Origin of the sequence: Streptomyces sp. NPDC046881, assembly GCF_040645015.1 — a bacterium.
Classification (GTDB): Bacteria; Actinomycetota; Actinomycetes; order Streptomycetales; family Streptomycetaceae; genus Streptomyces.
This window is the reverse complement of sequence record NZ_JBEYXJ010000055.1, coordinates 1-53,350: the sequence shown is the minus strand read 5'-3', so window position 1 is coordinate 53,350 and position 53,350 is coordinate 1. Positions and strand designations below refer to the sequence as shown.

Sequence of the window (53,350 nt, the reverse complement as noted above, 5' to 3'; positions counted from 1 at the left end):
CGTCGTGGTGCTCTCCCACGACGCCGGGGGCGGCGCCGCTCTCCACCCGGTCCACGATGGTGTCGGTGCCGGGCTCCATCCAGTCGGTGGTGTCCACGGTCCAGGCCATCGGCTCCATGCCCAGCTGGGCGCCGAGCTCGAACGCGGCGCGGTTCCAGGCGCCGTAGGGTGCGCGGAACCACTGCGGGCGCTCGCCGTAGGCGTCCTCGATGGCGTCGCTGGTGCTCTCCATCTCGGAGCGGATCTCCCCGCGGTCCAGCTCGGTCAGCAGCGGGTGCGTCCAGGTGTGGTTGCCGACCACGTGGCCCTCGTCGGCCATCCGGGCCAGCAGTTCCCTGTTCTCCACGACACACTCGCCGCACACGAAGAACATCGCCCGTACGCGGTACTTGGCGAGGGTGTCCAGGATGTGCGGGGTGTACTCCGGGTGGGGGCCGTCGTCGAAGGTCAGCACCATGCGCCGGCCGCGTCCGGAGATCTGCAGGACGGGTTCGTCACGCACCTTCAGCCTGCGGGGTGCGGCGCGCGGCGGGCCGTATCCGGTGAGCGGCTGGAGCCGGAAGGCGGAGGGATTGAGGGCCTGGCGGGCCTGCGGGCCGGCGACGGGGGCCGCGGCGGTCCCGGCGGTCTCCCCGCCGCCCGCCACGACGACCCCGGCGGTGCCCGCCGCTCCCAGAGCGGCGACGCCGGCGAGGAGCATCCGGCGCCGCGTGAACAACTGATCCTTCTGCATGATCCATCAGTCGCCCCACCGGGCTCCGGCGCACCCCGACGGCACCGGTGCGGCGGCGGAATGCACCCGGACAGCGCAGTGGCCGTACCTCCCGGAACACGTGTCCGAGCGCGGGCCCTTCGCGCGGGTCAGCGGCGGCGCACGAGCGGGAACGGGAGCGTCTCGCGGATCGTCAGGCCGGTGAGGAACATGACGATCCGGTCCACGCCGAGGCCGAGGCCGCCGGTCGGGGGCATGGCGTAGGCGAGGGCCTGGAGGAAGTCCTCGTCCAGTTCCATGGCCTCCGGGTCGCCGCCGGCGGCCAGCAGCGACTGCTCGGTGAGCCGGCGGCGCTGTTCGACGGGGTCGGTCAGCTCCGAGTAGGCGGTGCCGAGTTCGGTGCCGAAGGCCACGAGGTCCCAGCGCTCGGCGAGCCGCGGGTCGGTGCGGTGCTGCCGGGTCAGGGGGGAGACGTCGGTCGGGAAGTCCTTGTAGAAGGTGGGCGGTCCGGTCCGGTGCTCGACCAGCCGCTCGTACATCTCCAGCACCACGTCACCGGGTCCGTCGTCGGCGGTGTACGGCACCCCGGTGCGGTCGCAGAGCCGGTGCAGCCGCAGCAGTTCGGTGCCGGGGCCGATCTCCTCCCCGACCGCCTCGGAGACCGCCCCGTACACGGTCCTGACCGGCCAGGTCCCGGAGATGTCGTACTCCGCGCCGTCCTTGCGGACCACCGGGGAGCCCGAGGCGGCGGTCGCCGCGGCCTGGACCAGTTCACGGGCGAGGTCGAGCATGACGTCGTAGTCGGCGTGGGCCTGGTAGGCCTCCAGCATGGTGAACTCGGGATTGTGCTTGTGCGAGACGCCCTCGTTGCGGAAGGTGCGGCCCAGCTCGAAGACCTTCTCCAGGCCGCCGACGCACAGCCGCTTCAGGTACAGCTCGGGGGCGATGCGCAGGTACAGGTCGAGGTCGTAGGCGTTGATGTGGGTGGTGAAGGGGCGGGCGTTGGCGCCGCCGTGGACCTGCTGGAGCACCGGGGTCTCGACCTCCAGGTAGCCGCGGTCGAGCAGGCCCTGGCGCAGGGCCTGGACGGCGGCGGAGCGGGCGCGGACGACGGCGCGGGCGTCGGGGCTGGTGATCAGGTCCAGGTGGCGGCGGCGGACCTTGGCCTCGGGGTCGGTCAGTCCGCGGCGCTTGTCGGGCAGCGGGTGCAGGCACTTGCCGGTGAGCTGCCAGGAGGTGCCGAAGACGGTGGGTTCGCCCCGGTCGGACAGGCCGGCGCGGCCGGTGACGGTGATGTGGTCGCCGATGTCGATGTCGGCGGTGAAGCGGTCCAGGGCCGCCGGGCCGGAGCCGTCACGGGTGAGGGCGATCTGGTGGTCGCCGGACCAGTCGCGCAGCACGGCGAAGACGATGCCGCCGAAGTCGCGGACCAGCAGGACGCGTCCGGCGACGGTGACGTCCGTGCCCGGGGTGACGTCGGCGAGGGCGTGGGTCGGCGCGGGGACGCCGACCGGGTAGGGGTCGGTGCCGGTGGCGCGCAGCCGGTCGAGGGTGCGGTACCGGACGCGGACCTGGTCGGGCAGGCCCGCGTCCGGGGCGGCGGGCCCGGCCTGGTCCCCTCCGTCGAGGCCGAGCGCCTGCACGGACGGCGGGACCGCCGTTGCGGCGGGCCGCCGTCCGGTTCCCGGGTGCCCCTTTCCCCAGAGTTTGCGCAAGCTGGGTACGGAGACGAAGCCCTCGGCGATGCCGGAGGCGAGGCCGATGCGGGCGAGGGCGGCGGTGTCGCCGTAGCAGAGGAAGCGCGGGTACCACTCGGGGCGGTACTTGGCGTTGGAGCGGTACAGCGCCTCCAGCTGCCACCAGCGGGAGAAGAACAGCAGCAGCCGGCGCCAGAGCCGCAGGACCGGTCCGGCGCCGATGCGGGCGCCCTCCTCGAAGACCGACCGGAAGACGGCGAAGTTCAGCGAGATGCGGCGCACGCCCAGTTTCGGCGCGGCGGCGCACAGTTCGGCGACCATGAACTCCATGACGCCGTTGGGGGCGGTCCGGTCACGGCGCATCAGGTCCAGGGAGACGCCGTCGCGGCCCCAGGGCACGAAGGAGAGCAGGGCGAGCAGCCGGCCGCCCTCGCCGAGGGCCTCCACGAGCAGGCAGTCGCCGTCGGCGGGGTCGCCGAGCCGGTCCAGGGCCATGGAGAAGCCGCGCTCGGTCTCGGTGTCCCGCCAGGCGTCGGCCTTGCCGACGATCTCCTCCATCTCGCGTTCGGTGAGGCTCGCGTGCCGGCGGATGCGGCAGACGGCCCCGGTACGGCGGACCCGGTGCACGGCCTGCCGGGTGACGCGCATCTCGCGTCCCTGCAGGTCGAAGGAGGCCACGTGCACGATGGCCTCGTCGCCGAGCTGGAGGGCGCCCAGGCCCGCGCGGGCGCAGGCGCGGGCGCCGGCCTCGGAGGCGCCGATCACGGCGGGCGCCCAGGCGTGCCGGCGGGCGACGTCCAGCCAGGCGTCGATGGCGTGCGGCCAGGCCTCCGGGTCGCCCACGGGGTCCCCGCCGGCCAGGCACACGCCGACCTCGACACGGTAGGTGACGGCCGCCTTGCCGCTGGGTGAGAAGACGACGGCCTTGTCGCGCCGGGTGGCGAAGTAGCCGAGGGAGTCCCGTTCGCCGTACGCCTTCAGCAGGGCTCGGATGCGGGCCTCCTCGTCGCCGTGCAGGGCGGCCTCCAGGCGCTGCGAGCGGAACAGCGCGGCGGCGGCGTTGAGCAGGGCGAGGGCGCCGAACAGGCCGAGCAGGAAGGTGATCTCGCGCGGTGGGCGGCCGGCGAAGGAGCCGGCCGAGACCAGTCCGCCGCACACCCGGTCGGCCGCCCAGGCCAGGTGCTGGCCCGCCGGGAGCGTGCCCGGGAAGAGCAGCACCAGGCCCCAGCCGAGCAGGATCGCCACGGCCAGCCCGGCCAGCAGCACGGCCAGGGCCCGCCACACGGCACCGCGGCGGGAGGCGGCGTAGAACTCGTGGCGGGCCAGGACCAGCAGGAGCAGCAGCAGCGCGCACAGCACCAGGGACGGCAGTGAAGCGGTGTACAGGCCGGCGGCCGCGCCGAGCGCGTCGGTGAGGACCAGCAGGCCGAGATAGACGACGACCAGCCACCAGGCGACCTTCTTGCGGGCGGCGGTGGCGCCGGCCAGCAGGAACAGGAAGACGGCGTAGGCGAGGTTGGCGCTGACGGGGACCAGGAGCAGGTCGAGGGTGCGGGCGACCGGGCGGAGCGGGCCGCGCAGCGGGGGGACGACCGCGAGCAGGGCGCACAGCAGGCCGAGCGCGGCGAAGAGGGTCGCGAAGGCCTCCGGGACCCAGCCGAGGCGGCCGCCTGCGGGCGGACGTGCCGGGGCCGTGGCGTCCCCGCCGGCGGCGGGCTCCGCGGTGGCGGTCATGGTTCCGACTCTAGGAAGGGGTGCCGCGGCTCGCCCGTCGAGCGGTCCGGGCAGCCGCCGCTTCTTCGGGAACGGTCGGTTCCGATAGCCTCACGGCCGTGACGGAACAGCACGAGCAGCACTCGCCCGCACACCGGTTCGAGCGGGGCACGGACGGTCCGAAGGTCATCGTGGTCGGGGTGGACGGCTCCGACTCCTCGATGCGGGCGGCCGCGTACGCGGCCGGCCTGGCCCGGCGCCAGCACGCGCTGCTGGCGGTGGTGTACGTGCAGCCGGTGCTCGCCGCCGGGGCGGCGCTCGGGGCACCGGTGGCGGAGACCACCGACGAGATCGCCGAGGACCTGGTCGCGCAGATCCGGGAGGGCGCCGAGCGGCTCAAGGGGATCTTCGAGGTGCGCTGGGAGTTCCACACCTTCCGCGGCGACCCGTACAACGGGCTGGTCAAGGCGGCGGACGAGCTGAAGGCGGACGCGGTCGTGGTGGGCGCCTCGGAGCAGGCCGGCCACCGGATCATCGGCTCGGTGGCGGTCCGCCTGGTCAAGACGGGCCGCTGGCCGGTGACGGTCGTACCGTAGGAGGCCATAGCCACGGGCCCCGGTCGGCCGCCGTGCGTGGTGTCTTCCCTGCGGGTCCGTGCTGAGCCATCATGATCCGCCGTCAGCCGTTTGCCGTCGGCGAAGAGGTGAGGCGTATGGCCAAGCTCCGTGCGGGCGAGGGGATTCTCCGCCGCAAACCCATCGAGCACATCGAGGAGACCGAGGTCGGCGAGGGCACCCGGCTGGACAAGTCGCTGGGGCTCTGGCAGCTGACCGCCATCGGTGTCGGCGGCATCATCGGAGCGGGCATCTTCACGCTGGCCGGCACGGTGGCGAACGGCACGGCGGGGCCCGCGGTGCTGGTTTCCTTCCTGATCGCCGGTGTCGCGAGCGCCTGCGCCGCGCTGTCGTACGCCGAGTTCGCCGGGATGATCCCGAAGGCGGGCTCGGCCTACACCTACGGGTACGCGGTGCTCGGCGAGTTCGCGGGCTGGTTCATCGGCTGGGACCTGCTGCTGGAGTACACCGCGATCGTGGCCGTGGTGGCCATCGGCATCTCCGGCTACTTCGGCTTCCTGGTCGAGGCGATGGGCGCGCACCTGCCCGCCTGGATGCTGGGGGCGCCCGGTACGGGCTCCGGGCATCGGGTGGACCTGTTCGCGGTGGTGCTGTGCCTGCTGATCGCGTGGCTGCTGAACCTGGGGATCCGCAGCGCGGCCCGCTTCGAGACGTTCGTGGTCGTGCTGAAGGTGCTGGTGGTGCTGCTGGTGATCGGCGTGGGCGTGTTCCACATCGATTCGGGCAACTACAGCCCGTTCTTCCCGTTCGGCATCAGCGGGGCGTTCACGGGCGCCGCGACGGTGTTCTTCGCGGTGTTCGGCTACGACGCGATGTCGACGGCGGCCGAGGAGTCGAAGGACGCCCAGCGGCACATGCCGAAGGCGATCATCTACTCGCTGGTGATCTCCATGGTGCTGTACGTGGCGGCCTGCCTGGTGCTGACCGGCATGCAGAACTACAAGGACATCGACAAGGAGAGCGGCTTCTCGACGGCGTTCAAGTCGGTGGGCCTGGGCGCGCTGGCGGACGTGATCGCCGTCGGCGCGATCATCGGCATCCTCACGGTGATGTTCACGTTCATGCTGGGCGTGACCCGGGTGTGGTTCTCGATGTCCCGGGACGGGCTGCTGCCCCGGTGGTTCGCCAAGACGCACCCGACGCGGCACGTGCCGACCCGCGTGACCTGGATCGTCGGGGCGGCCTCGGCCGCCATCGCCGGGTTCGTGCCGATCGGCGAGGCGGCCGAGCTGACCAACATCGGCATCCTGCTGGCGTTCGTGGTGGTGTGCACGGCGGTGATCGTGCTGCGCTACCGGCAGCCGGAGCTGCCGCGCTCCTTCCGGACGCCGGGGATGCCGGTGGTGCCCGCGCTGGGTGTCGTCTTCTCGATCTGGCTGATCACGTTCCTGCAGTGGCAGACGTGGGTGCGGTTCGCGCTGTGGTTCCTGATCGGCTGCGTGATCTACTTCGGCTACTCCTACCGGCGCTCGGTGCTGGCCACCGGGCAACGCGCCGGCCGGGGCTGATCACTCCGCCATGACCAGGCCGTCCTGGGCGGCCCCCCGGCTGAGCACGACGTTCCTGATGCGGTCGCGCACCGCCTCCAGCTCGGCGCCCTGGGCGATGGCGTGGTTGAGGTCGAGGACGCGGCCGGCGTCCAGGTCGTACAGCTGCGGGACGAACTCGGCCTTGGCCACCCGCCAGGGCTCGCCCGGCCGGGCGGGCGGGGCGAAGGTGAAGCGGCCGAGGGTGGACTCGTTGCCGCGCGGGTCCTGGGCGCCGTCGCCGTTGTACATCTCGCCGGCGATCTGGTCGCCCATGCCGTAGACCACCCAGGTGCCGTTGACCTTCTCGTACGCCTGCGGGACGTGGGCGTGGGTGCCGAGGATCAGGTCGATGTCCGGGTGGCCGTCGGTGGCCGAGGCGGTGAGCCGCTGGGCGAGGGAGAGCTGGAGCCGGTCGGGCTCGTCCTGCCACTCGGTGCCCCAGTGGACGGAGAGCACGACCACGTCGGCGCCGCCCCGCCGGGCGGCGCGGGCGTCGGCGATCATCCGGTCGGCGTCGATCAGGTTGACCGCCCAGGGCTGTCCGGGTGGCATCGCGTTGCCGTTGGTGCCGAAGGTGTACGACAGATGGGCGACCTTGGCCGAGCCCGCCCGCAGCATCGTGACCGTGCGGGCCTCGGTCTCGCTGCGGGCGGTCCCGGAGTGCCGCAGACCGGCCTTGTCCATGGCGTCGAGGGTGCGCTGGATGCCGGCGGCCCCGTCGTCCAGGGCGTGGTTGGAGGCGGTGGAGCAGCCGTCGTAGCCGGTCGCGGCGAGGCCCGCGGCGATCTGCGGCGGGGACTTGAAGACGGGGTAGCCGGCGTAGTCGCCCTCGGCGCCGTAGACGGTCTCCATGTGACACAGTGCCAGGTCGGCGCCGGAGACGACGGGTGCGACGCCGGCCAGCATGGGGCGGAAGTCGTGGCCGTTGCCGCCCGCGTCGTAGGCGGCCCGTTCGATGACGGAGGTGTGCGGCAGGACGTCCCCGGAGGCGACGAGGGTGAAGCCGCCGGGCGCGGCGGGCGCCGAGCGTCCCTGGGCGCCGGTCTCCCGGTGCTGGTTCTGGCAGGCCGCCCCGGCCGCGAGGACGGCGGTCAGGGCCAGAGCCACCTGCTGTCTGCGTCCGATCATCAACTCACCCCAAGATTGTCGTATATACAGACGAAGCCGTGACGGGCATATGGGTATGAATCTGATGTGCCGGATAAACAGCCCGGGTCGTGTCATTAGCCCGTCCGGTGGCCCGGCGTACCGCTCGTCCGACCGTTCGCCGACGCGATCGACCGTCCGTCGCACGACCGGGCCCGCCCCCTGTCCGCCGGGCCGCGCCCTGCGCTGCGATACGGCCATGACGGCCGGAACCTCACTCACCCCCGGGACGACGACCGCCGAGCACGAGCTGGCCGCGCTCCAGCGCGAGCACGGCGGCCCCCTGTTCGCCCTGCTGTTCAGGCTCTGCGACGGAGACCGGCAGCGCGCCGAGGACCTCGTGCAGGAGACCCTGGTGCGCGCCTGGCAGCATCCCGAGGCGCTGCACGCCGACGACTTCGACTCGGTACGGCCCTGGCTGCTCACCGTGGCCCGGCGGCTCGCCATCGACGCCCGGCGGGCCCGGCAGGCGCGGCCGCCCGAGATCGGCGACGAGATCCCCGAGAACGCGCGGGTGACCGCCGACCACGCCGAGCGGGCGGCGGCGATGCTGGACGTCCGGGAGGCTGTGAAGACACTCACGCCCGAGCACCGTGACGTCCTGGTACTCGTGTACTTCCTCGGGGCCAGTGTGGCGGAAGCGGCGCAGACCCTGGGCATTCCACCCGGTACGGTGAAATCCCGCGCGTACTACGCGCTGCGCGCCCTGCGCCGGGTCCTTCCCGGTTACACGGCCGACCTGCGGTGAAACCGGAAGCCTGGTCAAACCTCGGTAAAGCGCCTTGCTGTGGCCCCCGTTCGGGCAATGGGCTGTCCTCATCCGCGTTCCGGTCGGGGGCGGCCCCGGGTTCGGGTGACGCGCACGCACCGGAGGAAGGGCAGGAAGGGATGCTGCACAGAGGGCACGAGAGCACGGACGGCACCGACGGCGGTGAACTGGCCGTCCCCATGGCCTGGTTGTACGCCGAGTACATCGCCGACGAGCTGCTGCGCACCGGCGATCTGATGCCACCGACGTCCTTCGAGTTCCGGGCCGGCCGGGACGCGCTGGCGCTGACCGTCTTCCTGTCCGACACCGACGGGGAGCTGTCCGGCATCCGGGTGATCTCCCAGCTGGAGAACTGGCTGTCGCTGACCGCCTACGACCAGCCGTGGCGGGACTGGGTGCGGGCGCGCATGGCCGAGCTGACGGAGCGGGCGGCCGGCTCGGACGCCCCCGACCCCGACCTGGCGCTGGCGGCCGACGCCTGGCGGTGGCTGGAGGAGACCGAGCTGCTCGCGCCGGACCTGGACGCGGTGCCGGGCGGCGGCGGGGTGTTCGGGGAGGACGACGGGCCGAAGGTGTGGACACCGGCCTGGCGGCTCGGACTGCCCCTGGGGCACCTCGCGATCCACCTCTTCTGAACCTTCCGGAATTCACACCAATCCGCGGGCCGGGCCGCTCCGAATCTCTTGTCCGCGATTCTGTGCGCGGCTTGAGTGATTCGGCGGTCGGCTGCGTACGGGTGGGAGCAAGGAGTAACCCCACCCACACCCATCGGCACGAGGATTCGGCATGAGGTCCCTGGAAAGGCATCGCGACGTCGGCGCGTACGCGCTCGGCGTGCTGGACGAGGCGGAGGCCTTCCGCTTCGAGGACCACCTCATGGAGTGCCCCCAGTGCGCGGCACACGTGACCGAATTCGGGGCGACCACCCGGCAGTTGATGCTGTACCGCCGGGCCACGCCGCGATTCGTGCACCCCATGACACAGCCCGGCCCCCGGCTGCTGGACCGGCTGCTCGGCGAGCTGGCGCACCGGCACCGGGCGCGTCGCCGCCGGCTGCTGTACGGACTGGCCGCCTCCGTGGCGCTGGCCGTGGCCGGCCCGGGGACCGTGGCCTTCTCCAGCCACACGGAGCCGGCCGCGGCACACGTCACGGCGGCGACCGACCCGCGGACCGGGGTATGGGCGCAGGTCACCTCCGCGGACCGGGACTGGGGCAGCGACCTGCGCCTGGAGGTCAAGGACGGCTCCGGGGCGCACACCTGCCGGCTGGTCGCGGTCGGCCGCGACGGCAGCGAACAGGTGGTCGCCGGCTGGACCAACCCGGGCGACGGCACCCGGCCCACCACCACGATGGGCGCGGCGGCGATGCACCCGGACCAGATCGAGCGCTACGAGGTCCGCACGACGGAGGGAAAGGTGCTGGTCACGGTAGGGACACGGTAGCGACGCCGGACCTTGACCGAAGATTCATCTTAGGTAAGCCTTGCCTGAGTTTTGCTGTGAATCTTCCAGGAGCAGTCCGTGTCCGCAGTGCCCGAACCCCCCGTGTCCCCCGTGTCCCCCGAGGCGACCTCCGCGTCACGGCTGGGCCTGTACGACACGTGGTGGACGGCCGGCGCGGCGGCGGCCGGTCTCTGTCTGGGTCTCGCGGCCTGTGCCTGGGTCTCGGTGCACCTGCGCGTGGACGCCACTCTGCACACCGCCGCCCTCTTCGTCCACCTCGCCTCCCTGGTGCTGGGCTTCGGTGCCGTGCTGGCCGCCGACTACCACGCCCTGCTCTGGCTGACCGGTCGCTGCTCCCTGACGGAGGCCCTGGACGGCACCGCCCGGCTGCACGTGCCGATCTGGGCCGGGCTCGCCGGACTGGTGGCCAGCGGAGTCCTGCTCCACCCCGACCTCGGTGCCCCCCTCACCCGGGTCAAGCTCGCCCTGGTCCTCGGGCTCGCCCTCAACGGCCTGCAGGCCGGACGGCTCGCCCGGCGCATGCGCGCCCGACAGGACGGCTCCGTGGCGCCGCGCCTGCTCGTCCGGTGCGCCGGCACCGCGGTGGTGTCCCAGGTGTGCTGGTGGGGAGCGGTCGTCATCGGCTTCCGCAACAGCCAGCGCTGACCCCGGGCTCACTTCAGCAGGCGGGACAGCCGGCGGTCGGCCAGCGGCTTGCCGCCCGTCTGGCAGGTCGGGCAGTACTGGAGCGAGGAGTCGCTGAAGGAGACCTCGCGGATGGTGTCGCCGCACACCGGGCAGGGCTCGCCGGTACGGCCGTGGACGCGCAGGCCGCTCTTCTTCTCCGACTTCAGCCGGCCGGCCGCCACCCCGCGGGAACGCTCGACCGCCTCGGTGAGCGTGTCGCGCAGCGCCGTGTACAGCCGGTGGGTCTCCTGCGGGGTGAGGGACGCGGCGAGCTTGAACGGGGACATCTTCGCGGCGTGCAGGATCTCGTCGCTGTAGGCGTTGCCGACGCCCGCGATCAGCGACTGGTCGCGCAGGGCACCCTTCAGCTGCCGCCGTTCGTCCCGGAGCAGGGCGGCGAAGCGGTCCTCGTCGAAGTCGGCGGCGAGCGGGTCCGGGCCGAGGCGGGCGATGCCCGGGACCTCACGCGGATCGCCGACGACGTACACGGCGAGCCGCTTCTGGGTGCCGGCCTCGGTCAGGTCGAAGCCCTCGCCGGTCTCCAGCGCCACGCGCAGCGCCAGCGGGCCCTTGCCGGGCTTCGGCGGGCCGTCCGGCAGCCGGTCCTTCCAGTGCAACCAGCCCGCGCGGGCCAGATGGACCACGAGGTGCAGCCCGCCGTCCGTCTCCATGTCCAGGAACTTGCCGTACCGGCGCACGGCGGTCACCGCGCCGCCCTCGACGGCGCCGACCGGGGGGTCGTACGTCTTCAGCACGCTGACGGCGACCGGCAGCACCCGCACCACCCGGCGGCCGACCAGGTGCTCGGTGAGGAAGTCCGTCAGCGCTTCTACCTCGGGCAGTTCCGGCATAGGTCCAGGGTGCCATCCGGCACCGACAACGCCCTGCGGTCGGCCCGGCCGGTGCCTCACGGCAGCCGGAACTCGCACCACACCGCCTTGCCGCCGCCCCGCGCCTCCACGCCCCATCCGTCGGCGAGCCGGTCCACGAGGAGCAGACCGCGGCCGGACACCCGGCTCTCCCCGGCGTCCCGGCGCCGGGGCAGCGCGCTGGAGGAGTCCTCGACCTCGATGCGCAGCCGGCGGCCACCGCCGGACAGGGCCCGCAGGGTGACGATCGCGGAGCCCTCGGTGTGCACCAGCGCGTTGGTGATCAGCTCGTCGGCGGCCAGCTCGATCTCGTAGGCGCGGTCGCGGGCGCCCCAGGCGCGGACCGCGGCGCGGATCATGTGCCGGGCCTGGACGAGGGCCTCCGGGTCGCCGGGCGCCACGTGCTGCCGGAGCCGGCCGCCGACGGGCGCGGTCTCGGGGGTGCAGCGGCGCAGCAGGAGCAGGGCCACGTCGTCGTCGCCGCCCTGCTCCTCGGACAGCCGGATCAGCCGGTCGGCGAGGTCGCGCACTTCCTCCGGGCCGTCCGCGACGAATGCGGCCAGGGCCCGCATGCTGTCGTCGAGATCGGTGCCGGGCTGTTCGACGAGCCCGTCGGTGCACAACAGCAGGGTGTGCCCGGGATCGAGTTCGAGGGTGGCGACCGGGTACTCCAGCCGGCCGAACTCGGCGGACAGGCCGAGCGGCAGTCCGCCCTCGACGGTGATCCGGGCGCAGCTGCCGTCGCGGTGCCGGATCAGTGGGTCGATGTGCCCCGCCCGGACCACCTGGACGACCCCGGTGGACAGGTCGGCCTCGGCGTACAGGCAGGTGGCGAACCGGTCGGTGTCGAGTTCGTGCAGGAAGACGGAGGCGCGGGCCATCACGGTGGCCGGGGTGTGGCCCTCGGCGGCGTAGGCGCGCAGCACGATCCGCAGCTGGCCCATGACGGCCGCCGCGTGCGTGTCGTGGCCCTGGACGTCGCCGATGACCGCGCCGACCCGCCCACCGGGCAGCGGGATGAGGTCGTACCAGTCGCCACCGATGTCCCGGTCCAGGGCGGCCGAGCGGTAGCGGACCGCGATCTCGGCGCCGCGGACGCTGGGGATGGTGCGGGGCAGCATGGCCTGCTGGAGGCCCTGGGCGAGGTCCTTCTCCTGTTCGAAGAGCATGGCCCGCATGAGGCTCTGCGCGATGCTGCTGCCCAGGGCGACCAGGACGGCGCGTTCCTCGGCGGAGAAGCCGCGCCGGTCGTCGTAGAGCAGGCCCATGGCGCCTATCGGACGGCCCTGGGCGATCAGGGGCAGATAGGCGGCCGAGGTGATGTGCAGGTCGGTCAGGTGCGGCCAGAGGATCGGGTAGCCGGCCGCGAACTCCTCCGGGGACTCGATGAACCGGGGGCTGAGGGTGCGGACGACCTCGCTCATGGGGTACTGCTCGTCGATCCGGGTGATGCGGGTGCCGGGGACGGAGGCGCCCGCGGGCCCCTCGGCCACCAGCCGGATCCGGCCCGCCTCCACCAGACCCATCACCAGGCTGGCCGCGCCCAGGTGGCGCACGCCGTGGGTGTCCTTGAGGACGTCGATGACGTCCTGGACGCTGCGGGCGTGGGCGAGGGCGGCGGAGATGACCTGGACGACGCTGGTCTGCTGCCGGAAGGCCTCGTCCTGGGCGGCCCGCAGGCTGCGGGCGGTGCTGTCGGCGAGTTCCTGGGTGGCGTCGCGGACGATGCCGACGACCCGGCGCGGGCGGCCGGTCTCGTCGCGCCGGATGTAGCCCTGGGTATGGGTCCAGCGCAGGCTGCCGTCGCGGCAGCGGATGCGGAAGTAGGTGCCGTAGTTCTCGCTGCCGTCCTTGATCGCGCGGGCGACGACCGCGTCCAGCCGGGCGGCCTCCGGCGGCGGCACCCGTACGGCGAGGGTTTCCGGGCGCTCGTCGTACTCCTCGGGCCGCAGGTCGAACACCTCGAAGGCCTGGGCGTCCATGTGGAAGAGACCGGCGTCCAGGTCCCAGTCGAAACTGCCCATGCGGTTGAGCGCGAGGACGGGGTCCGGGTGTGCAGGCCAGCCCTCCGGGAGTGACAGGGCGCTCGCGCCCCGATCGGCCATGGGGCCCACACTGCCAGGATCCGGCCGATTCTTCGACCTGATCGGCGGCCTGACCGGGGGTTCAGCCACCGGGCAGGCCGGCGGGGCCGCCGGGGGCGGTGCCGGTCGTGCCGGGGGTGGCGGTGCCGGATCCGGCGGCGGACGGGCCGGCCGGGGTCGGGCCGGCGCCGTCGGGCGCGCCCTGGATCCGGGGGGCGCCCGTCTCGCCGGAGGGGCCGGGCGAGGGGACGAGGGAGAGGACGGGATCGGGGGCGGGGTCGCGGGCGGGGTCGCGGGCGGGGTCGGAGGGGGGATCGCCGGGGGGCGGAGACTCGGCCGCGGTGGTGGCGGTGGCCGGGTCCGGGGAGCCGGTACGGCGGTCCGGTGCCGCGGAGCCGGAGGGCGACGGCGGTACGGCGCCGGGGTCCGGGGAGACGGCCGGGCCGCTGTCGCCGGGGCTGGGCTGCCCGGTGACCGCCGCTCCGGCGTCCGCCCGGCCGGGGTCGGCCCGGCCGGGGTCGGCCGGGCTGGTGGCGGCGCCCGGGGGCCTGGGCACGACCCGGTCCCGGCGGACATCGGGGCCGACCCGGCGCTCGATCCAGGTACGGGTCGCGGCGTCGACGATCGTGAGGCTGGTGACGGTGCGGGACGCCGGGGCCACCACGACCACCTGGTTCGGCCGGTAGCCGGCCCACGGGGTGCCGCGGGCACCGGCGCCGCCGCGGGTCGGCGCGGGCTCGTCCAGCGGGTTGCCGCAGGCGCAGCGCACCCGGGGCATGCCCCGGTTGTCGACGAGGACGGCGGTGCCGGCCTGGAGCACGGCCTGGTAGGGGGACGCCTCGCGGCCGCGGTAGGCGTGGTTGGTGACGCGGGTGTCGGCGCCGAGGAAGACCGGGGTCAGGCCGCGCAGATAGCCGGGGAGCGCCGCCCGGGTGACGCCGGCCACCCCGGCGAAGGCATCCGCCCTGGCCTCGTCCGCCGTCAGCCGGCGAATGTGCCGCTCGACGTCGCAGCCGGCGACGCGCGGGGAGCCCCGGTACAGGCCGGGTGTCGCGCCGGACAGGGTGCGCGCCGCGCGCAGGGGCGCCTCGACGTCGCCACGCTGGACCCGGGCGGTGGCCCGCGGGGACTCTGGCCGCGGGACGCCGGTGTCCGTGGACTCGGTGAAGGGCCCCGGCCCCCGCTCGGTGGCGGTCTGCAGGAGGACCAGCTCCCCCGCCGTGGTCTGCTTGACGCCGGTGCCCGCGCAGCCCGCGACCAGGAGCGTCACGAGGACGACGCAGGCCGTGACGATGGATCGGGTGGGTATCCGCACCGCACACTCCGCATCACTGTGGGTGATTACGCCCTATTGTTGGCATTGCCCAGCTTTGGCTGGCAACTCGGGAACCGTCGTGAAGAGACAGGCGCCGGTGTCCCCGCACAGGAGGCGCGCACAGCCGTGGACTGGTTCACCGCACCCGACTACTGGCTGAGCCGGCTGGTCCTCCAGCGGGCTCTGGCCGCCCTGTACCTGGTCGCGTTCCTGACGGCGGCCCTGCAGTTCCGGGCCCTGCTGGGCGAGCGCGGGATGCTGCCGATCCCCCGCTTCACCGCCCGGGTGGGGTTCCGGCGCGCCCCCAGCCTGTTCCACCTGCACTACTCCGACCGCTTCTTCGCGGCCTGCGCCTGGACGGGCTGCGCGGTGGCGGCGGCCCTGCTGGCCGGGGCGGACTCCGCGCTGCCGCTGTGGGCCGGGATCCTGCTGTGGCTGGTGCCGTGGGCGCTGTACCTGTCGATCGTCAACGTGGGCCAGACGTGGTACGCGTTCGGCTGGGAGTCGCTGCTGCTGGAGACGGGGTTCCTGGCCGCGTTCCTCGGCAACGACGAGGTGGCGCCGCCGCTCGTCGTGCTCTTCCTGCTGCGCTGGATCCTGTTCCGGGTGGAGTTCGGCGCCGGGCTGATCAAACTGCGCGGCGACGCCTGCTGGCGGAAGCTGACCTGCCTGTACTACCACCACGAGACCCAGCCGATGCCGGGCCCGCTCAGCTGGTTCTTCCACCGTCTGCCGAAGCCGCTGCACCGGGTGGAGGTGGCCGCCAACCACGTCACCCAGCTGGTCGTGCCGGTCCTGCTGTTCACCCCGCAGCCGATCGCCTCGGCCGCCGCCGCCCTGATGATCGTCACCCAGTTGTGGCTGGTGCTGTCCGGGAACTTCGCCTGGCTGAACTGGATCACCATCGTGCTGGCCCTGGCCGCGCTCCGGCTGCCGGCGACGGCGCCGTCCGTGCCGGCGGCGCCGCTGTGGTACGAGGTGCTGGTGCTCGCGGTCGCCGCGCTGCTCGTCTTCCTCAGCTACCGCCCGGTGCGGAACATGGTCTCCCGCCGCCAGGTGATGAACCGCTCCTTCGATCCACTGCACCTGGTGAACACCTACGGCGCGTTCGGCAGCGTCAGCCGGGTGCGCTACGAGGTGGTGGTCGAGGGCACGCTGGACGACGCCCCGCGCCCGGACTCCGACTGGCGGGAGTACGCGTTCAGGGGCAAGCCCGGCGACCCTCGGCGCTGGCCGCGCCAGTTCGCCCCCTACCACCTGCGCCTGGACTGGCTGATGTGGTTCGCGGCGCTGTCGCCCGGCTACGCCGGGGAGTGGTTCGGCGCCCTGGTGGAACGCCTGCTGGAGAACGACCGGGACACGCTGAGGCTGCTGCGCCGCTCCCCGTTCCCGCCGGACACCCCGCCCCGCTACGTCCGGGCCCGGCTGTTCCGCTACCGGTACACGAGCTGGCGGGAGCTGCGGGAGACGGGGGCCTGCTGGGAGCGGACGTTCGTGCGGGAGTACCTGCCGCCGACGCGGCTGGCGGGGGTGGCTCAGAGGTCGTAGACCCGGGCCGCGGTGCCCTCGGCCGGCGCGGCCCGCTCCGCCTCCCCGAGTTCCGCGGTCAGCTCCCCGGTGAGGGCGTGGACCTCGGTGTACGACATGGCCGGCGTGCACACCGGCCGGTCCGAGCCGGCCATCAGCCGGCCGGGGCCGAAGACGTCCAGGGCCGTGTCGGTGTACGGGCGCCGGCCGGCGGGGGTACGGGCGCCCGGGGCCGTCTCGGTGACCAGGCCGGAGAGCCTGGCGACGGTGTCGGGCAAGGAGGGTGCCTTCGCCCGCACCCGCCGCGAACCCGCCGCCATCCACCGCGCCCTCGCCGCCCGCGCCCCGGAGGCGGCGCGCGCGGCGGTGGCGGCCCACGTGGGTGAGGTCGAGGAGCGGCCCCGGACGCAGCCGGGGCCCTGACCGGCCCCTCGCATCAGGCTCCGACCGGGGGCCCGGGCACTTCCGGGCGCCCGCTCTGCGTCTCGGACCAGGCGCGCAGTTCGTTCGCGCTGACCTCCTCGACCACCGCCTGCAGGGCCTGCCGGGCCGCCGCGTCGCGTTCGGTCTCCGGCAGGAGCAGGTAGCGGTCGAGTGCCCGGCGCAGCGACTCCCGCGCCTGCGCGGCCAGCACCCAGCGCGAGCCGGCGCCGTACAGCTGGCGCATGCCGGTGAAGAAGACGGCACCGCCCGCGATCAGCGCGGTCAGCCAGGCGGGGGCGTGCAGCCCGGCGGCGACGACGGTCACCGACGTCGACAGCAGAGCGCCGAGCTCGGTGGCGTGGTGCAGCCGCCGGGCGCGGTCGGAGGCCCGCGCGTAGAACGCCATGTCCCTTCGGACGAGAGCCAGCAGGGGATCCGGCTCCGCGGCCCAGGAGTGGTCGGGCACCCTTCTTCGTCGCATCGGCACATCATCGTCGCCGGACCCGGGCCGGGGAAAGCCCGGCCGATGGGCGACGGGCGGTGGGGAGGGACGGCCGGTGGGCAAGGGCGGCCGCCGGGCCCCTCGCCCACCGCGGGTTCACGCCCTGCGCAGCCGCAGGGTCACGAGTTCGAACGGGCGCAGCCGCACGGTGACGCGGTCGCCGTCCCGCACCGGCGGCGCCCCCTCCTCCCACGGCCGCTCCAGCAGGTCCGTCGCCGTGACCTCCGCGACCTCGAAACCGGCCGTGAGGGTGGCCCAGGCCCGGCCGCCGTGGGCCTCGTGGAAGCGGACGACCACGTCTCCGCTGCCGTCGTCGGCGAGCTTCACCGCCGTCACCACCACCGCGTCGTCGTCGACCGTGACCAGCGGCGCGACCTCCCGGGCTCCGGTCAGGCGGCGTTCAGGCAGGTTGACCCGCCAGCCCTCGCGGACGGCGTCGGCGATCGAGGCGCCGGGCAGCAGGGCGTGCCGGAAGCGGTGGACGCCCTGGTCGGTCTCGGGGTCGGGGAAGCGGGGGGCGCGCAGCAGGGACACCCGGACCGTGGTCGTCGTACCGCGGTCGCCGTCGGTGCGGACCGTGCGGGTGACGTCGTGGCCGTACGTCGAGTCGTTGACGACCGCCACGCCCCAGCCGGGCTCCGCCAGATGGACGAAGCGGTGGTTGCAGGCCTCGAACTTCGCCGACTCCCAGGAGGTGTTGGTGTGGGTGGGACGGAAGACGTGCCCGAACTGGGTCTCGGACGCGTACCGTTCGGCGTGCAGGTCGAGCGGGAAGGCCAGCTTCAGGAACTTCTCCGTCTCGTGCCAGTCGACCTCGGTGTCGATGAGCAGCCGCCGCTCCCCCGGCGGCAGGGTCAGCAGCTGGGTGACCCGGGAGGAGCCGAAGGCCCGGACGACGCGCACCGAGGCGCCGTCCTCGCCGGCCGTGACCGACTCGGCGTCGGTGAGGTCGGTGACGGTGTTGCGGTAGAAGGAGTCGACGTCCCAGGCGTCCCACATGTTCGGGAAGTCCGGGTGGAGCTGGAGGAGGCCCGCGGCCCGGCCGGGCGCGACGGTCTCGCGGTCGGCGGCGGTGTCGTAGGCGGAGACGACCAGGCCCCGGGCGTCGACGGTGATCCGCAGCAGTCCGTTGTCCAGCGTGAACCCGCCGTCCTCGCGCGGGGCGAGCCGCGTGCGGCCCGTCACGACGGGCGGGGCGGCACCGCCCGCCGGGACGCCGTGGCCGGCGTGCGGGGCCGCGTTGAAGAGCAGTTCGGTGCCGCCCTCGCCGGCCAGGGCCCGCTGGGCCGCGCCGGTGATCCCGTTCAGCTCGGCGGCGATCCGCTCGTACGTCGCCCGTGCCTCCCGGTGCACCCACGCGATGGAGGAGCCGGGCAGGATGTCGTGGAACTGGTGCAGCAGGACCGTCTTCCAGATCCGGTCCAGCTCCTCATAGGGGTAGGGGAATCCGGTGCGTACGGCCGCCGTGGCCGCCCACAGCTCGGCCTCGCGCAGCAGGTGCTCGCTGCGCCGGTTGCCCTGCTTGGTCTTCGCCTGGCTGGTCAGGGTGGCGCGGTGCAGCTCCAGGTACAACTCGCCGACCCACACGGGCGGTTCGGGGTACTCGGCCTCGGCCTTCTCGAAGAAGGCGCGCGGAGCCTCCCAGACCACGGTCGGTGAGCCTTCGAGGTCGCGCAGCCGGGCCGCCTTGGCGACCATCTCGCGGGTGGTGCCGCCGCCGCCGTCGCCCCAGCCGGTGGGGGCGAGGGAGTGCCGGGCCCGGCCCTTGTCCCTGAAGTTCCGGGCGGCGTGCGCGAGTTCGCTGCCCTTCATCGAGCAGTTGTAGGTGTCGACGGGCGGGAAGTGGGTGAAGATCCGGGTGCCGTCGATGCCCTCCCAGTGGAAGGTGTGGTGCGGGAACCGGTTCGTCTGCGACCAGGAGATCTTCTGCGTCAGCAGCCACTTGGAGCCGGCCGCCCTGATGATCTGCGGCAGGCCCGCGGCGAAACCGAAGGTGTCCGGCAGCCACGCCTCCTCGTTCTCGATGCCGAACTCGTCGAGGAAGAACCGCTTGCCGTGCACGAACTGCCGGGCCATCGCCTCCGAGCCGGGCATGTTGGTGTCCGACTCCACCCACATCCCGCCAGCCGGCACGAACCGGCCCTCCGCCACGGCCTTCTTCACCCGCGCCCACACCTCGGGCCGGTGCTCCTTCACCCAGGCCCACTGCTGCGCCTGGGACATGGCGAACACGAACTCCGGCTCGTCCTCGATGAGCGCGGTCATGTTGGACGTCGTACGGGCCACCTTGCGCACCGTCTCGCGCAGCGGCCACAGCCACGCCGAGTCGATGTGCGCGTGCCCGACGGCACTGATCCGGTGCGCGGACGGCACGGCCGGGGCGGACAGCACGCCGGTCAGCCGGGCCCGCGCCCGCTCCGCCGTGCCGTTCACGTCCTGGAGGTCGACGGCGTCCAGGGCGCGTTCGACCGCGCGCAGGATGTCGTGCCGGCGCGCGGAGTCCACGGGCAGCTCGGCCATCAGCTCACCCAGCACCTCCAGGTCGAGCACCAGCTGCCACACGGTCTCGTCGAACACGGCGAGGTCCATGCGGGTGAGCGTGTACTGCGGTTCGCTGCCGGCGGTCTCCTTGTCGCCCAGCGGGGTGGGCCGGAAGGGGTGGTAGTCGAGGACGACCGGGTTGGAGGCGGCCTCGATGTGCAGGCGCACCTCCTCGCCGCCCGCGACGGGCGCGCCGATCCGCACCCACTGGTTGCGTGGGTTGAGCCCCTTCACCGGGGTGCCGTCGGGCCGGTAGACCAGGCCCTCGCACTGGAAGCCGGGCATGTTCTCGTCGAAGCCCAGGTCCAGCAGCGCCTCGACGGTCCGGCCGGCCCACGCCTCGGGCACCGTCCCGGTCACCCGGAACCAGCTGGTGCCCCACGGGGCGCCCCACCGGGTGCCCACCTCGATCGGCCCCGGTTCGGCGGCGAGCCCCTCCGCGACCGGCACCGGCTCGCCGGGCGCGTGCCACACCGCGACCCGGAGCGGCACGGACTCGGGGTACACGGCCGGGCGGATACGTTCGTCGAGGACGCGCCTGAGACGGGCTTCCACCAGCGTGCGGTCGTCATGCATGCGGGGTGCTCCCTGCGGGTTCCGGTGTTTACCAGGGGTGGGTGACGGTGACGGGTGCCGAGGCGTTGTAGAGCTCCCCCACCGCGCGTACTTCGAACCGTGCGGCGGTCTCGCCCTGTTCGGGCCACTGGCCGGCGGTGAACCAGGCGCGCTGGCCGGTGGCGCCGAGGAAGCGGCGGGTGCCGTCGGGGAGGAGGCGGTGGAGGGTGTAGTGGCGGACGGTGCCGGGGGCGGCGTTCCAGGCGAGCCGGAGGTCGCCGCCGTTCGCCGCGGTGACGCGGGCACCGGTGGGGGCGGCGGGCGGCGGCGGGGTGCCGTCGGGGCGGACTGCGAGGCCGCCCAGCCGCCAGCGGACCGGGCCCTCCGCCGCGGTGAGGCGGACGCCGAGGGCGTGGACGGTGCCGGACAGGCCGGTGAGCGGGACGGTCACGATCTGCCAGCCGTTGACCGACCGCACCCGGATCTTCCGGTTGACCGGGTTCACAGCACGATAGGTGTACGGCGGTGCCGCCCCCTGCTTCCCCGGTTCCGCCGTCGCCACCGCCAGCTCGACATTCACATCCCCAGCCTCGCTCCGGAAGGTCAGGTCGACAACCGTGTTCACACCGATCGGCAGCCGCGTCGCGTACAGGTCCACCACCGCTGGTTGATCCAGTTCACCGGCGACCAGCACGCTGCTCCCGCCCCGCCAGGCGTCGGCGAAATCGAAGGCGACCGCCGGCCGCTCCCCCGCCGTCCGCACCACCCACCGACGCGACGGCAGCCGGTCCTGGAGCCCCAGGTGGTTCCACGGCGCCGCCGAGGCGACGGCCCCCTCCTCGTACCAGCGCAGTCCGTGCCCGGTGTTGAACACGGACGCGAACGGCACCGAGGTCACCGTCGACCGGTCGGCCACGGACACCGCCGGCGCCCGCCAGGGATCACTCGCGTCCGGCCGCGCCGGGTCCAGCGACCGCCCGGTCCAGAACCGGTCGTCGGCCGCGTGGAAGTCCTCGGGGGCGCGCCGGTCCGCGGGCAGGTGGTTGCGGGTCCACTCGGGCCGGTAGAAACCGATGGAGGTGACGTGCGGCGTGCCGGCCGGCACGATCGCGTCCCAGTCGACACGGGTGCCGGACCCGTTCGACTCGACGTCGACGCCGGCCCACAGCTGGTAGCGGCTGCGCCCCAGCCGGTCCGCCTTGGTGCCGGAGGAGGCCAGTGTGGCCGCGCTCCACCGGAAGTCCACGAACATGTCGTCGGCGGCCTGGAAGAACGCCTGGTTCTGGCTGTCCAGGGCGCCCTGCCAGCCGACCGTGCCGTTCACGGTCATCGCGTCGTACCAGGTCACGCGCTGCCCCCGGGCCGCCGCGAGGGTCTTCAGCTCCTGGACGAAGCCCAGCACGGCCGTGCCCAGCGCGGTGTTCCCGCCCCCGGTCTCGGCGTTCACGAACCAGCCGTCGAAGCCGTACGCCGCCGCGACGGCGACGAGTTGCGCGGCGAGCGGGTAGTGCCCGGCGGCGTCCTTCTGCACCAGGTCCCGGGTCCACTGCAGCTGTCCGCCGTAGGCCACCGGCGGCAGGAAGACGTTCCCGAGGACGGGGACGCCGTGCCGGTGGGCCGCGTCCACAACGGGCGCGTTCGGCGCGAGGACCAGCCCTTCGCCGGCCGAGCCGCCCCAGAACACCAGCTCGTCGAGGTACGCCCAGTGGGTCAGGGCGTAGTGGTCGGCGGTGGCCGAGCCCTGGGAGGGGTTGCCCGAGGTCGGCCCGAAGGAGACGAGCGCCTGGACGCGGGCCCGGCCGGAGCGGGCGGTGGGGTTCGCCGGGGTCGGCGTGAAGCGGGGGGCGAGCGGCACGGTCGCGGCGTTGAAGGCGAGGTCGGGGTCGTCCGCCGCGCGCCAGCTCTTCAGGCTGCGCCAGGTGACGCCGGGGCCGGGGCTGCCGGCGGGCAGCGAGTCCGGGTACCAGTACGCGGCGTACGGCGGGGTCGCGGCGGCGGCGCGCGGGGCGGCCGCCGCGGGCGGTGCGGGGGTCAGGGCGGCGGCGCCGGCGGCGACGAGGAGGGTGCGTCTGGTGGGGTTCACGAGCGGGTGCCTCCGTGGGGCGTGGGGAGTACCTGGCCGGGAGTGACGACGTCGGTGATGCCGCGCGCGGCGAGGTGGTCCGTGTCGTCGGCGCGTGTGTCGAGGACGGTGGTGGGGCGGGCGCCGTCGGCGACGAGCCGGAAGAAGGCGTCGAAGACGTCGCCGCCGGGCGCGCAGCGGGAGCGCCGGGCGGGCTCGGCGGGTACGACCAGGGCCGTGCCGCGCACCGCCGGGGCGCGATGGGTCCGGCGGGCCGCTCCGGCGAGCACCCGGGCGATGTCCTTGGCCCGCCGGCCGTTGGTCAACAGGCCGAGGGAGTACTCGAGTTCGGGGAAGTCGGCGAGGGTGCGCGGGACGTCGTGGGAGCACCACCAGGTGACGCCCCACAGGTCCGGGCAGTCCAGGACGTGGGCGAGGGTCGCCTCGGCGAAGGCGGCGGCGTGCTCGGCGGGCACCAGGGGCGCGGGCGCGCCGACCTCCTGGAGCCACACCGGCCGGTGGGGTTCGTCCGCCCAGGCCTTGCTCAGCTCGACCAGGTAGGCGGCGTGGTGCTCGGCGGGCACCGAGGTACGGCCGTGCCGCTGGGCGGTGCCGTTGAAGACCCAGGAGTGTACGGCGGTGAGGTCGCCGAGCCGGGCGGAGTGGCCGGGGGTGAAGGGCTGGTCGTCCTGGTACCAGGCGGCGTCGTAGGAGGCGTGCAGGTGGAGCCGGCCGGGGGCGCCCTCGGCGCAGGCGGCGAGCATCCGGGTGAGCCAGTGTTCGGCCTGCTCGGCGGTGATCCGGTCGGGGTCGGGGTGGGGGCCGGCGGCGAACTGGTTGACCTCGTTGCCGACGGTCATGCCGAGGAAGTTGGGCCGGTCGGCGAGGGCGGCGGCGAGGGTGCGCAGGTAGGCGGCCTGGCCGTCGGTCACGTCCGGGTCGGTGAAGAGGTTGCGGCGGTGCCAGGTGCGGGTCCAGGCGGGCAGGAAGTCGAAGCTGCTCAGGTGCCCCTGCAGTCCGTCGACGTTGACGTCGAGGCCGCGTTCGGCGGCGGCGTCGGCGAGGGCCACGAGCTGGTCGACGGCGCGCGGGCGGATCAGGGTGCGGTTGGGCTGGAAGTACGGCCACAGCGGGAAGACGCGGACGTGGTCGAGGCCGAGGGCGGCGATCGCGTCGAGGTCGGCGCGTACGGCGTCGAGGTCGAAGTCCAGCCAGTGGTGGAACCACCCTTCGCTGGGCGTGTAGTTGACGCCGAAGCGCACGGCAGCAGGCATGCGGTGTCCTTGCACTCGGGGGAGGTTCAGCCCTTGACCGCGCCCTCGCCGACCCCGCGGAAGAAGTACCGCTGGAGGCAGGCGAAGAGGGCGATGAGCGGTGCCACGGCGATCACGGACCCGGCGGCGACGAGGCGTTCGTCGTTGGCGAAGGTGCCGTGCAGATAGTTGAGGCCGATGGTCAGGGTGAACCTGGACGGGTCGCTCAGCACGATCAGCGGCCACAGGAAGTCGTCCCAGGCGCCCATGAAGGCGAAGATCGCGACGACGGCCACGGTGCCCCTGACCGAGGGCAGGGCGACGCGCCAGAACCGCTGCCAGACGTTGGCGCCGTCGACGTAGGCCGCCTCCTCGATCTCGTAGGGCAGGTTGCGGAAGGCGCCCCGCATCAGCAGCACGTTCATCGCGCCGACGGCACCGGGCAGCACGACCCCGATCAGCGTGTTGTTCAGCCCGAGTTCGCGCATGGTGGTGAACTGGGCGATGACGATGCCCTCGACGGGTACGAGCATCGCCAGCACGAAGACGAGCGTGGTCACGCGCCGGCCGCGGTAGCGCAGCCGGGCCAGGGCGTACCCGGCGAGTGCGGAGCCGACGCAGTTGGTCACGACGCTGGCGGTGGCGACCTTCAGGGAGTTCAGGGCGTAGTCCCAGACCGGGATGGTGTCGGCGACCCGGGCGTAGTTGTGCAGGGTGGGGTGGCCGGGCAGGAACCGGGGCGGCGAGCTGTAGATGTCCTCGGTGGGGCCCTTGAGGGAGGTGGACAGCTGCCACAGGAACGGGCCGACGGTCAAGGCGAGTACGGCGAGGAGCAGCAGGTAGCGCCAGGTCAGCTCGCCGGCCCGGATCCGGCGGCCGTGCCCGTCGGTGACGCGCGGCTCCCGGGCCGCGGTGGCCGGCCGCTCGGGCCGTACCTTCTCCGGGACGCTCAACGCTCCTCCTTGCGGTCGGCGCGCAGCACGAGCAGCATCAGGACGACGGTGACGGCGAAGACGACGACGGAGAGGGCGGAGGCGTAGCCGACCCGGCCGGTGAGGCCGGTGCCGGTGCGCTGGACGAGCATGACGAGGGTGGTGTCCTCGCCGGCCGGGCCGCCGTTCGGGCCGGCCATCAGGTAGACCTCGGAGAACACCTTGAACGCGCCGACGGACGACAGCGCGGCGACCAGCACCATGGTGGAGCGCACGGCGGGCACGGTGACGGAGAGGAAGCGGCGCACCGGTCCGGCGCCGTCCACGGCGGCGGCCTCGTGCAGTTCGCGGGGCACGTTCGCCAGCGCGGCCAGATAGATGATCATGTAGTAGCCGAGGCCCTTCCACACCGTGACCGCCATGGCGCTCAGCAGGAGCAGCCACTGGTCGCTCAGGAACCCGATCCGGTCGATCCCCACGGCCTCCAGCAGGGAGTTGACCAGGCCGCGCTCGTCCAGGAGCCACACCCAGATCAGCCCGACCACGACGATCGAGGCGACGACCGGGGTGTAGAAGGCGGAGCGGAAGAAGGTGATGCCGGGGATGTTCCGCTGCACCAGCAGCGCGAGCAGCAGCGGCAGGACGACGAGGGCGGGGACGACACCGGCGATGTACAGGGTGCTGTTGCGCAGGCCGGTCCAGAACATGTCGTCGTGGAGCAGTTCGCGGAAGTTGGCCAGGCCCACGAAGTGGCCGGGGACGAGGGTGCGGCGGTCGGTGAAGGAGTTCGCCAGTGTGGAGGCGAACGGGTAGAGCACGAAGGCGCCGGTGACCAGCAGTCCGGGCGCGGCGAACAGCCAGGGGCTGAACGGCAGCTGGCGTCTGATGCGGAGGGGGGCGGCCATGGCGGGTCAGCCCTGCCGGAGCAGCCGGTCGGCGGCGCTGACAGCGTTGTCGAGGGCTTCCTCGGGGCTCTCCTTGCCCTGGAGCGCCTTGGCGACCTCGTTGCGCAGCGCGGTCTTCATCTGTTCGCTGAACAGCACGGGGGTGTAGTTGACCGCGTTCTTCAGGGACTTGGCCGCGGCGATCCGTACCCGGGTCTCGTCGGTGCCGTCCTCCTTGGTGAAGTACGGGTCGTCGAGGGAGCCGGCGGTGCTCGGGAAGATGGCGACCTTCTTGGCGAAGGACATCTGGTGCCGCGCATCGGTGACGAAGTGCGCGAAGGCGACCGCGGCCGGGGTGTGCCGGGTGCGGGAGTTGACCATCACGCCCATCACGTACATGTTGACGTGCCCGGTGCTGGTGATCTGGTCGGTGATGCCGATGTTCCGGTACAGGCTCGGCGCGTTCTTCTTGAAGTTGCCGAGGTCCAGGGCGCTGCCGGGGTTCATCGCGACGGCGCCGGTGAGGAACTTCTTGCCGGCGGACTCCCCGGTGGCGGTCAGCGCCTGCGGGTCGAGGGCCTTGGCGTCGTACAACTGCTTGTACCGGGTGAGCAGTTCGACGCCCTTGGGGTCGTTGAAGGCGAAGCCGGTGCCCTGTTCGTTCATCAGCGGGACGCCGTAGCGGCCGAAGTCCTCGATGGTGGGCACGTTGGCGAGGGTGGCGACCTTGCCGTCGCTCCTGCCGGCCATCCGCAGGGCGTCGGCGAAGAGTTCGTCGTACGTCTTCGGCGGCTGCTCGGGGTCGAGGCCGGCCTGCCGGAACAGCGCCTTGTTGTAGAAGAGCGGGCCGGTGTTGAGGTACCAGGGGAAGGCGTACGTGCCCTTCATGCCCGGTATCCGATGGCTGGCCCACGCACCGGGCAGGTACTCGGACTTGTAGGTGCCGGCGGCCTTGTCGAGGTCGAGGGCGAGGCCGGCCCGGGCGAGCGGGGCGACCAGGTCCGGGGAGACGTTGACGACGTCGGGCAGGGTGCCGCCGGCCGCCTCGGCGCTGAGTTTGTCCGGGTAGCCCTCTGCGGGCTGGTCCACCCATGTCACATGGGTGCCCGGGTACGCGTTCTCGAAGTCGGCGATCAGGCCCTCGAAGTACGGCTTGAAATTGGCGCGCAGGTTCCAGGTCTGGAAGGTGATGTCGCCCTCCACCTTGCCGGAGGCGTCGGTTCCACCGCCGTCGTCACCCCCCGAGCCGCAGGCGCTCAGCGGCAGGACGAGGGCGACGGCAGCGGCGGCGAGGGCTCTGCGGGACATGGACACGGGGACACGACTCCCTTGCTGTGTCGGGTTGTTGGGTGGCGCCAGAGACCATGCCCGGGGCCTTCCGAGAAAGTCAATGGATTCGCCGAGCTAAAGAAATCGGTCCTTCATTAGTGCAGGTCGGAAGACTTTTGATGCCACACTTGCCGCGTATCACTAATGCGCTTTAGGGTCTTGACACATCCGCCCACTCAAGCGCATTAGCAAGTACCCTCCGAAGGGGGAGAAACGTGCCGACCAGACGGTCCCCCGCCCGCCGGCCCACGATGAAGGACATCGCCCGGCGCGCCGGAGTCTCCGAGAGCGCCGTGTCCTTCGCGCTCAACGGCCGCCCCGGCGTCTCCGAGGCCACCCGCGCCCGGGTCCGCCGGGTCGCCGAACAGCTCGGCTGGCGCCCCAGCACGGCCGCCCGCGCCCTGTCCGGGGAGGGCGCGGCGACGGTCGGCTTCGTCCTGGCGCGCCCCGCCCACACGCTGGGCGTGGACTCGTTCTTCCTCCAGCTCGTCTCCGGCATCCAGGAGGTCCTGGCCGAGCGGCACCTGGGCCTGCTGTTCCAGGTGGCGCGGGACGTGGCCGACGAGTGCGCGGTGTACCGGCGCTGGTGGGCGGAGCACCGGGTGGACGGCGTCCTGGTGGCCGACCCGCGCGCCGACGACCCGCGTCCCGACCTGCTGGACGAACTCGGCCTGCCCGCGGTGGTGATCGGCGGCGCGCCGGACGAACGCCACCCCGGCCTGTCCACCGTGTGGGCGGACGACGCGGGCGCGATGGCCTCGGTCGTGGACGAGCTGACCGCCCTCGGCCACCGGCGGATCGTGCACATCGCCGGCCTGCCCGACCTGGCCCACACCCGGCGCCGGACCGCCACCCTGCGCGCGGAGGCGGAGCGGCGTGGGCTGACCGAGGTCCGCTCGGTGACCACGGACTACTCCGACACGGAGGGCGCGGCCGTGACCCGCCGGGTCCTGAACTCCCCTGTCCCGCCCACCGCGTTGATCTACGACAACGACGTGATGGCGGTCGCCGGGGCCTCGGCGGCGGCCGAACTCGGCTGCCGTGTACCGGAGGACGTCTCCGTCGTCTCCTGGGAGGACTCGGCACTGTGCCGCATGGTCACCCCGCGGCTGTCCGCCCTCTCCCGCGACAGCGCCGAGTTCGGCCGCACGGCCGCCCGCGAGCTGCTGTCCCTGCTCGACGGCGCCCCGGCCCGGGCGGTGGGGGTCCCGGTGCCACGGCTGACGGGACGGGGCAGCACGGGTGCGGTCCGCGCGACGGACGGCGAGGTGTCCTGACCGGCCGTCGGTCCGGGCCCGCCGGGCGCGGCCTCTCGACGTACTCCCTCCCCGCCGGGCAGAGTTCTCCTACCCGTCGTTCGTACCGATGAGTAACGAGGAGTGCCCGTGAGCAGCTGGGTCGGCCGGAGTGCCGTCGAGATCGCCGCCGCCGTCCGTGAGAAGCGGGTCACGCCCCGGGAGGTGGTGGCCGCGCATCTCGCGCGGATCGAGCGGCTCGACGGCCGGATCGGTGCGTTCCGGAAGGTCCGGACGGAGGCCGCGCTCGCCGAGGCCGACGAGGTGGCCTCCCGTGCCGACCTGGCCGGACTTCCGCTGGCCGGAGTGCCGTTGGCGGTCAAGGACAACCTGGCGGTGCGCGGCGAGGCCGCCCGCAACGGCTCCGCCGCCACCCCGGAGACCCCGGCCGCCGCGGACCACGTGACCGTGGCCCGGCTGCGGGCGGCCGGTGCGGTGGTCGTCGGCCTGACGAACGTGCCCGAGCTGTGCGTCTTCGGCACCACGGAGGGCCCGTACGGCATCGCCCGCAATCCGTGGGACCCCTCCCGCACGGCCGGCGGCTCCTCCGGTGGCAGCGCGGCGGCGGTCGCGGCGGGGCTGGTGCCGCTGGCGCTCGGCAACGACGGCATGGGCTCGCTGCGCATCCCGGCCGCGAACTGCGGGCTGGTCACGCTGAAGCCGGGGCACGGGGTGGTGCCGGCCGGGATCGGCAACGGCGACTGGTTCGGGATGTCCGAGAACGGCCCGCTGGCCACGACGGTCGCGGATCTGCGGCTGATGCTGGCGGTCCTCGCGGACGGTGGGTTCGGGCGCCGGGAGGAGCGGCCCCGCCTCAGGATCGCCGCCGCGGTGCGCAGCCCGCTGGCCGGGGTGAGCGTGAGCCGGCCGTATACGACCGCGGTCCGGCAGACGGCCGGGGTGCTGGCCCGGGCCGGGCACCAGGTGCGGCGGACCGAGCCGCCGTACCCGCTCTCGCTGGGCGTGACCGCGCTCCGGCACTGGACGGCGGGCACGGCGGTGGACGCCGAGGGCCTGGACCGGGCGCGGCTGGCCCGCCGGACCCGGGTGCACGCGGCCGTGGGCCGCCCGTTCGTCCGGGGGGTCCGCACCGGTGAGGCCCGCGAACGGCTGCGCGCCCGGCTGACGCCGTTCTTCACCGAGCACGACGTGCTGCTCACCCCGGCGCTGGCCCGCCGCTCCCCGCGGGCCGGCGCGTGGCACGAACGCGGCTGGCTGCCCAACGTGCTGGCAAACACCGCCTATTCGCCGTTCACCCCGCCGTGGAACCTGACCGGCTGGCCCGCGATGTCCGTCCCGGCCGGCGCCCTGCCCTCGGGCGCCCCCTGCGCCGTACAGCTCGTGGGCCGGCCGGGCACCGAGGCCGTACTGCTGGACCTGGCGGAGGAGCTGCAGGAGCTGAGCCCGTGGCAGCGGACGGCCCCCGTGACCGGCTGAGGCGCCGGTCCCCGGGGACCACGTGGGGCGCGGTGTGAAGGTCCCTGCCGCCGAGCTGCGTGCGGCGATCGCGGCGGGCCGTCCCGGAGGTCAGTCCACGCTCGGCAGGATGTGCGGCTCGGCGAGGTCGTCCTCGTATCCCGCGAGACGGATCGGGGCGGACCGGGCCCACACGTCGAGACTGCCGAGCTCTCCGGGCCGCCGGCCCACGCGCTCCGTGCGTTCCTCGGGGCGCTGTTCGCGATTCGTCTTCTCCGGTGTCACCGCGCACTCCTTATGTGTCGGGTCACCCTCGGGGCGTACCGGACCGTCTGCGCTCCGGAGCTCGACGCCCGCTCGGGTCTGGTGGGAAGGCCAGTCGGACGCGGTGGCGCCGGTGTCTCTGTCGGAGCAGGCCGTTGTCGACCGGCTCACCCCAGGACGGACGGTGGGTGTGGGTGGGACCCCGTACTGCTGTCCGTCCCCTCCAGGTTAACCAGATGAGCGGGCATCCGCTCGATAGGGAATGCAAACAAGCGGTAACCGATACGCACCTTCCCGCCGCCCAATACCCCCTAGGATGGGGCTTTTTGTAACAAGGTGCTCACTCGGACGACCCGTCGAATCACCCATGTGGCCTACAGGGGCGAACGCCCCTCCACCCGCTGACGCGGCGACGGCTCACCACTTGCCGGGCGCGTAGTCCTTCAGGAAGACGCCGTACAGGTCCTCGCCCTCCTCGCCGCGCACGATCGGGTCGTAGACGCGGGCGGCGCCGTCGACCAGGTCGAGCGGTGCGTGGAAGCCGGCCTCGGCGAGGCGCAGCTTGTCGTAGTGGGGGCGCTCGTCGGTGATCCAGCCGGTGTCGACCGAGGTCATGAGGATGGCGTCGGCCTGGAACATCTCCTGGGCGCTGGTGCGCGTCACCATGTTCATCGCGGCCTTGGCGGCGTTGGTGTTGGGGTGGCCCGCGCCCTTGTACCCGCGGCTGAAGACCCCTTCCATGGCGGAGACGTTGACGACGTACGCCCGTCCGCTGGCCGCCTTCCGCGCGGCGTCGGCCATCGCCGGGCGGAGCTTGCTGATGAGGATGAACGGCGCGGTGTAGTTGCACAGCTGGGTTTCGAGCAGCTCCACCGGGGAGATCTGGTCGATCGTCTGCACCCAGGTGTTGCTGTCGACGACGTCGGGCAGCAGGCCGCCCGCGTCGATGGCGGTGCCGTCGAGGTGCCGGGCGACGCTGGCGTTGCCCGCGACCAGGGCGAGGTCGGCGACCTTCTGGGCGTCGAGGCCGCTGGTGCCGAGGGGCAGCGCGGCCAGGCCGTCGACCGCGCCGGAGTTGAAGGCGCCGATCACGTGGTGGGCGGGCAGCTCCCCGGCGGGCAGCGGGGCGCTCTCGCCCTCGACCAGGGCGGCGTAGGCCGAGGGCAGGCGGCGCACGGTCTGCGTGGCGTTGTTGATCAGGATGTCCAGCGGGCCCGCCTCGGCGACCTGGTCGGCCAGCGCGACGGCCTGGGCCGGGTCGCGCAGGTCGATGCCGACGACCTCCAGGCGGTGCATCCAGTCCGCCGAGTCCTCCATCGCCTTGAAGCGGCGGATGGCGTCCTTGGGGAACCGCGTCGTGATCGTCGTGTGCGCGCCGTCGCGCAGCAGGCGCAGCGCGATGTACATGCCGATCTTGGCCCGGCCGCCGGTGAGCAGGGCGCGCTTGCCGGTGAGGTCGGCGCGCGCGTCCCGTTTGGCGCGGTTGACGGCGGCGCAGTCCGGACAGAGCTGGTGGTAGAAGTAGTCGACTTCGACGTACCGCGTCTTGCAGGTGTAGCAGGAGCGCGGACGCTGGAGTATCCCCGCGATCTTGCCGGTCTCGACCTTCGAGGAGGGCAGGATGCCCTCGGTCTCGTCGTCGATGCGCTCGGCGGAGCCGGTGGCGGTGGCCTCCGTCACGGCGCGGTCGTGCGCGGTCTTGGCGGCCCGGCGCTCCTGGCGGCGGCGCTGCTTCACCGTCCGGTAGATGTGCGAGGTGGCCCGGCGCACCGCGATCGCGTCGGGGTGGTCGACGTCGATCCGGTCCAGCTCCTGCAGCACGCTCAGGCAGACGGCCAGCCGCTCGGGGTCGATACCGGGCCCGTGGACCAGCTCGTCCACGGAGGCGTCCGTGGGCATGTCCATGGACGCCGAGCCGTCCTCTGTCACCGTCATCGCGCTGCCGCTTCCCTGATCACCCGCGCAGCGCTCCGACTCGCGCCCGCTTTCGAACAGCGGATTTTACGGAGCGCCGGGCCATGGCACCAAACCGCGCACTGATCCCCGTCCGCCGGGAGGCCGGGGATCAGTGCTCGCAGACCGCCAGCAGCGTCTCCACCTCGGCCGAGACCGCGTGCGCGAGCCGGTCGAGATCCGGCACGGCCTGCCCGTCGGCGACCAGCCCGTAGTGCACCCGCCCGCGGTACGTGGAGATCGCCACCGCCAGCGCCTGCCCGGGCGCGAGCGGCGCCAGCGGGTACACCTCGGTCAGCTCGTGCCCGCCGAGCCGGAGCCCGAGCCCGGGCAGCGGCACGCTGGTGACCAGGATGTCGAACCACAGCCGGGCCGCCTGCCCGAGCAGCGGCCCACCGAGCCGGTGACCGAGCGCCGGCACATGGTCGGCGAGCAGCGCCACCGCGCCGGCGCCCCGGTCGGGCCCCGCGTCCTTGTTCCGCACCATCGCCGTCCGCACGGTCTCCAGCCGGCCGAGCGGGTCGGGCTCGTGCACCGGAAGCCGTATCAAGTACCCGGAGAGCCGGTTGCCCGGTGGCTGGGCGGTGCGCGGGCGGCGCCGGGAGACGGGGATCAGCGCGCGGGGTGCCACGCCCTTGCTGCCGTCGCCGCGCTCGTCCAGCCAGCTGCGCAGCGCGCCGGCGACGACGGCGACGAGGACGTCGTTGACGGTGCCGCCGGCGCTCTTGCGCACCCGGTGCACGTCGTCGATGTCGACGACGACGCCGGCGGTCCGGCGGGTGCCGCTGGGCGCGGAGGCCAGCGCGGCGGTCGGGCGCATGCCGAGCGTGGACAGGGCGAGCGAGGCGCCGATGTCCAGGGCCCGGCCCACGTCGGACAGCGCGCCCCTGACCAGCCCGGGCACCCGCGCGGGCAGCCGGCGCACGTCGGAGAGCAGGTCGCGGGGCGGCTCCAGGGCGCGGGGCGCGCGCTCGGGCAGGTCGACGGGGTCCAGGACGCCGGCGGCGAGCTTCAGCGCGCGCAGCCCGTCGGCCAGGGCGTGGTGGAACTTGAAGAGCACGGCGAAGGACACCCCGTCCTCGCCGGGCAGCACATGCGCCTCCCACGGCGGCCGGCCGCGTTCCAGCGAGCGCTCCATCAGCCGGCCTGCGGCCGCCTGGAAGTCGTCGGTCGGGGCGTGCAGCCGTACGTGGTTCAGCGGGTCGAAGTCCGGGTCGCTCTCGCGGGTCGCGCCGCCGAAGGCGAGCGGCTGCCAGACGTCGCGGATGCGCATGCGCAGGCCGGGTACGGCGGCGGCGCGGGCGGCGAGCAGGTCGGCGGCGTGGGCGCCGGCGGTGGGCGAGTGCGCGGCGAAGACGCCGAGCGCCCCGAGGTGCATCGGGTGCCGGTCGGACTCCATGTTCCAGAAGGCCAGGTCGAGCGGAGCGAGCAGGTCGGAAGTCAAGGGCTTGCCTCACGCGTGCGGAGACGGGCGGATCAGCAGTCAATCCCGGCTGAACGATTACGGTCAAGTACGATCAGGCTACGCTCAGTTAATGCCAGGTTAAGTCCCGCCCCCGGTGAGGGCGGCGGGACTCGGGAGGCACCTGAGGTCACCTCAGAACGGGCGGCGCCGCTTCGGGTGACGTACCCCACTCCGACGGGCGCGGGCCGACCGTGAACGCGAGCGAGCGCAGGGAGCGCAGCGCACGGGTGGTCAGATAGGTCCGGCCGTGCCGTGCCCCGTCCGTGTGCACGGCCTGGACGTAGCGGTCGGCGGCGGAGGTGCCGGGCGCGGTCACCGTCAGCCGGCCGCCGGGCCAGTAGCGGCGGTCCAGGGCCAGGTCGACGCGCTCGAAGACCGGGGTGGTCAGGCCCCAGGTGTCGTAGCCGGGCTGGACCGGGAAGAGCCCGATGGACGACAGCACGTTCCAGGCGGACATGGTGCCGAGGTCGTCGTTGCCGGTCATGCCGGTGGGGCTGTCGGTGAACAGGGTCAGCGCCGCGTGCACCACGTCCGTGGTCTTCCAGGGCTGGCCGGTGGACAGGTAGGTGTAGGGCGCGATGAGGTCCGGCTCGTTCATCGGGTTGTACGTGGCGGCGTTGTAGTACGCGTACGGATCGCCGTGCACCCACACCTCGCGGGCGGTGCGCTCCGGGTCGGCGAGCAGCCGGTCGTAGGCGAAGAAGGTGTCCAGCCGGGCGTTGGCCGCGCGCGTGCCGCCGATCAGGTCGACCATGCCCGGGACGTCCTGCGGGACCAGCCACTGGTACTGCCAGGCCGTGCCCTCGTGGAAGCCGGTGCCGCGGGCCGGGTCGGGCGGGCCGGTGAAGGCGCCGACGGCGTCGCGGGCCCGGAAGAAGCCGGTGCTCGGGTCGAAGACGTTCCGGTAGTTGCGCGAGCGGGCGGCGTAGCGGGCCGCGTCGTCCGGGTGCCCGAGGCCGCGGGCCATCTGGGCGAGCATCGCGTCGGCAAGCGCGTACTCCAGGGTGACGGACGCGCCGTGGTGGTAGTCGGAGTCACCCATCTTGGCCAGCGGGCGGCCCTCGACGTACGGCGCGAAACCGTGCGCGATGTACTCGGCGTTGGCCTCCCGGCCGATGCCCGGGTACGCGGCGGGCGGCACCCCGTCGGCGTTCTTCCGCAGCGCGCGGTAGGCCCGCTCCTCGAACCCCTTCAGCAGCCCCATCCGGTAGGCGGTGGTCAGGAACGGGGTGACCGGGTCGCCGCTCATGACGTTCGTCTCGACCGGGCCGTAGCCCCACTTGGGCAGCCACCCGCCGTCCTCGTCGACGGCGACCACCGACCGGGCCATGTCCCGGGCCTCGCGCGGGGCGAGCAGGGCGAGCAGCTGCGCCTGGGTGCGGTAGGTGTCCCACAGCGACCAGTTCTGGTAGTACGTGAAGCCCCGGGCGCGGTGGGTACGGCGGTCCCAGCCGAAGTAGCGGCCGTCGGCGTCGCTGCCGGTGTTGGGCGCGAGGTACGACCGGTACAGCGAGGAGTAGAAGGTGCGGCGCAGCGCGGGCGTGCCGCCCCGCACCCGGACGGCGGCGAGCCGGCCCTCCCACTCCTCGCGGGCCCGGCGGCGTACGGCGTCGAAGGACCGGCCGCCCTCGGCGCGCAGGTTGCCGGCGGCGCCGCGCGAGTCGACGTACGACAGGGCGGTGGTCGCCTCGACCGTGCGGTCCTCGGTGGTGTCGAAGCGGACGTAGGCGCCGCCGGCCCCGCTCCGGGCGCCCGGGGTGACGGTCCCGCCGCCCCAGGTGCCGTAGGCCGTGAAGGGCCGGCTGAAGCGGGTGATCGTGTAGACCGTGTAGGGGCCGGTGTCCCGGCAGAAGCCGTGGCCGGTGATCTCGGTGCGCACGGTGCGGTCGTCCAGGATCTGCACCGAGCTGCTCACCGGCTTGTGCAGCGACTGGGCCGCGTTCAGCAGAACGTTGGCCTTGTCGGTGGCCGGGAAGGTGTAGCGCTGCACCCCGGTGCGGGCGGTCGCGGTCAGTTCGGCGCGGATGCCGGAGGCGAGGCCGACCCGGTAGTAGCCGGGGCTCGCCTCCTCGTCGTCGTGCGAGAAGGCCGCCGCGTACCGGGCGTAGTCCGTCTGTGTGACGTCACCGGTGGTGGGCAGCACGGGCAGGTCCCCGCCGATCCGGCAGCCCACGCCCGAGAGGTGGACCAGGGAGAAACCGCGGATACGGTTCTGCGTGTAGTCGTAGCCGGTGTTGTGCCCGGTGTCCGGGGAGAGTTGCACCATGCCGAAGGGCACGGTCGCGCCGGGGAAGGTGTTGCCCTCGTTCTGGGTCCCGATGAACGGGTTGACCAGGTCGGTGAGGTGGCCGTCGGTCCGCTCTGCGGCCCGTGCGGCGGGGGTGGCGACCAGCGCGGACGCTGCCATCACCCCGGCCAGGCACAGCCGCGTGCGCCGGGTCCCTCTCATGTCGGATGACCTCCGCAGGTTGGACATCGTTGCCTGCATCCTGGACGGCGGAGGCCGAAAACCCGTGCATTCGTGGATATTTCCATCAAACGCGTCGCGCGGGTGCGAGGGAACCGGGTGCCGACGGGCGGTCAGAGGGCCGGCTCGAAGCCCTCGTGGCTGCGGACGAACCCCAGCCGGGTGGAGAAGCGGTGGGCGTCCGAGCGGCTCTTGTTGCCGGTGAGCCGGCCGAGCGCTCAGCCGCGGGCCCCTGCCCTGGTCAGCGCGTGCTCCATCAGGGTCCGGCCGAGCCGGGGGAGGTACGTCGCCTGCAGGCAGCCCACCACCGTGCCGGTGCCCGGCTCGGCGAGGACCAGCACCTCGTTGCGCGGATCCTGTTCGAGGGCGGCGAACGCACGCTCGTGGTCCTCCCTGACGGGGACCGCCGCCGGAACGGACGGAACACGAGTGCGACAGCAGCGGACATGGCGCCGGCCCCGACGCCCGCTACGGCACCTGCTGCCCCTTGCCCAGCGCGATGACACCGCCCTTGGAGACGGTGTACAGCTCCGCGTCGCGTTCCGGGTTGACGCCGATCGTCGCGCCGGGCGGCACCTCGACGTTCTTGTCCAGCACGGCACCGCGCACGACCGCGCCCCGGCCGATGTGCACGTTGTCGTGCAGCACCGAACCCTGCACGACCGCGCCCGGGTCGACCCGTACGCCCGGCGACAGCACCGACCGGGTGACCTGGCCGCGGACCAGGCAGCCCGCGCTGATGATGGACTCGCTCGCGATGCCGCCCGCGTTGAACCGCGCCGGGGACAGCTGGTAGGAGTGCGTGTAGATGGGCCACTGGCGGTTGTAGAGGTTGAACGCGGGACGCTCGGCGATCAGGTCCATGTGCGCCTCGTAGTAGGCGTCGAGGGTGCCCACGTCCCGCCAGTAGCCCTGGTCGCGGCTGGTCTCGCCGGGCACGTGGTTGTCGCTGAAGTCGTACAGCTGTGCCTCGCCCCGCGCGGTCAGCTGGGGCAGGATCGAGCCGCCCATGTCGTGCACGGACTGGCCGTCCTCGGCGTCCCGCTGCAGCGCCTCGATCAGGACCTTGGTGGTGAAGACGTAGTTGCCCATCGAGGCGAAGACCGTCTCCGGGTCGTCCGGCAGGCCCGGGGGGTCGGCGGGCTTCTCCAGGAAGCGCTCGACGGTACTGCCGTCCGGGCCCGGCGTGATCACCCCGAAGGAGGAGGACTCCGCGCGCGGCACCCGGATGCCGGCCACCGTCACCCCCGCGCCGCCCTCGATGTGCTGCGCGAGCATCTGCCGCGGGTCCATGCGGTAGACGTGGTCGGCGCCGAACACGGCCACGTACTCCGGCTGTTCGTCGTGGACCAGGTTGAGCGACTGCAGGATGGCGTCGGCGCTGCCCAGGTACCAGCGCGGGCCGAGCCGCTGCTGGGCCGGGACCGGGGTGACGTAGTTGCCGAGCAGGCTGGACATCCGCCAGGTGGTGGTGATGTGCCGGTCCAGCGAGTGCGACTTGTACTGGGTCAGCACGCAGATGCGCAGCACGTCGGCGTTGACGAGGTTGGACAGGACGAAGTCGACGAGCCGGTAGGTGCCGCCGAAGGTGACGGCCGGTTTGGCGCGGTCCGCGGTCAGCGGCATCAGGCGCTTGCCCTCACCGCCCGCCAGCACGATCCCGAGTACGGAAGGCCCTCCACGACGCATGACCGCTCCCCTCACCGTGGTTGAAACCATGGCTGCCCCGAGCAGAGCGGACTAAGCCTGCTTGAGGATCTCCTCGTACAGCCCCGCCGTGCGGCGGGCCACCGCGTCCCAGCCGAACTCCCGCACCGCGCGCTCCCGTCCGGCCTCTCCCATCCGCCGGGCCGCGTCCGGGTCGCCGAGGACGGTGTCCAGCGCCCGGCCGAGCGCGGACTCGAAGCCGTCGTCCACGTCGGCCAGGAGGCCGGTGCGGCCGTCGTCCACGACCTCGGGGATGCCGCCCACCCGGGACGCGACGACCGGCGTGCCGCAGGCCATCGCCTCCAGGTTGACGATGCCGAGCGGCTCGTACACCGAGGGACAGGCGAAGACCGCGGCGTGCGTGAGGAGTTGGACGACCTCCGCGCGCGGCAGCATCTGCGGGATCCAGAACACGCCCGCCCGCACCCGGCGCAGTTCCTCGAACAGCTCCTGGAACTCCCGCTCGATCTCCGGGGTGTCCGGCGCGCCCGCGCACAGCACGACCTGGGCTCCGGGGTCGATGTCCCGTACGGCGCGCAGCAGATGGGGCACGCCCTTCTGCCGGGTGATCCGGCCGACGAACAGGACGTACGGGCGGGCGGGGTCGATGCCGTGCCGGGTGAGCGCGTCGGTGCCGTGGTCGGGGCGGTACAGCCGGGTGTCGATGCCGTTGTGCACGACGTGCACCCGGGCCGGGTCCAGGGCCGGATAGCAGGCCAGGATGTCCTCGCGCATGGCTCCGGAGACGGCGATCACCGCGTCGGCGGCCTCGATCGCGGTCCGCTCGGCCCAGCCCGACAGGGCGTATCCGCCGCCGAGTTGCTCCGCCTTCCAGGGGCGCAGCGGCTCCAGCGAGTGGGCGGTGACCACGTGCGGGACACCGTACAGGAGCTTGGCGACGTGCCCGGCCAGATTGGCGTACCAGGTGTGGGAGTGGACGAGTTCGCGGCCTTCGAGGGCGGCGGCCATGGCGAGGTCCACGGAGAAGGTGCGCAGCGCGTCGTTGGATCCGTCGAGGACGGACCAGGGGCGGTGGCGTACGACGCCGACCCCGCGCCCCTCGCCCCAGCAGTGCACCTCCAGGTCCACCAGGGCGGCCAACTCGCGGGCGAGGAACTCGACGTGGACACCGGCGCCGCCGTACACATCCGGGGGGTACTCCCGGGTCAGCAGTCCCACTCGCACCCGGCAACCCCCTGGTCTCGGCGGTACGTCCCCCTCATGGTCACCCAGAAGCGCCGCCCGGGGAAGAGCGCAGGGGGGAGGGCGGGGCGGAGCGCGGCGGCCGGGTGAAGCAGCAGTCGCCGCAGAGCCCGCCGCCGGGGACCCGGTAGTACAGGCAACAGCTGCGGCGCCGGAAGGCCGTGCCGGTGCGGGTGCCGGTGGCGTCCAGCAGGGGGTGGGCGAAGAGTTCCCCGGTGAGCGCGCGGGTGCGGGCCGCCACGTCGGTACGGCCGTGGGCGCGGGCCCAGCGGCCCAGTTCCCGGGCGGTCGCGGCGAGCGCGGAGCCCGCGTTGCCCCGCAGCAGGCCGGCCGCGACACCGTAGCGCGCCCGCAGGGCCGCCGCCAGGGGCTCCAGATGGCCGTGCAGCACGGTCGCGGCGAGCGTGGCCGCGTCCCCGGGCAGCGGGCGCGGCTCGGCGAGCCACAGGTCGTCGGGGGCGGTGGCGCGGGCGTCCCAGCGCAGCAGGCGCGGGTCCAGGTCGGGTATCCGGCCGTACAGGACGGCGCAGCCGAGGGCCGCCGACCACAGCCGGGCGGCCAGGCCCTGCTGGGCGAGGGAGGCGGCGACGCGCGGCTCGGCGATCCGCAGGCGTTCGCCGACGGTGGCGACCCGCAGGGCCACCGGGTCCCGCCGCGGATCCGCCGTGCCGCCGTCGTAGCCGTCGTAGCCGTCGTAGCCGTCCGCGAGGGTCGGCAGCCGCCAAGGCTCGCCGCCCGCCGTACCCGGCAGGGTGCGCAGGACGAAGAAGCCGCCGAGCGGGCGGAGCGCGGCGAGTTCGGGGTCGAGGTCCACGACAGGCACTACTACCAGGCGTGTCACCGGGGCGAGCGGGCGGGTGCGCCACCCTGCGTCACCCCACCAGGGGATGATCACCCGAGCGGTGTACTCCATCGGCAGTAGGACGCATTGCGTGCTCAGGTACGACGACGGGAGGGGGCGCGGGCGGGCAGAGTGTGGGCCATGGAAGCCGACCGCACGCCGCGCCGCAGCGAGCACGCCCGGGGCACGCAGAGGAGACACCGATGAGCGCCCTGGCGTTGGCCGTGCTCCTGTCGGTCGTCTCCGCCCTCGCGTACGCGGGCGGCGCGATCGTGCAGGAGCAGGTCGCGGTGTCCTCCCCCGGCGGCGGGTACCTCCCGCTGCGCCGGCCCAGCTGGTGGGGCGCGCTGGGGCTCAACGGCCTCGGCGGCGTGCTGCACGTGGTGGCGCTGGCCTGCGGTCCGCTCAGCCTGGTCCAGCCGCTCGGCGCGCTGACCATCGTCTTCGCGCTGCCCATGGCGGCCCTGTGCGTCGGCCGCCGGGCCGGCGCGACCGCCTGGCGCGGTGCCCTCATGGCCACGGTGGGCCTCGCCGGCCTTCTATCCCTGGTCGGTTCCTCCGCCGCGCACTCCCTCGCCCCGGCCCAGCGGCTGGCGGTCGCGCTGGTCACCGGCGGGGCGGTGGCGGCGCTGCTGTGCGCCGGCCTGGCTGCGCACCGGCACCCCGCGGTGCGCAGCGTGCTGCTCGCCACCGCCTCCGGCATCGCCTTCGGCATGTCGTCGGTGTTCACCAAGACCGTGGCGGTCGACTGGACCCACGGCATCGGTCCGGGCGCCCTGGCCCCGCTGGCCGTGATCGGCCTGTTCACCATGGCCGGCGTCCTGCTGTCCCAGGCCGCCTACCGGGGCGGCGGCCTCGCCGCCCCGCTGGCCACCCTGACGGTGGTCAACCCGGTGCTGGCCGCCGCGGTCGGCATCCTCATGTTCGGCGAGACGTTCCGCTACGACACCACGGGCACCGCGCTCGCCCTGGGCTGCGCGGTGCTGGCGGCGGGCGGGCTGATCATGCTGACGACGGAGCGGATGGAGCGCGCGGCGGCCACCGCCGAGGCAGCACCCGCCGTTCTTCCCCCGGCGGCCGCGCGGGCGCGCCCCGAAGTGCCGCGGCAGCGCGGGGCCACGGACACCGGAACGGACCCGGCCGCCCCCGCCCGAGCCGCCGGGACCACCGGAGCCGCCGGAGCCGTCGGAGCCGTCGGAGCCGTCGGAGCCGTCGGAGCCGTCGGAGCCGTCGGGACCACCGTGACCGGCGCCGTACCGGACGGACCTGCGCCGGGCGGGCTGCTGGTGCCGGGCGCGCCCGGGAACGGCGCGGACCCCGACGGCGCCGGACCGCCGGCCGACGGCGCGCTCCCCCCGTCGTACACCGCGCCGCCGCCCCAGGGTGTCCCCGTGCCGCTGCCGGTCCTGGACCTGCAGCGCAGCCGCGTTAGATCCTGACGCCGCCGGCCCGCAGGTAGGCGAGCGGGTCGATGTCCGAGCCGAACGCCGGCCCCGTCCGCACCTCGAAGTGCAGGTGCGGCCCCGTGACGTTCCCGGTGCTACCGGAACGGCCGATGCGCTGGCCGGCGGTGACGGTCTGGCCGACCCGCACGGAGATGGCCGACAGGTGGGCGTACTGGGTGTAGCGGCCGTCGGCGTGCCGGAGCACCACCTGGTAGCCGTACGAGCCGCCCCAGCCCGCGGCCACGACCCGCCCGGCCGCCGCCGCCTTCACGGAGGTGCCGGTCGGCACCAGGAAGTCGACGCCGGTGTGGTAGCCCTTCGACCAGTGCGAGCCCGCCACGTGGTAGCCGGTGCCGACGGACGCGGTCACCGGGGCGACGAGCGCGTGCCGGGCCGGGGGCGTCGTGCGGTGCGTGGTCGGGTGCTCCGAAGGCGTCTTCTTCTTCGGGGCCTTGGGGGGCGCCGGGCGGGTGGCGGTGCCGTTCAGGCTGAGCCGCTGCCCCGGCACGATCAGGTCCGGATCGGCGCCGATGGTGGCGCGGTTGCCCGCGTACAGCGCGTGCCAGCCGCCCGGCACGCGGTGGTCGCCGGCGATGCCGGAGAGGGTGTCGCCGTGCACCACCGTGTACATCTCGGCGCGGCCCGCCCGGGACTGCGGGGTGATCTGCGGCTGCACGTCCTTGACGGAGCTGGAGTGCGCGGAGCCGGAGTGCGGGGAGCCGGTCTTGGCCGAGCCGGTCTTCGCGGGGCGCGCGGAGCCGGCCTCGGTGTGCGTGTCGGGGGCGGCCCCGCCCCGGGTGAGCCCGGCCCGTAACGAGCACACCGGCCAGGCGCCCGGCCCCTGTCCGTCCAGGACCCTCTCGGCAACGGCGATCTGCTCGGCCCGGGTGGCCTGGTCGGCGCGCGGCGCGTACCGGGCGCCGCCGTAGGCGTCCCAGGTGGACTGGGTGAACTGCAGCCCGCCGTAGTAGCCGTTGCCGGTGTTGATGCTCCAGTTGCCGCTGGACTCGCAGGCGGCGACCTTGTTCCAGGTGGCCGCGTCGGCGGCGTGCGCGGTGCCGGTGGCGACCAGCGGGAGCGCCAGGCCGGCGCCGCCGGCCGTGACGGTGAGTGAGGCGCGGTTGATCCTGTTCGGCTGGTACCGGCGGTGCCGGCCGCGTGCGGCCATGTCCGAAATCCCCTCGGCATGCGTCAGGAGCGGCAAAAGTAAGCGCCACGAACAGGCCATGACAAGACAGGAAATCGGCCTCCCCCGCGGCCCAAGTGGCCGGGAACGGCCCCTGCTTGATCGGAGGGGCCGGTGAGTGAGGCGGAAGGCCTCCCCGGCGCGTACACATGCGTGGCGGGTCGGATGTGCGCTCGCCGAAGCGGCACGTCAGGATGGGCGAGGACCCGTACTGACGGAGCCGTAGTACACGAGGCAACCAGGGAGCAGGCGGTATGAGCACTTCAGCGCAGATCGGTGTCACGGGCCTCGCGGTCATGGGCCGCAACCTCGCCCGGAACTTCGCGCGCAACGGCTACACGGTCGCCGTGCACAACCGTACGGTGTCGCGGACGAAGGCGCTGGTGGAGGAGTTCGGGCACGAGGGCGACTTCGTCGGGGCCGAGACCGCCGAGGAGTTCGTGGCGGCCCTGGAGCGCCCGCGCCGCCTGGTCGTCATGGTCAAGGCGGGCGAGCCCACGGACGCGGTGATCGAGGAGTTCGCCCCGCTGCTGGAGCCCGGCGACATGATCATCGACGGCGGCAACGCGCACTTCGCGGACACCCGGCGGCGCGAACGGGAGCTGCGCGAGCGGGGCATCCACTTCGTCGGCACGGGCATCTCCGGCGGCGAGGAGGGCGCGCTGCACGGCCCGAGCATCATGCCGGGCGGCTCGAAGGAGTCGTACGAGTCGCTGGGCCCGATGCTGGAGAAGATCTCCGCGAAGGCCGCCGACGGCGCGCCGTGCGTGACGCACGTCGGTCCCGACGGTGCCGGGCACTTCGTGAAGATGGTCCACAACGGCATCGAGTACGCCGACATGCAGCTGATCGGCGAGGCGTACCAGCTGCTGCGCGATGTCGCCGGGTACTCCCCCGCGCAGATCGCGGACATCTTCCGCACCTGGAACACCGGCCGGCTCGACTCGTACCTGATCGAGATCACCGCCGAGGTGCTGTCCCACGTGGACGAGGTCACCAGCAAGCCGTTCGTGGACGTGGTGGTGGACCAGGCCGAGCAGAAGGGCACCGGCCGCTGGACGGTGCAGATCGCGCTGGACCTGGGCGTGCCGGTGTCCGGCATCGCCGAGGCGGTCTTCGCCCGCTCCCTGTCGGGCCACGCGGCCCTGCGGAACGCCTCCCGGGGCCTGGCCGGGCCGAAGGCGTCACCGCTGGGCGAGGCGGAGGCGGCGGCCTTCGCCGACCGGGTCGAGCAGGCGCTGTACGCGTCCAAGATCGTGTCGTACACCCAGGGCTTCCACGAGATCGCGGCCGGCAGCGAGGAGTACGGCTGGGACATCGACCTCGGTGCGGTCTCCGCGATCTGGCGGGGCGGCTGCATCATCCGGGCCGCGTTCCTCGACCGCATCCGCGCCGCGTACGACGCCCGGGCCGACCTGCCGAGCCTGCTGTCCGACGAGACCTTCGCCCGGGAGATCGCCGAGGCGCAGGACGACTGGCGCGAGGTGCTGATCGCCGCGACCCGGCAGGGCGTGCCGACGCCCGGCTTCGCGGCGGCCCTGGCGTACTACGACGCACTGCGGGCCGAGCGGCTGCCGGCGGCGCTGACGCAGGGCCAGCGGGACTTCTTCGGCGCGCACACCTACCGCCGGGTGGACCGGGACGGCTCGTTCCACACGCTGTGGGGCGGGGACCGGTCGGAGGTGTCCGCGTAGGGGCGAGGCCGGCGTCCCGGGGCGCGGGTGCGTGTGGCGTGCGCCGAGCACACCACTGCCTGCGCCCCTTGGCGTTGCGTCGGGATGGGTACGGCTCTTGCGGGCGCGGCCCGGTGCTCTTTCACGCGGGGGGGCGGGCTAGGCGCGTCCCCGTGGGCGCAGTGGGATCGGTTCCGGGTCGGGTTACGGCTCTCCTGGCTCGGGTCGCGGTCTCAGGTGAGGGGCGCGGTCCGGGTCCGAGTCGGATACGGCTCCGGTCTCAGGCAAGGCCGAGCCCGGCCCCGGTCGGATACGACTCCCCTGGCACGGCCCGCGGTCTCAAGCGAGGGCCGAACTCGGGTCCCGGTCGCATACGACTCTCCTGGCGCGAGCCGCGGTCTCAGGCGAAGGCCCAGCCCGGCTCCCGGACGGATCTGGCTCCCCTGGCGCGGCCCGCGGTCTCAGGTGAGCGGCGGGCCCGGTTCCGGGTTGGGGACGGGCTCGGGGCCCGGTGGGATCGGGGAAGGAGACGGCTCCGGGGGGCCCGGGTGGGGCGGGGCCGGAGGGGGGGTCGGGTCGGGGCCCGGCGCGGGCGGGGTGGGCTGCGGAGCCGGCTCCGGCGGCGGGACCGGGCTGGGGTACGGATCCGGCGGGGTCGGTGTCGGGCCCGGACCCGGCGTCGGGCCCGGCGGGACCGGATCGGGGTGCGGGTTGGTCATGATGTCCTCCGGGCAGTCACGGCACGTCGCCTCTGGACTACTCCCCCGCCTACCCTTCGCCCGCCCGACCACTCACCCGAGGGCAGCACCGAACGGGTCCAGCCGGGTGGCCGACGAACACTCGGGGACCGGCAGACCGACGCGGGCGGGGGCACAGCCTGTTGCCCCCGGTCGCGAGCACGCCCGCACCGGTCGGCGAAGCCGCCTCCGCGAGACCGCCGACTCCCCCTCCGAACCGGTCCGGCTGGGCCCGCAGCCAGCCCCGCGCGGCCACCGACCAGCCCGGCATCGACCGACGGGGCCGCCCCGGCGCCCAGCCGGCCGCTCGGAAACGGCACGGCTGGGCCCGCAGACAATCCCCTGCGGCCGCCAACCAGCCCGGATCAGCCAACCGGCCGCCCCGAAGACCGTCAGCCGCTCAGAAGCGGTCCGGGTGGGCGCGCAGCCAGGTCTTCGCGGCCGACAGGAGGGCCGGATCGGCCGGTGGGGCCAGCTCGGGGTGACGTTCGGCCCACTTCACGACGTACGGGCACAGGGGCGCCACCGGGACGCCCTCGCGCTCGGCGAGGGCGTACAGCTCGCGGGCGAGCGAACCGGCGATGCCCTTCCCCTCGTGGGCGGGCTCGACGATCGTGTGGACGGGGACCAGGGCGCGGGCGGGCGTGTCCAGCACGAAGTACTCGACGCGGCCGACGACTTCACCGTCGCCGACGGCCTCCAGGCGGCCCGCCGCCCGGTCGTCGCGGATCTCTGTCTCGCTCATGGGCACGCACGCTCCTGGTCCTCGGTCCCGGTCCGCCGGTCAGGCCCCCACGGCCTGCGGGCTGCGCTGCTGGTCCGAACCGGGTACCGGCTCGGACGGGTCGGCGCCGAGGGACACGATCCGGTTGTCGGCGTCGACGTGCACGACCCGGGGGCGCAGCGCGCGCGCTTCCTCGTCGGTGACCTGCGCGTAACTGATGATGATCACGAGGTCCCCCGGCTGCACCAGATGGGCCGCGGCACCGTTGATCCCGATGACCCCGGACCCCCGCTCCCCCTCGATGGTGTACGTCTCCAGCCGGGCCCCGTTCGTCACGTCGACGATGTGGACCAGTTCCCCGGGCAGCAGGTCGGCCGCGTCGAGCAGGTCGGCGTCGATGGTCACCGATCCCACGTAGTGCAGGTCGGCCTGGGTGACGGTGGCACGGTGGATCTTGGACTTGAACATGGTGCGCAGCATGTTGGACTCCTGGAAGACGGCTCCCTGCCAGCTTTCTGCAGGTCAAGGGCGGCATCACTCTACAACTGGCACGCGCCTGACTCGAAGATTGTGAGGAACCTCGCTTCACTCGGGCGAGCAGGCTCCCTACCTGGGCTTCCGCGCGAACCAGGACGGTTGTGAAAGCGCCGACCACGCACCCTGCTCGGACAGTCTTCGCGGAATGCGCAGGACCGATGCCGACGAAACGCTGACTTGACTGACGAAACGTCAGGGATCTGAAAGACGCAGGCGGGTCACTTTCCAGGAGCAACCGAGGAGGCAATGCCGTACAAGACGAAGTATTCGCCGCCGACGCCACTCCAGGTCTGGCCAGGTTGCGCGAAGCGGGGCGACGGGCGCCAAGCCGCCCCTCCAGCGGTTCAGGCCGGTCGGGCCAGGAGCCGTACTGCCACAGCGGGTTCAAGGATGTCAGCGAAGCTGCGCTCAGCGTCATGCAGCTGAAGAGGCGTGGCCATAGCCGCCGTGTGCCCTGTCAGGCCGGCTGCAGGGAGGCGGCTGCCGCACGGATGAAGGCCATGGCGGTCTCCAGATCACCGGGCTCGGATCGGTGCATCAGTTCACCGATGACACTCGCCACCGTGGCGGCGAGGATGCGGGGGGCGAAATCGTCGGGTCGCCGGCCCTGCTCTTCGGCGAGGAGTCGGGCGCCGTCCTGGATGACATCGGCCAGGCGGCCCCCGCAGAGGCCCTTGAGCTGCGGGTTGGCTTGCAGCATGCGGTCATGGAGCTCATCGAACTCGTCCCGCGCTTCCGCCTGCTGACGGAGCCACTGTTCCACGGTGTCGAGGATGCCTTGCCCTTCCGGTCGCGTGTGCAGCCTCCCGGCGAGCCCGTCGATGAACGCGTTGAAGTGCGCCATCGCCAGTTCGAGCTTGGACGGGAAGTACAGCGTGACCGTGCGCGGCGACACCTCTGCCGCCTCGGCGATGTCGGCGATGCTCGTGGCGTCGAATCCCCGCTCGGCGAACAGTTCGTAGGCCGCGGTGAGGATCGCTTCCCTGCGCCGCGCCTTGCCGCGTTCCCTGAGACTGCCACCCGTCATGCCCCGAGCTTACCATCGGCAGCTAATTTACCATCGGCTGTAAAATTGCGTTAGAGTGCAATCCGCGGAGCATCGCTGTGGCGGCCTGCCGCCGAGCTCCCCTCCTCCCGTCTCCCCTTGACTGCGGTCCCGACCGGTTAGGAATGCATCGATGGCCTCACGCCTGTATGCCTGGGCGCAATGGGCGGTTCGCCGCCGCCGGCGGGTGATCTCCGTCTGGATCCTCCTGCTCGCTGTCGTCGGCGGCCTGGGAGTGTCCCTGCACGGCAAGACGTCGACGGAGTTCACGGTCCCCGGGGTCGAGTCACAGCGGGCACAGGATCTGCTGAAGGAGAGGTTCCCGCCGGCGGCCGGCGGTGTCGTACGGATCGTGGTCGCCGCGCCGGAGGGGGCGACCATCACCGGCCCGGCGCAGCAGCAGGTCCTCGGCGGCGCCCTGCGCAAGGCCGCCCAGGTGCCCGGCGTCGTCGCCGTCTCCCAGCCCGCCTCCAGTGGAGCGGTCTCGGCCGACAGGACCATCGCGTACTCCGATGTGCGTTTCGAGCAGGAGGCCGCGAACGTCCCGCAATCCGCCAAGGACGCGCTGTCAAGCGTGATGCGGCCCGTACAGAAGGCGGGAATGCAGGTCGAATTCGGCGGCTCGGCCATGAATCCGCAGACCAAGGCGGGCGGCCCAGCCGAGCTGGCCGGCGTCGTCATCGCCTTCGCGATCCTCGCCGTCGCCCTCGGCTCCCTCGTCGCGGCCGGGCTGCCGCTGGTGACCGCGCTGGTGGGCGTGGCCGTCGGCGTGCTCGGCACGATGTTCGTCTCCCGCTTCGTGACGATGACCGGTACAGCGACCACGCTTGCTCTGATGATCGGCCTCGCGGTCGGTATCGACTACGCGCTGTTCGTCATCTCACGCCATCGCGAACAGCTCGACGACCCGGAAACCGGCTGGGAGGAGTCGATCGCACGGGCCACCGCAACGGCCGGCAGCGCGGTCGTCTTCGCCGGAGCCACCGTGGTGATCGCGCTGGCCGCGCTGTTCATCACTGGTATTCCGTTCCTCACTGTCATGGGACTGGCCGGCGCCGCAACCGTGCTGATCGCCGTTCTGGTCGCCATCAGCCTGCTGCCCGCCGTGCTCGGCGTGTTCGGCGAGCGCATGCGCCCACGCCGGCGCGAGCGGACGGGCAAGCGCCCGGATCGCACTCCCGGCGCGTGGGGACTGGCCTGGGCGCGTACGGTCACCCGCGCCCCGGCCGCCGTGCTGCTCGTCAGCGTCGTGGGTCTGCTGGCGATCGCCCTGCCCGCCCGGGACCTGCGCCTCGGCCTGCCCAGCTACGCCTCCCAGCCCGACACGAGCACGCAGCACCGCAGCTACGACCTGCTCACGAAAGGCTTCGGCCCCGGCTTCAACGCCACCCTCATCACTGTGGTCGACACCCATGACATCCCCAAGGACCGGCGTCAGGCCACGGTGACGCAGCTGCGCGGTGCTCTGGTCGCCGACAAGGACGTGACCGCCGTCTCGCCTCCGGTGTCCAGCCCCTCCAGCGACCTCACGCTCATGGCCGTCGTGCCGAAGTCCAGTCCGGACGCCCAGGCCACGACCGACCTGGTGCACCGCCTGCGCGAGAACGCCTCGACGGTCGCCCACGCGGGCGGCACCCTCTACGTCACCGGGCAGACCGCCATGGCCATCGACGTCGCCGGTAAACTCGCCGACGCTCTGCCCCTGTTCATCGCCGTCATCGTCATCCTGGCGCTGATCCTGCTGACCATCGCCTTCCGGTCGGTGCTGGTGCCGCTCAAGGCCGCGCTCGGCTTCCTGCTCTCGGTCGGCGCGAGCTTGGGCGCCTCGGTCTGGGTCTTCCAGCAGGGTCATGTGAACGGCCTGCTGAGCGTGGCCGCCATCGGCCCGATCCCGAGCTTCCTCCCGATCCTGCTGATCGGTGTGCTCTTCGGGCTCGCCATGGACTACGAGGTCTTCCTCGTCAGCCGGATGCGCGAACATCACGAGCACACCGGGGATCCGGCCGAGGCGATCGTCCAGGGCATCTCCCGCAGCGCGCGCGTGGTCCTGGCCGCCGCGCTGATCATGGTCGCGGTCTTCGGCGGCTTCGTCTTCAACGAGGACCCGATCATCAAGTCCATCGGCTTCGCCCTCGCCTTCGGCGTGTTCGTCGACGCCTTCATCGTCCGCATGACGCTCGTGCCCGCCGTCATGGCCCTGCTCGGCCGGCACGCCTGGCGCATGCCCCGCCGGCTCGGCCGTCTGGTGCCGGACGTCGACATCGAAGGCGCCCGACTTCCTGCCCTCGCTCCTGCCGAGCCCGGCACGCCGGAAGACCAGGAGGACGGCAAGGCGGCCCTCCGGCTCTGAGCTCGTCCAAGGCACGGGGCGGACCCGTCGGCACCCTGGTGGGCGCGGACGGATCCGCCCCGTCGAGATCGCCCTGCGGCTCCGGCCACGCATGGACGAGCTGGTCGATCCCCTGGTCACGAGCATGCGCGAAGAGTCCCCGCTGTATGGGCCCACGACGACCTCACGGACCTGGCCGGATACGCCGCCACCGGCACATCGACACCGCGCTCCGCGCTGTCGACGGCTCATTCGATCCTTCCTGCGTCCAGGCTCGGGAGGCCGCCAGCGACTTCGCCACGCGTCTCGCCGAGCGCGGCGGGCAGATCGTCGAGCTCCTGCGGGCCTACCGGATCGGGCACGGCGCCGCCCTTCGGGGGTTCGGCCGGAGAGCGGACTCCCGAATCACCCTTCCGGAGCTGCGTGGCGCGGTGGCCGGGGCCCTGGGCGAGGGGTTCTTCGACTACGTCGGCCCCTCGTTGGAACCGCTCAGGAACCAGGGCCTCTCTTCCGGATCTTGCCGGGGTCGCGGGGTGGCGCGGTCGCTCGGGGCCGGCCTGATCCGGAAGAAAGGCCCTGGCCGGTGCAGGGGCCGAGCATCCGGCCGGCTGCGTCACCCGATCGCCGGCCGTGACCGCTATCAGGGAGACTGCGCTCTCCCGGGCCGAACACAGGTGGAGTCCGGCTCAGCCCGCCCGGTCACGGCCTTCTGCGCTGCGCTCTAGCTGTTCACCAGAAGGATCTTGCCGAGGTGCCCACCGGCCTCCATGACCCGGTGCGCCTCAGCGGCCTCGGCCATGGGCACGGTCCGGTCGATGACCAACTGCACGGCTCCGCTCTCGATCATCGGCCAGACGTGCTTCTGGACCTCGGTGACGGTGGCCGCCTTCTGCCCTTCGGATCGGGTACGCAAGGTGGTGCCGTGCACGGAGATGCGCTTCAACACCAGCTCGGCCAGGTTGAGGTTGCCCTCCAGGCCGTTCTGCAGGCCGATGACGACCAGGCGTCCGTCGGCGGCCAGGGACCTGATGTTGCGCTGGAGGTAGTCACCGCCGACGACATCGAGGATCACGTCGTACGGGCCGTACTCGGCGAAGCCTGCGCGCCGCCCCGTACCGATGGCACGCGACCTACCGGCCCCTCGTCCGTGGCAGCGCCGCAGGGGCGGTGAACAGTGCGTGCACGGCGGCGCGGACCTGGTCGGCAACCGCATCAGGGGTGGAGGCGTCGAGCTTGCCGTCGAGGTGCAGGAACGCCAAGCCATGAACAAGGGCCCACACCGTGGTCGACAGCGCCTCCGCGTCGACGCCGGGGAAGGCGCCACGGACGACACCGCGGACGTGTTCCGAGATCGCGGTGGTCGCGGCAACCCGTTCCTCGCTGTTCGGATCCCGGGCTCCGCGAACATCACCCGGAACAGTGCCGGTCGCTCAAGCGCGAAACGGACGTAGGCGACGGCTACCGCCGCGAGCTCATCGGGAGTCGTGGGTGAGGGGTGCGCCGCGGCCAGATGTGCGGCGAGCTCCTGGTAACCCTGCGCGGCGACCGCGGAGACGAGGGCGTCACGGTCCGCGTAGTGGCGGTAGGGAGCGGCCGCCGATACGCCGGCCCGCCGTGCCACCGCCCGCAGGGACAGCCCCGCGCCGCCGTCCTCCTCGAGCAGTTCCCGCGCGGCGCGCAGGCAGGCGGCGCGCAGATCGCCATGGTGGTAGGTGCCGCTTGCTGCCGACATGGCCCGACTCCCTCATGTCCACGTCGTCCGCGCCGCCACCTCAATGTGAACGCCGCACACAATGTAAGCGATCGAGACCGAGAGGAGAACGCGGGCCGGCGCCGGCCGGCGCCCGGACAAGGAGCCGGTCCCGGCGTCGTACTCGAGGAATTCGCACCGCTGGAGCCGTTCGACCGGCCCCAGCGGCTGGAGACCCGGCCTGCCGCCCGCTCCGGCCACTCCGCCCTGACAAGCGGGCGATCAGGTCTTTGGGATACGTTTCCTTCATGGAGAAGGACGTCTCCGACCTCCTTACCCGCCTGGCGCACGTACTGAGACCGCGCTCGGACCAGTGGGCCGGTCTCCTGATGGAGCACGCGCGCGGCGAGCTTCCCGAACTCTGGCAGCACGAGGACCTCGTTCAGCACGCGCTGAAGGAGACGGCCGACCACCTCATCGTCTTCCTCGACGCCTTGGAGGAAGGGCGCGACGTCACCGAGGCCAAGGTGCCTGCGACCTCCCTGGACTGCGCCCGGGGCTTCGCCGAAGCCGGCGTACCGCTCAGCACACTGCTCCGCATCTACCGGCTCGGGCACGCCAGCCTGCTCCAGTTGCTCCAGGAAGAGGCCACCCGGCTCACCGACGACCCGCGGCTCACCCATGCCGCGACCCTCCGGCTGATCGAGACCGGATTCGCGTACCTCGACCACAGCTCGGAGCAGGTGGTCGCCGCCTACCAGGAGGTGCGCGACCGGCGGGTGCAGCGCAGGCTGACGATCACCAACGAGGCCAGCAAGCGGATCGGGACCACCCTCGACACCACGCGCACCGCCGAGGAGCTGGCGGAGGTCGGCGCCGACGGCTTCGCCGACCTCGTCATCGTCGACCTCCTCGACTCCGTCCTCCAGGACTCCGGGCCGCCCCCGCCGGCGGATGCGCCGGTGCTGCGGCGCGTGGCCCAGCACTCCGTCCTGGGCGGCTGCCCCGACTCCCCTGTCGAGACGGGGCGACGGCACGTCCCCGCTCCGGATTCGGCGCCGGCGGAGGTGCTGGCCACCGGGCGGCCCCTCCTGCTGCAGGTCACGGCCTCGGCTGCACCGACGTGGCTCGCGCCGCCCGGTCCGCCCCGCTTCGACTTCCACTCGGTCCTGCTGCTGCCCTTGTACGCGCGAGGAACCACCCTGGGCCTGGCCCAGTTCGTCCGCCACCGCACCCCTACGCCATTCGACGACGAGGACCTCCTGCTGGCACAGGAGATCACCGCCAGAGCGGCGGTGAACATCGACAACGCCCGCCGGTACACCCGCGAGCACACCACCGCGCTCACGCTCCAGCGCAGTCTGCTGCCCCAGCGCCCGGTGGAGCAGTCCGCCGTCGAGGCCGCTGCCCGCTACCTCCCCAGCGGCTCACGAGCCGGCGTGGGTGGCGACTGGTACGACGTCATCCCCCTGTCCGGCGGGCGCGTCGCCCTCGTCGTGGGCGACGTCGTCGGGCGCGGACTGACCGCCGCCGCCACCATGGGCCGCCTGCGCACCGCCGTCCGCGCCTTCGCCGACATCGACCTGATGCCCGACGAACTGCTCACCCACCTCGACGACGTGGTCATCCGCCTCCAGAAGGAGGAGGCCCGCGAGGACGGCGAGATCAGCGCCACCTGCCTGTACGCGGTCTACGACCCTGCCGCCCGTCTCTGCTCCCTCGCCAGCGCCGGGCACGTACCGCCGGCCGTGGCGACCCCGGCGGCCGCCACCAAGACGCCCGGTGCCGCGCCGACGGGAGCGCAGGCCGCTGCTCTCCCGGCCCTGCCGATCGGCCCACCGCTGGGACTCGGCGGTCTCCCGTTCGAGACCACCCAGTGGGACCTGCCCGAGGGCAGCATGCTGGCCCTCTACACGGACGGCCTCGTCCAGAGCCGCACACGTGACGTGGACGCCTCACTGGCACTTCTGAACGACACCCTCAGGCAGGCATCGGAGTTCTCGATGTCGCCGGAAGAGGCCTGTGACCGACTGCTGACCACCGTGCTCCCGGTACGCCCCTCCGATGACGTGGCCCTGCTCGTGGCGCGCACCCAGGCCCTCGACCCCGGCCATGTCGCCACGCTCAGCCTCCCGTCGGACCCCGCCGCGGTCGCCGGAGCGCGTCGCTTCGCCGCCGACACGCTCGACTCGTGGGGGCTCGACGCGCTGTCCTTCGCCACGGAACTCATCGTCAGCGAACTGGTGACCAACGCGATCCGCTACGGCAAGCCGCCCGTCCACCTGCGGCTCGTCCTCGACTCGGCCCTGACCTGCGAAGTGTTCGACACCAACAGCACCGCGCCGCACATGCGCCGCGCCCGGACCTTCGACGAGGGCGGCCGCGGTCTGCTGCTCGTCGCCCAGGTCGCCGAGCGCTGGGGCACGCGGCACGACCGCGAGGGCAAGACCATCTGGAGCGAGCAGGCGCTTCCCTAGGCGGGACCCCCCGCCGACGCGCGCGTCTCGGCATCCGCCGCGTGCGGCCGAAGCCCAGGGTGCGCCGCCTGCCGCCGGCCGACGCCTTCCGCGGGTGCGGCTCCCGGTCATCGCCCCGGGTCGAAGCGGCCGTATGCCGCCGCGGGGGGGGCGGCGGGGGGGGGCGCGGGCGCCCCGGGGGGGGTGGGGTCCCCGGGGGTGCCCCCGCGGCGGCGGCGGGGGGCGGCCCGGCCGGGCCCCCCCCCCCCCCCCACGCCACCCGCCGAACCTCCGGACGCGGCGGACAGGC

At 73.2% G+C, this 53,350-nt stretch carries 40 protein-coding genes and 2 pseudogenes; 14 read left to right on the top strand and 28 right to left on the bottom strand.

All coding sequences use genetic code 11. The features are described 5' to 3' along the window. Nucleotides 1–733, bottom strand: a 733-nt coding sequence (locus ABZ923_RS24585; RefSeq protein ID WP_361475442.1) for a polysaccharide deacetylase family protein, incomplete at its 3' end; no start/stop codon positions are given. Between the two features lie 128 nt (nt 734–861). Further along, a complete protein-coding gene (gene lysX / locus ABZ923_RS24580) occupies nt 862–4,143 on the bottom strand; it encodes a bifunctional lysylphosphatidylglycerol synthetase/lysine--tRNA ligase LysX (protein ID WP_361475440.1) in 3,282 nt (1,093 codons plus the stop codon). A 98-nt stretch (nt 4,144–4,241) separates the two neighbouring features. Here lysX and ABZ923_RS24575 point away from each other — a divergent pair, with 98 nt between their 5' ends. Together ABZ923_RS24575 and ABZ923_RS24570 are read left to right on the top strand one after the other, a co-directional pair. Continuing rightward, a complete protein-coding gene (locus tag ABZ923_RS24575) occupies nt 4,242–4,718 on the top strand; it encodes a universal stress protein (RefSeq protein ID WP_361475438.1) in 477 nt (158 codons plus the stop codon). A 116-nt stretch (nt 4,719–4,834) separates the two neighbouring features. Continuing rightward, nucleotides 4,835–6,265 carry an amino acid permease gene (locus tag ABZ923_RS24570; RefSeq protein WP_361475436.1) on the top strand — a complete coding sequence of 477 codons (1,431 nt, stop codon included), beginning with the start codon at nt 4,835–4,837 and terminating at the stop codon, nt 6,263–6,265. Here the strand turns inward: ABZ923_RS24570 and ABZ923_RS24565 are convergent, their stop codons facing one another. Beyond that, the gene (locus tag ABZ923_RS24565; protein ID WP_361475434.1) at nt 6,266–7,414 is read right to left on the bottom strand and encodes a CapA family protein; all 1,149 of its coding nucleotides are present in this window, start codon (nt 7,412–7,414) and stop codon (nt 6,266–6,268) included. Between the two features lie 217 nt (nt 7,415–7,631). Here ABZ923_RS24565 and ABZ923_RS24560 point away from each other — a divergent pair, with 217 nt between their 5' ends. The 4 genes from ABZ923_RS24560 (at nt 7,632) to ABZ923_RS24545 (ending at nt 10,310) form a co-directional block, all read left to right on the top strand. Next, complete coding sequence (locus tag ABZ923_RS24560; protein WP_361475432.1) at nt 7,632–8,180, top strand: sigma-70 family RNA polymerase sigma factor; 549 nt, start codon at nt 7,632–7,634, stop codon at nt 8,178–8,180. Nucleotides 8,181–8,320: 140 nt separating this feature from the next. Next, a complete protein-coding gene (locus ABZ923_RS24555) occupies nt 8,321–8,836 on the top strand; it encodes a hypothetical protein (protein ID WP_361475430.1) in 516 nt (171 codons plus the stop codon). Between the two features lie 151 nt (nt 8,837–8,987). Then, on the top strand, nt 8,988–9,644 hold the full coding sequence (locus tag ABZ923_RS24550) for a zf-HC2 domain-containing protein (RefSeq protein WP_361475428.1): 657 nt from the start codon (nt 8,988–8,990) through the stop codon (nt 9,642–9,644). Between the two features lie 78 nt (nt 9,645–9,722). After that, nucleotides 9,723–10,310 (top strand): hypothetical protein, encoded by a 588-nt coding sequence (locus ABZ923_RS24545; protein WP_361475426.1) that lies wholly within the window; start codon nt 9,723–9,725, stop codon nt 10,308–10,310. An 8-nt stretch (nt 10,311–10,318) separates the two neighbouring features. On the opposite strand, the gene ABZ923_RS24540 is transcribed toward ABZ923_RS24545, so the two are convergent. From ABZ923_RS24540 to ABZ923_RS24530, 3 genes are all read right to left on the bottom strand, one after another. Beyond that, on the bottom strand, nt 10,319–11,182 hold the full coding sequence (locus tag ABZ923_RS24540) for a DNA-formamidopyrimidine glycosylase family protein (protein WP_361475424.1): 864 nt from the start codon (nt 11,180–11,182) through the stop codon (nt 10,319–10,321). Nucleotides 11,183–11,238: 56 nt separating this feature from the next. Continuing rightward, nucleotides 11,239–13,305, bottom strand: coding sequence for a SpoIIE family protein phosphatase (locus tag ABZ923_RS24535; RefSeq protein ID WP_361475422.1), 2,067 nt, complete (start codon nt 13,303–13,305; stop codon nt 11,239–11,241). 61 nt (nt 13,306–13,366) lie between these two features. Beyond that, on the bottom strand, nt 13,367–14,599 hold the full coding sequence (locus tag ABZ923_RS24530; protein WP_361475420.1) for a DUF6777 domain-containing protein: 1,233 nt from the start codon (nt 14,597–14,599) through the stop codon (nt 13,367–13,369). A gap of 126 nt (nt 14,600–14,725) precedes the next feature. On the opposite strand from ABZ923_RS24530, the gene ABZ923_RS24525 reads away from it, so the two are divergent. Beyond that, nucleotides 14,726–16,147, top strand: coding sequence for a lipase maturation factor family protein (locus ABZ923_RS24525; RefSeq protein ID WP_361475418.1), 1,422 nt, complete (start codon nt 14,726–14,728; stop codon nt 16,145–16,147). On the opposite strand, the gene ABZ923_RS24520 is transcribed toward ABZ923_RS24525, so the two are convergent. Further along, nucleotides 16,135–16,446, bottom strand: coding sequence for an amidohydrolase family protein (locus ABZ923_RS24520; protein WP_361475416.1), 312 nt, complete (start codon nt 16,444–16,446; stop codon nt 16,135–16,137). The genes ABZ923_RS24525 and ABZ923_RS24520 overlap by 13 nt on opposite strands. Between ABZ923_RS24520 and ABZ923_RS24515 the strand changes: the two are divergent. After that, nucleotides 16,403–16,549, top strand: a pseudogene (locus ABZ923_RS24515) (GntR family transcriptional regulator); the annotation flags it as partial. The gene ABZ923_RS24520 and the pseudogene ABZ923_RS24515 overlap by 44 nt on opposite strands. Before the next feature lie 13 nt (nt 16,550–16,562). Here the strand turns inward: ABZ923_RS24515 and ABZ923_RS24510 are convergent. The 7 genes from ABZ923_RS24510 to ABZ923_RS24480 form a co-directional block, all read right to left on the bottom strand. Next, nucleotides 16,563–17,030, bottom strand: a complete 468-nt coding sequence (locus ABZ923_RS24510) for a DUF4231 domain-containing protein (RefSeq protein ID WP_361475414.1) — start codon at nt 17,028–17,030, stop codon at nt 16,563–16,565. A gap of 117 nt (nt 17,031–17,147) precedes the next feature. Next, nucleotides 17,148–20,168, bottom strand: a complete 3,021-nt coding sequence (locus tag ABZ923_RS24505; protein WP_361475412.1) for a glycoside hydrolase family 38 C-terminal domain-containing protein — start codon at nt 20,166–20,168, stop codon at nt 17,148–17,150. Between the two features lie 28 nt (nt 20,169–20,196). Further along, a complete protein-coding gene (locus tag ABZ923_RS24500) occupies nt 20,197–22,230 on the bottom strand; it encodes an endo-beta-N-acetylglucosaminidase (protein ID WP_361475410.1) in 2,034 nt (677 codons plus the stop codon). Continuing rightward, nucleotides 22,227–23,483: a glycosyl hydrolase gene (locus ABZ923_RS24495; RefSeq protein ID WP_361475408.1), complete on the bottom strand. Its 1,257-nt coding sequence runs from the start codon at nt 23,481–23,483 to the stop codon at nt 22,227–22,229. Before ABZ923_RS24495 ends, ABZ923_RS24500 begins: the two co-directional genes overlap by 4 nt. A 26-nt stretch (nt 23,484–23,509) precedes the next feature. After that, entirely contained in the window at nt 23,510–24,415 is a 906-nt protein-coding gene (locus ABZ923_RS24490) for a carbohydrate ABC transporter permease (RefSeq protein ID WP_361475406.1), read from the bottom strand. Beyond that, a complete protein-coding gene (locus ABZ923_RS24485) occupies nt 24,412–25,299 on the bottom strand; it encodes a sugar ABC transporter permease (RefSeq protein ID WP_361475404.1) in 888 nt (295 codons plus the stop codon). Before ABZ923_RS24485 ends, ABZ923_RS24490 begins: the two co-directional genes overlap by 4 nt. A 6-nt stretch (nt 25,300–25,305) precedes the next feature. Then, nucleotides 25,306–26,592 carry a sugar ABC transporter substrate-binding protein gene (locus ABZ923_RS24480; protein WP_361475402.1) on the bottom strand — a complete coding sequence of 429 codons (1,287 nt, stop codon included), beginning with the start codon at nt 26,590–26,592 and terminating at the stop codon, nt 25,306–25,308. Nucleotides 26,593–26,822: 230 nt separating this feature from the next. On the opposite strand from ABZ923_RS24480, the gene ABZ923_RS24475 reads away from it, so the two are divergent. Then, nucleotides 26,823–27,884 (top strand): LacI family DNA-binding transcriptional regulator, encoded by a 1,062-nt coding sequence (locus tag ABZ923_RS24475; RefSeq protein WP_361475400.1) that lies wholly within the window; start codon nt 26,823–26,825, stop codon nt 27,882–27,884. Between the two features lie 108 nt (nt 27,885–27,992). After that, nucleotides 27,993–29,339, top strand: a complete 1,347-nt coding sequence (locus tag ABZ923_RS24470) for an amidase (protein ID WP_361475399.1) — start codon at nt 27,993–27,995, stop codon at nt 29,337–29,339. 90 nt (nt 29,340–29,429) lie between these two features. Here ABZ923_RS24470 and ABZ923_RS24465 read toward each other — a convergent pair whose 3' ends face one another. From ABZ923_RS24465 to ABZ923_RS24430, 8 genes are all read right to left on the bottom strand, one after another. Further along, complete coding sequence (locus ABZ923_RS24465) at nt 29,430–29,603, bottom strand: hypothetical protein (protein WP_361475397.1); 174 nt, start codon at nt 29,601–29,603, stop codon at nt 29,430–29,432. 396 nt (nt 29,604–29,999) lie between these two features. After that, the gene (locus ABZ923_RS24460) at nt 30,000–31,517 is read right to left on the bottom strand and encodes an SDR family NAD(P)-dependent oxidoreductase (protein ID WP_361475395.1); all 1,518 of its coding nucleotides are present in this window, start codon (nt 31,515–31,517) and stop codon (nt 30,000–30,002) included. A gap of 130 nt (nt 31,518–31,647) precedes the next feature. Beyond that, nucleotides 31,648–32,979 carry a wax ester/triacylglycerol synthase family O-acyltransferase gene (locus ABZ923_RS24455; protein WP_361475393.1) on the bottom strand — a complete coding sequence of 444 codons (1,332 nt, stop codon included), beginning with the start codon at nt 32,977–32,979 and terminating at the stop codon, nt 31,648–31,650. A 148-nt stretch (nt 32,980–33,127) separates the two neighbouring features. Further along, nucleotides 33,128–35,449, bottom strand: coding sequence for a GH92 family glycosyl hydrolase (locus ABZ923_RS24450; RefSeq protein ID WP_361475391.1), 2,322 nt, complete (start codon nt 35,447–35,449; stop codon nt 33,128–33,130). Between the two features lie 236 nt (nt 35,450–35,685). Beyond that, entirely contained in the window at nt 35,686–35,808 is a 123-nt protein-coding gene (locus ABZ923_RS24445) for a hypothetical protein (RefSeq protein ID WP_361475389.1), read from the bottom strand. 127 nt (nt 35,809–35,935) lie between these two features. Then, nucleotides 35,936–37,156: a glucose-1-phosphate adenylyltransferase gene (glgC, locus tag ABZ923_RS24440; RefSeq protein WP_361475387.1), complete on the bottom strand. Its 1,221-nt coding sequence runs from the start codon at nt 37,154–37,156 to the stop codon at nt 35,936–35,938. 51 nt (nt 37,157–37,207) lie between these two features. After that, nucleotides 37,208–38,359 (bottom strand): glycogen synthase, encoded by a 1,152-nt coding sequence (glgA, locus tag ABZ923_RS24435; protein WP_361475385.1) that lies wholly within the window; start codon nt 38,357–38,359, stop codon nt 37,208–37,210. Between the two features lie 40 nt (nt 38,360–38,399). Next, nucleotides 38,400–39,191, bottom strand: a complete 792-nt coding sequence (locus ABZ923_RS24430; RefSeq protein ID WP_361475444.1) for a (2Fe-2S)-binding protein — start codon at nt 39,189–39,191, stop codon at nt 38,400–38,402. Between the two features lie 230 nt (nt 39,192–39,421). Between ABZ923_RS24430 and ABZ923_RS24425 the strand changes: the two genes are divergently transcribed. Continuing rightward, nucleotides 39,422–40,657: a DMT family transporter gene (locus ABZ923_RS24425; protein ID WP_361475383.1), complete on the top strand. Its 1,236-nt coding sequence runs from the start codon at nt 39,422–39,424 to the stop codon at nt 40,655–40,657. On the opposite strand, the gene ABZ923_RS24420 is transcribed toward ABZ923_RS24425, so the two are convergent. Next, nucleotides 40,647–41,831, bottom strand: coding sequence for a transglycosylase family protein (locus tag ABZ923_RS24420; protein ID WP_361475381.1), 1,185 nt, complete (start codon nt 41,829–41,831; stop codon nt 40,647–40,649). The two genes, ABZ923_RS24425 and ABZ923_RS24420, sit on opposite strands and share 11 nt — an antisense overlap. A 272-nt stretch (nt 41,832–42,103) precedes the next feature. Here ABZ923_RS24420 and gndA point away from each other — a divergent pair, with 272 nt between their 5' ends. Beyond that, entirely contained in the window at nt 42,104–43,543 is a 1,440-nt protein-coding gene (gndA, locus tag ABZ923_RS24415) for an NADP-dependent phosphogluconate dehydrogenase (RefSeq protein WP_361475379.1), read from the top strand. 1,116 nt (nt 43,544–44,659) lie between these two features. Here gndA and ABZ923_RS24410 read toward each other — a convergent pair. From ABZ923_RS24410 to ABZ923_RS24400, 3 genes are all read right to left on the bottom strand, one after another. Continuing rightward, nucleotides 44,660–45,004 carry a GNAT family N-acetyltransferase gene (locus ABZ923_RS24410; protein ID WP_361475377.1) on the bottom strand — a complete coding sequence of 115 codons (345 nt, stop codon included), beginning with the start codon at nt 45,002–45,004 and terminating at the stop codon, nt 44,660–44,662. A gap of 39 nt (nt 45,005–45,043) precedes the next feature. After that, a complete protein-coding gene (gene panD / locus ABZ923_RS24405; protein WP_361475375.1) occupies nt 45,044–45,463 on the bottom strand; it encodes an aspartate 1-decarboxylase in 420 nt (139 codons plus the stop codon). 514 nt (nt 45,464–45,977) lie between these two features. Next, a complete protein-coding gene (locus ABZ923_RS24400) occupies nt 45,978–46,547 on the bottom strand; it encodes a TetR family transcriptional regulator (protein ID WP_361475373.1) in 570 nt (189 codons plus the stop codon). A gap of 151 nt (nt 46,548–46,698) precedes the next feature. Here ABZ923_RS24400 and ABZ923_RS24395 point away from each other — a divergent pair, with 151 nt between their 5' ends. Continuing rightward, nucleotides 46,699–48,915, top strand: a complete 2,217-nt coding sequence (locus ABZ923_RS24395) for an MMPL family transporter (protein WP_361475371.1) — start codon at nt 46,699–46,701, stop codon at nt 48,913–48,915. Between the two features lie 700 nt (nt 48,916–49,615). On the opposite strand, the gene ABZ923_RS24390 is transcribed toward ABZ923_RS24395, so the two are convergent. Next, nucleotides 49,616–49,966 (bottom strand): zinc-binding dehydrogenase, encoded by a 351-nt coding sequence (locus tag ABZ923_RS24390; protein ID WP_361475369.1) that lies wholly within the window; start codon nt 49,964–49,966, stop codon nt 49,616–49,618. A 58-nt stretch (nt 49,967–50,024) separates the two neighbouring features. After that, nucleotides 50,025–50,626: pseudogene (locus ABZ923_RS24385) on the bottom strand (TetR/AcrR family transcriptional regulator). Between the two features lie 266 nt (nt 50,627–50,892). Between ABZ923_RS24385 and ABZ923_RS24380 the strand changes: the two are divergent. Further along, nucleotides 50,893–53,061 (top strand): SpoIIE family protein phosphatase, encoded by a 2,169-nt coding sequence (locus ABZ923_RS24380; protein ID WP_361475367.1) that lies wholly within the window; start codon nt 50,893–50,895, stop codon nt 53,059–53,061. Nucleotides 53,062–53,350 lie beyond the last annotated feature (289 nt).

Coding starts and splice junctions, on each gene's coding strand:
- panD (WP_361475375.1), bottom strand. CDS start 45,463: ATGCTGCGCACCATGTTCAAGTCCAAGATCCACCGTGCCACCGTCACC.
- ABZ923_RS24380 (WP_361475367.1), top strand. CDS start 50,893: ATGGAGAAGGACGTCTCCGACCTCCTTACCCGCCTGGCGCACGTACTG.
- ABZ923_RS24495 (WP_361475408.1), bottom strand. CDS start 23,483: ATGCCTGCTGCCGTGCGCTTCGGCGTCAACTACACGCCCAGCGAAGGG.
- ABZ923_RS24555 (WP_361475430.1), top strand. CDS start 8,321: ATGCTGCACAGAGGGCACGAGAGCACGGACGGCACCGACGGCGGTGAA.
- ABZ923_RS24410 (WP_361475377.1), bottom strand. CDS start 45,004: ATGAGCGAGACAGAGATCCGCGACGACCGGGCGGCGGGCCGCCTGGAG.
- ABZ923_RS24395 (WP_361475371.1), top strand. CDS start 46,699: ATGGCCTCACGCCTGTATGCCTGGGCGCAATGGGCGGTTCGCCGCCGC.
- ABZ923_RS24510 (WP_361475414.1), bottom strand. CDS start 17,030: ATGCGACGAAGAAGGGTGCCCGACCACTCCTGGGCCGCGGAGCCGGAT.
- ABZ923_RS24420 (WP_361475381.1), bottom strand. CDS start 41,831: ATGGCCGCACGCGGCCGGCACCGCCGGTACCAGCCGAACAGGATCAAC.
- ABZ923_RS24450 (WP_361475391.1), bottom strand. CDS start 35,449: ATGAGAGGGACCCGGCGCACGCGGCTGTGCCTGGCCGGGGTGATGGCA.
- glgC (WP_361475387.1), bottom strand. CDS start 37,156: ATGCGTCGTGGAGGGCCTTCCGTACTCGGGATCGTGCTGGCGGGCGGT.
- ABZ923_RS24535 (WP_361475422.1), bottom strand. CDS start 13,305: ATGGCCGATCGGGGCGCGAGCGCCCTGTCACTCCCGGAGGGCTGGCCT.
- ABZ923_RS24425 (WP_361475383.1), top strand. CDS start 39,422: ATGAGCGCCCTGGCGTTGGCCGTGCTCCTGTCGGTCGTCTCCGCCCTC.
- ABZ923_RS24570 (WP_361475436.1), top strand. CDS start 4,835: ATGGCCAAGCTCCGTGCGGGCGAGGGGATTCTCCGCCGCAAACCCATC.
- gndA (WP_361475379.1), top strand. CDS start 42,104: ATGAGCACTTCAGCGCAGATCGGTGTCACGGGCCTCGCGGTCATGGGC.
- ABZ923_RS24460 (WP_361475395.1), bottom strand. CDS start 31,517: ATGACGGTGACAGAGGACGGCTCGGCGTCCATGGACATGCCCACGGAC.
- ABZ923_RS24485 (WP_361475404.1), bottom strand. CDS start 25,299: ATGGCCGCCCCCCTCCGCATCAGACGCCAGCTGCCGTTCAGCCCCTGG.
- ABZ923_RS24400 (WP_361475373.1), bottom strand. CDS start 46,547: ATGACGGGTGGCAGTCTCAGGGAACGCGGCAAGGCGCGGCGCAGGGAA.
- ABZ923_RS24565 (WP_361475434.1), bottom strand. CDS start 7,414: ATGATCGGACGCAGACAGCAGGTGGCTCTGGCCCTGACCGCCGTCCTC.
- ABZ923_RS24520 (WP_361475416.1), bottom strand. CDS start 16,446: ATGGCGGCGGGTTCGCGGCGGGTGCGGGCGAAGGCACCCTCCTTGCCC.
- ABZ923_RS24560 (WP_361475432.1), top strand. CDS start 7,632: ATGACGGCCGGAACCTCACTCACCCCCGGGACGACGACCGCCGAGCAC.
- ABZ923_RS24540 (WP_361475424.1), bottom strand. CDS start 11,182: ATGCCGGAACTGCCCGAGGTAGAAGCGCTGACGGACTTCCTCACCGAG.
- ABZ923_RS24550 (WP_361475428.1), top strand. CDS start 8,988: ATGAGGTCCCTGGAAAGGCATCGCGACGTCGGCGCGTACGCGCTCGGC.
- lysX (WP_361475440.1), bottom strand. CDS start 4,143: ATGACCGCCACCGCGGAGCCCGCCGCCGGCGGGGACGCCACGGCCCCG.
- ABZ923_RS24505 (WP_361475412.1), bottom strand. CDS start 20,168: ATGCATGACGACCGCACGCTGGTGGAAGCCCGTCTCAGGCGCGTCCTC.